The 55,722-nt window shown below is 64.9% G+C and carries 52 protein-coding genes and 3 pseudogenes (2 of these 55 running past the window's edge); 27 read left to right on the forward strand and 28 right to left on the reverse strand.

Features of this window, described 5'->3' with window-relative positions; all coding sequences use genetic code 11:
• The 3 genes from P6U28_RS18950 to P6U28_RS18960 all read left to right on the forward strand — a co-directional run.
• Positions 1–674, forward strand: the 3' portion of a protein-coding gene (locus P6U28_RS18950; protein WP_162500221.1) for an ABC transporter permease. 268 nt of this gene lie to the left of the window's left edge; 674 of the gene's 942 nt are visible here — the last part of the coding sequence; its start codon lies off the left edge, out of view; its stop codon occupies positions 672–674.
• A 19-nt stretch (positions 675–693) separates the two neighbouring features.
• Positions 694–1,581 (forward strand): ABC transporter permease, encoded by an 888-nt coding sequence (locus P6U28_RS18955; protein WP_122402580.1) that lies wholly within the window; start codon positions 694–696, stop codon positions 1,579–1,581.
• Positions 1,582–1,737: 156 nt separating this feature from the next.
• A complete protein-coding gene (locus P6U28_RS18960) occupies positions 1,738–3,387 on the forward strand; it encodes an ABC transporter ATP-binding protein (protein WP_122402579.1) in 1,650 nt (549 codons plus the stop codon).
• Positions 3,388–3,912: 525 nt separating this feature from the next.
• Here P6U28_RS18960 and P6U28_RS18965 read toward each other — a convergent pair.
• A complete protein-coding gene (locus P6U28_RS18965; RefSeq protein ID WP_407122974.1) occupies positions 3,913–5,079 on the reverse strand; it encodes an IS110 family transposase in 1,167 nt (388 codons plus the stop codon).
• A 221-nt stretch (positions 5,080–5,300) separates the two neighbouring features.
• On the opposite strand from P6U28_RS18965, the gene P6U28_RS18970 reads away from it, so the two are divergent.
• The 4 genes from P6U28_RS18970 to P6U28_RS18985 all read left to right on the forward strand — a co-directional run bounded on the left by P6U28_RS18970 (position 5,301) and on the right by P6U28_RS18985 (position 10,436).
• Positions 5,301–6,806 (forward strand): M81 family metallopeptidase, encoded by a 1,506-nt coding sequence (locus P6U28_RS18970; protein WP_407122975.1) that lies wholly within the window; start codon positions 5,301–5,303, stop codon positions 6,804–6,806.
• Positions 6,807–6,819: 13 nt separating this feature from the next.
• Positions 6,820–7,992: a M20 aminoacylase family protein gene (locus P6U28_RS18975; protein ID WP_407122976.1), complete on the forward strand. Its 1,173-nt coding sequence runs from the start codon at positions 6,820–6,822 to the stop codon at positions 7,990–7,992.
• On the forward strand, positions 7,985–9,406 hold the full coding sequence (locus P6U28_RS18980) for an amidase (RefSeq protein WP_407122977.1): 1,422 nt from the start codon (positions 7,985–7,987) through the stop codon (positions 9,404–9,406). Before P6U28_RS18975 ends, P6U28_RS18980 begins: the two co-directional genes overlap by 8 nt.
• Positions 9,407–9,545: 139 nt before the next feature.
• Positions 9,546–10,436, forward strand: coding sequence for a crotonase/enoyl-CoA hydratase family protein (locus P6U28_RS18985; protein ID WP_122402575.1), 891 nt, complete (start codon positions 9,546–9,548; stop codon positions 10,434–10,436).
• 55 nt (positions 10,437–10,491) lie between these two features.
• Here the strand turns inward: P6U28_RS18985 and P6U28_RS18990 are convergent, their stop codons facing one another.
• Both P6U28_RS18990 and P6U28_RS18995 read right to left on the reverse strand, forming a co-directional pair.
• A complete protein-coding gene (locus tag P6U28_RS18990) occupies positions 10,492–11,469 on the reverse strand; it encodes an NADPH:quinone oxidoreductase family protein (RefSeq protein WP_407122978.1) in 978 nt (325 codons plus the stop codon).
• A complete protein-coding gene (locus P6U28_RS18995) occupies positions 11,469–12,077 on the reverse strand; it encodes a 2-hydroxychromene-2-carboxylate isomerase (RefSeq protein ID WP_122402573.1) in 609 nt (202 codons plus the stop codon). Before P6U28_RS18995 ends, P6U28_RS18990 begins: the two co-directional genes overlap by 1 nt.
• A 109-nt stretch (positions 12,078–12,186) precedes the next feature.
• Here P6U28_RS18995 and P6U28_RS19000 point away from each other — a divergent pair, with 109 nt between their 5' ends.
• Positions 12,187–13,209 carry a methionine synthase gene (locus tag P6U28_RS19000; RefSeq protein ID WP_122402572.1) on the forward strand — a complete coding sequence of 341 codons (1,023 nt, stop codon included), beginning with the start codon at positions 12,187–12,189 and terminating at the stop codon, positions 13,207–13,209.
• A gap of 13 nt (positions 13,210–13,222) precedes the next feature.
• Here P6U28_RS19000 and P6U28_RS19005 read toward each other — a convergent pair whose 3' ends face one another.
• Complete coding sequence (locus P6U28_RS19005) at positions 13,223–13,852, reverse strand: hypothetical protein (protein WP_122402571.1); 630 nt, start codon at positions 13,850–13,852, stop codon at positions 13,223–13,225.
• A 134-nt stretch (positions 13,853–13,986) separates the two neighbouring features.
• Between P6U28_RS19005 and P6U28_RS19010 the strand changes: the two are divergent.
• Positions 13,987–15,152: pseudogene (locus tag P6U28_RS19010) on the forward strand (IS110 family transposase).
• A 558-nt stretch (positions 15,153–15,710) separates the two neighbouring features.
• Here the strand turns inward: P6U28_RS19010 and gpt are convergent.
• Together gpt and P6U28_RS19020 are read right to left on the reverse strand one after the other, a co-directional pair.
• A complete protein-coding gene (gene gpt / locus P6U28_RS19015; RefSeq protein WP_122402570.1) occupies positions 15,711–16,238 on the reverse strand; it encodes a xanthine phosphoribosyltransferase in 528 nt (175 codons plus the stop codon).
• A 36-nt stretch (positions 16,239–16,274) separates the two neighbouring features.
• Complete coding sequence (locus tag P6U28_RS19020; RefSeq protein WP_122402569.1) at positions 16,275–17,012, reverse strand: molybdopterin-binding protein; 738 nt, start codon at positions 17,010–17,012, stop codon at positions 16,275–16,277.
• A gap of 282 nt (positions 17,013–17,294) precedes the next feature.
• Between P6U28_RS19020 and P6U28_RS19025 the strand changes: the two genes are divergently transcribed.
• The 5 genes from P6U28_RS19025 to P6U28_RS19045 all read left to right on the forward strand — a co-directional run bounded on the left by P6U28_RS19025 (position 17,295) and on the right by P6U28_RS19045 (position 22,331).
• Positions 17,295–18,713 (forward strand): circularly permuted type 2 ATP-grasp protein, encoded by a 1,419-nt coding sequence (locus tag P6U28_RS19025; protein WP_407122979.1) that lies wholly within the window; start codon positions 17,295–17,297, stop codon positions 18,711–18,713.
• Between the two features lie 4 nt (positions 18,714–18,717).
• Positions 18,718–19,662, forward strand: a complete 945-nt coding sequence (locus P6U28_RS19030) for an alpha-E domain-containing protein (protein ID WP_122402567.1) — start codon at positions 18,718–18,720, stop codon at positions 19,660–19,662.
• A 196-nt stretch (positions 19,663–19,858) separates the two neighbouring features.
• Positions 19,859–20,701 carry a transglutaminase family protein gene (locus P6U28_RS19035; RefSeq protein ID WP_129145771.1) on the forward strand — a complete coding sequence of 281 codons (843 nt, stop codon included), beginning with the start codon at positions 19,859–19,861 and terminating at the stop codon, positions 20,699–20,701.
• Positions 20,702–20,787: 86 nt separating this feature from the next.
• Positions 20,788–21,546, forward strand: a complete 759-nt coding sequence (locus P6U28_RS19040; RefSeq protein ID WP_122402565.1) for a proteasome-type protease — start codon at positions 20,788–20,790, stop codon at positions 21,544–21,546.
• Positions 21,547–21,572: 26 nt separating this feature from the next.
• Positions 21,573–22,331, forward strand: a complete 759-nt coding sequence (locus P6U28_RS19045) for an SDR family oxidoreductase (RefSeq protein ID WP_122402564.1) — start codon at positions 21,573–21,575, stop codon at positions 22,329–22,331.
• A 207-nt stretch (positions 22,332–22,538) separates the two neighbouring features.
• Here the strand turns inward: P6U28_RS19045 and P6U28_RS19050 are convergent.
• Positions 22,539–23,772 (reverse strand): annotated as a pseudogene (locus tag P6U28_RS19050) (MFS transporter).
• 154 nt (positions 23,773–23,926) lie between these two features.
• On the opposite strand from P6U28_RS19050, the gene P6U28_RS19055 reads away from it, so the two are divergent.
• Entirely contained in the window at positions 23,927–25,177 is a 1,251-nt protein-coding gene (locus tag P6U28_RS19055) for a NupC/NupG family nucleoside CNT transporter (RefSeq protein ID WP_122402563.1), read from the forward strand.
• Positions 25,178–25,302: 125 nt separating this feature from the next.
• Here P6U28_RS19055 and P6U28_RS19060 read toward each other — a convergent pair whose 3' ends face one another.
• Complete coding sequence (locus tag P6U28_RS19060) at positions 25,303–25,830, reverse strand: cupin domain-containing protein (protein ID WP_122402562.1); 528 nt, start codon at positions 25,828–25,830, stop codon at positions 25,303–25,305.
• Between the two features lie 209 nt (positions 25,831–26,039).
• Here P6U28_RS19060 and P6U28_RS19065 point away from each other — a divergent pair.
• A pseudogene (locus P6U28_RS19065) lies at positions 26,040–28,079 on the forward strand (tetratricopeptide repeat protein).
• 7 nt (positions 28,080–28,086) lie between these two features.
• Here the strand turns inward: P6U28_RS19065 and P6U28_RS19070 are convergent.
• The gene (locus P6U28_RS19070) at positions 28,087–28,374 is read right to left on the reverse strand and encodes an usg protein (protein ID WP_407122980.1); all 288 of its coding nucleotides are present in this window, start codon (positions 28,372–28,374) and stop codon (positions 28,087–28,089) included.
• Positions 28,375–28,751: 377 nt separating this feature from the next.
• Between P6U28_RS19070 and P6U28_RS19075 the strand changes: the two genes are divergently transcribed.
• Positions 28,752–29,066 carry a co-chaperone GroES gene (locus P6U28_RS19075; protein WP_122402560.1) on the forward strand — a complete coding sequence of 105 codons (315 nt, stop codon included), beginning with the start codon at positions 28,752–28,754 and terminating at the stop codon, positions 29,064–29,066.
• Positions 29,067–29,112: 46 nt separating this feature from the next.
• Complete coding sequence (groL, locus tag P6U28_RS19080) at positions 29,113–30,753, forward strand: chaperonin GroEL (protein ID WP_057029537.1); 1,641 nt, start codon at positions 29,113–29,115, stop codon at positions 30,751–30,753.
• A 332-nt stretch (positions 30,754–31,085) separates the two neighbouring features.
• Here groL and P6U28_RS19085 read toward each other — a convergent pair whose 3' ends face one another.
• Positions 31,086–31,919 carry a LysR family transcriptional regulator gene (locus tag P6U28_RS19085; protein ID WP_407122981.1) on the reverse strand — a complete coding sequence of 278 codons (834 nt, stop codon included), beginning with the start codon at positions 31,917–31,919 and terminating at the stop codon, positions 31,086–31,088.
• 129 nt (positions 31,920–32,048) lie between these two features.
• Here P6U28_RS19085 and P6U28_RS19090 point away from each other — a divergent pair, with 129 nt between their 5' ends.
• Together P6U28_RS19090 and P6U28_RS19095 are read left to right on the forward strand one after the other, a co-directional pair.
• Positions 32,049–32,639 carry a cysteine hydrolase family protein gene (locus P6U28_RS19090; RefSeq protein ID WP_407122982.1) on the forward strand — a complete coding sequence of 197 codons (591 nt, stop codon included), beginning with the start codon at positions 32,049–32,051 and terminating at the stop codon, positions 32,637–32,639.
• Positions 32,640–32,651: 12 nt separating this feature from the next.
• Entirely contained in the window at positions 32,652–33,281 is a 630-nt protein-coding gene (locus P6U28_RS19095) for a glutathione binding-like protein (protein WP_407122983.1), read from the forward strand.
• 7 nt (positions 33,282–33,288) lie between these two features.
• Here the strand turns inward: P6U28_RS19095 and P6U28_RS19100 are convergent, their stop codons facing one another.
• Positions 33,289–34,341: a DUF2778 domain-containing protein gene (locus tag P6U28_RS19100; RefSeq protein WP_407123083.1), complete on the reverse strand. Its 1,053-nt coding sequence runs from the start codon at positions 34,339–34,341 to the stop codon at positions 33,289–33,291.
• Between the two features lie 653 nt (positions 34,342–34,994).
• Here P6U28_RS19100 and P6U28_RS19105 point away from each other — a divergent pair.
• The gene (locus P6U28_RS19105) at positions 34,995–35,519 is read left to right on the forward strand and encodes a FecR domain-containing protein (protein ID WP_407122984.1); all 525 of its coding nucleotides are present in this window, start codon (positions 34,995–34,997) and stop codon (positions 35,517–35,519) included.
• A gap of 50 nt (positions 35,520–35,569) precedes the next feature.
• Positions 35,570–37,456 carry a CHASE2 domain-containing protein gene (locus tag P6U28_RS19110; RefSeq protein WP_129145763.1) on the forward strand — a complete coding sequence of 629 codons (1,887 nt, stop codon included), beginning with the start codon at positions 35,570–35,572 and terminating at the stop codon, positions 37,454–37,456.
• A gap of 6 nt (positions 37,457–37,462) precedes the next feature.
• Here P6U28_RS19110 and P6U28_RS19115 read toward each other — a convergent pair whose 3' ends face one another.
• The 4 genes from P6U28_RS19115 to P6U28_RS19130 all read right to left on the reverse strand — a co-directional run bounded on the left by P6U28_RS19115 (position 37,463) and on the right by P6U28_RS19130 (position 41,012).
• Positions 37,463–38,965, reverse strand: coding sequence for a glycosyltransferase family 39 protein (locus P6U28_RS19115; RefSeq protein WP_407122985.1), 1,503 nt, complete (start codon positions 38,963–38,965; stop codon positions 37,463–37,465).
• A gap of 6 nt (positions 38,966–38,971) precedes the next feature.
• Positions 38,972–40,099, reverse strand: a complete 1,128-nt coding sequence (locus P6U28_RS19120) for a glycosyltransferase family 2 protein (RefSeq protein WP_122402552.1) — start codon at positions 40,097–40,099, stop codon at positions 38,972–38,974.
• Positions 40,100–40,340: 241 nt separating this feature from the next.
• Positions 40,341–40,544 carry a hypothetical protein gene (locus P6U28_RS19125; RefSeq protein ID WP_122402551.1) on the reverse strand — a complete coding sequence of 68 codons (204 nt, stop codon included), beginning with the start codon at positions 40,542–40,544 and terminating at the stop codon, positions 40,341–40,343.
• Between the two features lie 87 nt (positions 40,545–40,631).
• Complete coding sequence (locus tag P6U28_RS19130; protein ID WP_129145761.1) at positions 40,632–41,012, reverse strand: hypothetical protein; 381 nt, start codon at positions 41,010–41,012, stop codon at positions 40,632–40,634.
• A gap of 103 nt (positions 41,013–41,115) precedes the next feature.
• On the opposite strand from P6U28_RS19130, the gene P6U28_RS19135 reads away from it, so the two are divergent.
• Positions 41,116–41,952, forward strand: a complete 837-nt coding sequence (locus P6U28_RS19135; protein WP_129145760.1) for a DUF72 domain-containing protein — start codon at positions 41,116–41,118, stop codon at positions 41,950–41,952.
• A gap of 9 nt (positions 41,953–41,961) precedes the next feature.
• Positions 41,962–42,423: a DUF488 family protein gene (locus P6U28_RS19140; protein WP_407122986.1), complete on the forward strand. Its 462-nt coding sequence runs from the start codon at positions 41,962–41,964 to the stop codon at positions 42,421–42,423.
• Between the two features lie 114 nt (positions 42,424–42,537).
• On the opposite strand, the gene P6U28_RS19145 is transcribed toward P6U28_RS19140, so the two are convergent.
• The 10 genes from P6U28_RS19145 to P6U28_RS19190 all read right to left on the reverse strand — a co-directional run bounded on the left by P6U28_RS19145 (position 42,538) and on the right by P6U28_RS19190 (position 51,981).
• Positions 42,538–43,452, reverse strand: coding sequence for a PhzF family phenazine biosynthesis protein (locus P6U28_RS19145; protein ID WP_407122987.1), 915 nt, complete (start codon positions 43,450–43,452; stop codon positions 42,538–42,540).
• 118 nt (positions 43,453–43,570) lie between these two features.
• Positions 43,571–44,464 (reverse strand): amidohydrolase family protein, encoded by an 894-nt coding sequence (locus tag P6U28_RS19150; RefSeq protein WP_407122988.1) that lies wholly within the window; start codon positions 44,462–44,464, stop codon positions 43,571–43,573.
• Between the two features lie 23 nt (positions 44,465–44,487).
• A complete protein-coding gene (locus P6U28_RS19155; RefSeq protein ID WP_407122989.1) occupies positions 44,488–45,729 on the reverse strand; it encodes an MFS transporter in 1,242 nt (413 codons plus the stop codon).
• Positions 45,730–45,778: 49 nt separating this feature from the next.
• Positions 45,779–46,510 carry a GntR family transcriptional regulator gene (locus P6U28_RS19160; RefSeq protein WP_129145755.1) on the reverse strand — a complete coding sequence of 244 codons (732 nt, stop codon included), beginning with the start codon at positions 46,508–46,510 and terminating at the stop codon, positions 45,779–45,781.
• 111 nt (positions 46,511–46,621) lie between these two features.
• Entirely contained in the window at positions 46,622–46,831 is a 210-nt protein-coding gene (locus P6U28_RS19165; protein ID WP_407122990.1) for a hypothetical protein, read from the reverse strand.
• A 145-nt stretch (positions 46,832–46,976) separates the two neighbouring features.
• Positions 46,977–48,284, reverse strand: coding sequence for an adenylate/guanylate cyclase domain-containing protein (locus P6U28_RS19170; protein ID WP_407122991.1), 1,308 nt, complete (start codon positions 48,282–48,284; stop codon positions 46,977–46,979).
• A gap of 130 nt (positions 48,285–48,414) precedes the next feature.
• The gene (locus P6U28_RS19175) at positions 48,415–49,578 is read right to left on the reverse strand and encodes an ABC transporter permease (RefSeq protein ID WP_407122992.1); all 1,164 of its coding nucleotides are present in this window, start codon (positions 49,576–49,578) and stop codon (positions 48,415–48,417) included.
• A complete protein-coding gene (locus tag P6U28_RS19180) occupies positions 49,575–50,507 on the reverse strand; it encodes an ABC transporter ATP-binding protein (RefSeq protein WP_122402540.1) in 933 nt (310 codons plus the stop codon). The genes P6U28_RS19175 and P6U28_RS19180 overlap by 4 nt, the downstream gene beginning before the upstream one ends.
• Positions 50,504–51,292: an HlyD family secretion protein gene (locus P6U28_RS19185; protein WP_407122993.1), complete on the reverse strand. Its 789-nt coding sequence runs from the start codon at positions 51,290–51,292 to the stop codon at positions 50,504–50,506. The genes P6U28_RS19180 and P6U28_RS19185 overlap by 4 nt, the downstream gene beginning before the upstream one ends.
• The gene (locus P6U28_RS19190; RefSeq protein WP_407122994.1) at positions 51,289–51,981 is read right to left on the reverse strand and encodes a TetR/AcrR family transcriptional regulator; all 693 of its coding nucleotides are present in this window, start codon (positions 51,979–51,981) and stop codon (positions 51,289–51,291) included. The genes P6U28_RS19185 and P6U28_RS19190 overlap by 4 nt, the downstream gene beginning before the upstream one ends.
• A gap of 111 nt (positions 51,982–52,092) precedes the next feature.
• On the opposite strand from P6U28_RS19190, the gene P6U28_RS19195 reads away from it, so the two are divergent.
• Genes P6U28_RS19195 through P6U28_RS19205 form a run of 3 tightly spaced genes read left to right on the forward strand, consistent with a single transcriptional unit; the run spans position 52,093 to position 53,315 of the window.
• Positions 52,093–52,428 (forward strand): ArsR/SmtB family transcription factor, encoded by a 336-nt coding sequence (locus tag P6U28_RS19195; protein ID WP_407122995.1) that lies wholly within the window; start codon positions 52,093–52,095, stop codon positions 52,426–52,428.
• Positions 52,425–52,886: an SRPBCC family protein gene (locus tag P6U28_RS19200; RefSeq protein ID WP_407122996.1), complete on the forward strand. Its 462-nt coding sequence runs from the start codon at positions 52,425–52,427 to the stop codon at positions 52,884–52,886. Before P6U28_RS19195 ends, P6U28_RS19200 begins: the two co-directional genes overlap by 4 nt.
• A 15-nt stretch (positions 52,887–52,901) precedes the next feature.
• Complete coding sequence (locus P6U28_RS19205; protein ID WP_122402535.1) at positions 52,902–53,315, forward strand: GFA family protein; 414 nt, start codon at positions 52,902–52,904, stop codon at positions 53,313–53,315.
• 153 nt (positions 53,316–53,468) lie between these two features.
• Here P6U28_RS19205 and P6U28_RS19210 read toward each other — a convergent pair whose 3' ends face one another.
• The 3 genes from P6U28_RS19210 to P6U28_RS19220 form a co-directional block, all read right to left on the reverse strand.
• A complete protein-coding gene (locus tag P6U28_RS19210; protein WP_122402534.1) occupies positions 53,469–53,879 on the reverse strand; it encodes a DUF2000 family protein in 411 nt (136 codons plus the stop codon).
• A 122-nt stretch (positions 53,880–54,001) separates the two neighbouring features.
• Complete coding sequence (locus P6U28_RS19215; protein ID WP_122402533.1) at positions 54,002–54,391, reverse strand: DUF4189 domain-containing protein; 390 nt, start codon at positions 54,389–54,391, stop codon at positions 54,002–54,004.
• A gap of 201 nt (positions 54,392–54,592) precedes the next feature.
• Positions 54,593–55,722, reverse strand: the 3' portion of a protein-coding gene (locus P6U28_RS19220) for an NTP transferase domain-containing protein (RefSeq protein WP_407122997.1). Its footprint extends 475 nt past the window's final position; only the last 1,130 of its 1,605 coding nucleotides appear in the window; its start codon lies off the right edge, out of view; it ends in the stop codon at positions 54,593–54,595.

Raw genomic sequence — 55,722 nt, forward strand, 5'->3', positions numbered from 1 at the left:
TGATCGGCCAGCGCGTCGAGCCGTCGATCTCGATCGCGCTGTCGACCATCGTCCTCGCCGTGATCGTCGCAGTGCCGCTGGGCGTGATCGCGGCGTGGAAGCACGGCACCTGGATCGACCGTTTCGTGATGGGCCTGTCGGTCCTGGGCTTCTCGGTCCCGGTGTTCGTGGTCGGATATGTCCTGATCGAGATCTTCGCGATCGATTTGCGCTGGGTGCCGGTGCAGGGCTTCCGCAGCATCTCGAACGGCTTCGGGCCGTTCTTCGAGCGTATCATCCTGCCGACCTGCGCATTGTCCTTCATCTACATCGCGTTGATCGCGCGCATGACGCGCGCGGCGATGCTCGACGTGCTCGGCGAGGATTACGTGCGAACGGCGCGTGCGAAAGGCATCAACGAGGTTGCCGTGATGATGCGGCATGCGCTGCGCAACGCCGCCGTGCCGGTGATCACCGTGATCGGCACCGGCTTTGCGCTGCTGATCTCCGGTGTCGTCGTCACCGAGAGCGTGTTCAACATCCCCGGCATCGGCCGCCTCACCGTCGATGCGGTGCTGGCGCGCGACTATCCGGTGATCCAGGCGATGATCCTGCTGACGTCGCTGATCTATGTCGTCGTCAATCTCCTCATCGACGTCGCCTACACCCTGCTCGATCCCCGGATCCGGTACTGAGGCAAGGATAAGAACACACATGTCGGTCGATACCCTTCCCCAGTCGTCCATTCCGATCACGTCGCCACTGCGGCCGCGCTTCGGATTCCTCACCTCGACGCCGATCATCGCCACGGCGACGGTCCTGCTCGCCCTGATCGTGGTGGTCTCGATCGTCGCCCCGCTGATCGCGCCGCATGATCCGATCCAGCTCGCGCCGTCGCAGCGACTGAAGCCGTCCTCGGCGCAATTCCTGCTCGGCACCGACGCTTACGGACGCGACCTGTTGTCGCGCGTGATCTATGGCGGCCGCATCTCGCTTCTGATCGGCATCGGTTCGGCGATCCTGTCGATCGCCATCGGGCTCGCGATCGGCCTCGTCTCCGGCTTCTTCAAGCTGATCGATTCCGTCCTGATGCGCGTGATGGACGGCCTGATGGCGATGCCGAGCATCCTGCTCGCGATCGCCGTGGTCTCGCTCTCCGGCGCCAGCCTCTGGACCGTGCTGATCGCGATCACCATTCCCGAGATCCCGCGCGTGGCGCGCCTGGTCCGCTCCGTCGTGCTGTCGGCGCGCGAGGAGCCTTACGTCGAGGCCGCGATCTCGGTCGGCTCGAGCCTGCCGAAGATCATGTGGCGGCATCTGATGCCGAACACGATCGCGCCGCTGATCGTCCAGGGCACCTATGTCTGCGCAAGCGCGATCCTCACCGAGGCGATCCTCTCCTTCCTCGGCGCCGGCATCTCGCCGGAGACGCCGACCTGGGGCAACATCATGGCCGAGGGTCGCCAGTACTTCCAGATCAAGCCGTCGTTGATCTTCTGGCCGGGCCTCTTGCTCTCGATCGCCATCCTCAGCATCAACCTGATCGGCGACGCCGCGCGTGACGCCCTCGATCCCCGCATGAAGCAGCGGGAGGGCAAATGATTTGTTTCCCCGGCCCATCCCCTTGTTCCGTCATTGCGAGCGAAGCGAAGCAATCCAGTCTGCTTCGGCGGAAGGATTCTGGATTGCTTCGTCGCCAGCGCAAAATTGCTCTGCAATCTTGTCGCGGGCTCCTCGCAATGACGACGGAGTGACCTGATGACCAAACTCGTTCTCGACATCAACAATCTCGTCGTCTCCGTCGGCAAGAAGCCGAAGGGCGCCAACATCATCGATGGCATCTCGATCCAGGTGCGCGAGCGCGAGACGCTGTGTCTCGTCGGCGAAAGCGGCTCGGGCAAGTCGGTGACCTCGCTCACCACGATGGGCCTGCTGCCGAAGGGGACGCTGGTTCCCACCGGCGGCAGCATCAAGCTGGTCGGCGAAGAGCTGCTCACCGCGACCGACCGCCGCCTGCGCCAGCTCCGCGCCACACAGATGGCCATGATCTTCCAGGAGCCGATGACCGCGCTCAATCCGGTGGTGCCGGTCGGCCGCCAGATCGACGAGGTGCTGCGCGCCCATACCGATCTCGATGCCAAAGCGCGCAAGAAGCGCATCCTCGACATGATGGAGCAGGTTCGCCTGCCCCAGGTCGAGCGCATCTTCGCCTCCTATCCGCACCGCCTCTCCGGCGGCCAGCGCCAGCGCATCATGATCGCGATGGCGCTGGTGCTGGAGCCGAAGCTCCTCATTGCCGACGAGCCGACCACCGCGCTCGACGTCACCACGCAGAAGCAGATCCTGACCCTGATCCGCGACCTCCAGCGCGATCACGGCACCGCCGTGCTGTTCATCACCCACGACATGGGCGTGGTCGCCGAGATCGCCGACCGCGTCGCGGTGATGCGGCAAGGCCGCCTCGTGGAGACCGGCCCGCTCGAGACCGTGCTGCGCAACCCGACCATGGAGTATACCCGCAACCTGCTGGCTTCAGTGCCGAGCCTGGTGCCGCGACAACCGCGCGAGGAGACCCGCGAGCCGATCGTGCTGGAAGCCAACGAGCTCAGCAAGATCTACAAGGAGCGCGCCTTCTTCGGCAAAGGCCGCGAGGTCGTCGCCGCCGACAAGGTCACGCTGACCTTGCGCAAGGGCCGCACCCTCGGCATCGTCGGCGAAAGCGGCTCGGGCAAGTCGACGGTCGCCCGCTGCATCGTCCGCCTGATCGATCCGACCTCGGGCGGCGTGCGCCTTGCCGGCCGCGAGATCGCCGACATCTCGCGCCGCCTGCTGCAGCCGCACCGGCAGAAGATCCAGATCGTGTTCCAGGATCCCTACCGCTCGCTCAATCCTCGCGTCACCGTCGGAGAGAGCATCGCGGAAGGCCCGATCAATTACGGCGTGGCGCACCCTGACGCGATGAAGCGGGCGCGAGAGCTGCTCGAGCTCGTTGGCCTGCCAGCCGATGCGGTGTCGCGTTACCCGCACCAGTTCTCCGGCGGCCAGCGCCAGCGCATTGCGATCGCCCGGGCGCTCGCGCTCGATCCGGATGTGCTGGTCGCGGACGAAGCGGTCTCCGCGCTCGACGTCTCGGTACAGGCGCAGGTGCTGGAACTGCTCGACGAGATCCAGAAGCGGCTCGGCATCGCCATCCTGTTCATCACCCACGATCTGCGCGTCGCCGCGCAGATCTGCGACGAGGTGGTGGTGATGCAGCACGGCCGCGTCGTCGAGCAGGGACCGGCCGCCGAAGTGCTGACGCATCCGAAGGAGGCCTACACCAAGGCCCTGCTGGATGCGGCACCGGGGCGTAACTGGGACTTCGCCAATTTCCGGCCGGTGGCGGAAGGCGTGGGGGCTACGGCGTAGCTCTCTCCCCTCGTCATTGCGCGCGTAGCGAAGCAATCCAGAATCCCTCCTTGGAAAGACTCTGGATTGCTCACATGGGGATTTGGTGTGTCAAGGCGGTTTGTTCAGCTCTTTGTTCGATTGCAGGCCAGCTCTTCGTCCCGACCGTGGAGCACGTAGGATGGCGCGCGCAGATCGAGTCAAGGTCGGCCCGTAGGGCCGTCGCGAAGCGACTTGGCCTTGACTCGAGCGAGCACGCCATCAGGCTTTGGCAGTCGGGGCAGCGGGCGGATAACTCCTTTTCGTCAGGCGATCCAAGGGTCGAGCCGGTTTTTGCAATCTGGTTTGCTTGCCAGATCAAACTCACATTCGGTCGCCGCGCGGCGGCGGCTGCACCAACATTCCGCTTGCGGCGGGCAGGCTCGAGAGGACGAGACCATTCTTCGTTACGGCGTTTGAAGCCATGCAATCCATCGGTTCGTCCACCCGGATCGGCCGAGGCTGATCAATCTCGGCGGATTGGCTTTGAGGCTGAGGAGCGTGGTGTCAGGCGGCGGCCTTTATCTCGGCTCCCTCGATCACCACGCCCGCGGTCACGTACTTCCAGAGGGCCACGAGCAGCTTGCGCGCGAGCGCCACGATCGCGCGCTTGCGGCCGCGTTGGCTGTGCACCTTGAACCACTGGGTCAAAGCCGATTGAGGCTGGTGGCGTACCCAGAGCCAGGCGAGCTGGATCATCGTGGTTCTCAGGCGCGGATTGCCAGCCTTCGACACGCCTTGCTCGCGCTCGATGCCGCCACTGCGCCATGGCGTGGCTGCAAGGCCGGCATAGGATGCAATCTGGCGGGCGTTGGCGAACTGCCGGTAAAAGGCCTCCGACCAGAGAACGGCCGTGAAGTTCGGGCCCAGGCTCTTCAGTTCGAGCAGCATTGCCACCGGGTTCGATACGGTCTTCTCCCCCGCCGCCTTGCTCGCGGCCAGCAACGCATCCTGCTCGCGCTCCACCGCCGTGATCTGGTCGAGCAGCAGTTCGAGCCGGTCGAGTTCGCGGCTGATCTGCGCCTTCAGATGCGCCAGCAAGGCGCGCCCGTCGCCCGTCCGCAAGGCCTCCAGCCGCTTCCGCCGGTCTCGCCGCAGCGGCGCGTAGTCGAAGATCCCTTGCGCGAACAGAAGACCCTTGATCCGGTTCACATGCTCGATCCGCTCCGCGATCAAGGTCTCTCGCTCGCGGCACAGCCTACGGCGGTCCTCCTCTGCCGGAGAGGGCGCAACGACCATGGCGCAGACCCGTACCTCGCCGCGCTTGTAGGCCAGCAGCGTCCGCAACAGCGTCTCGCCATCCAGCCGGTCCGTCTTGGCCCGCCGGCGCCGGCGCGGCGTCGCAATCGAGGCCGGATCGACTACGTGGCTCTCGATGCCTTCCTGCTGCAGGGCGCGGTGAAGCCAGAACCCGTCCAGCCCCGCCTCCTGGATCGCGATGATCGGATAGCTCTCACCCGTTCGCGCCTGCGCCTTGCGCTTCAGCTCCGCAAACAGCTTCAACAGTTCCGAAAGGTCGCCGGCCTTCATGCTGCGTTTGGACATCTTCTCGCCCTTGCAGGGCGACAGCGAAGTGACCAGCCATGTCGAACGGCTCAGTTCCAATGACACAAAAATTGCGCCAAACTGCGTGCGGATAGCGGCCAGTCCGTCGGAAGGATGATCGAGCAACATCGTCGTCTCCAGGTTGAATGGATTCAGCAACCCTCAGTCTGGCCTCAGACCTGGTCGCTATCCACTCCCCATGGAATCTTCGCTACGCTCGCAATGACGGTGTGCGCGGCACACATTCCCAAAACAGCTTGACCCTATGCGCGGCGCGATTGCTTCCCGCCTTGCCCTCGGCTGCGGGCCAAGGCTAACGTCGCGCACTTTCCAATGCTGGACTTGAATTGATGACACGCATCGCCGTCGGCGGCTTCCTGCACGAGACCAACACCTTCGCTCCGACCAAGGCGACCTTCGCGGATTTCCAGCATGGCGGCGGCTGGCCGGCGATGACTGAAGGTGCCGACGTCTTGAAGGTGATGCGCCGCATCAATGTCGGCCTTGCCGGCTTCGTCGACAGCGCCGAGGCGAACGGCTGGGAACTCATCCCGACCATCGCCTGCGGGGCGAGCCCCTCGGCCCATGTCACCAAGGACGCCTTCGAGCGCATCGTGAAGGTGATGGTCGACGGCATCGCAGCCGCGGGCCCGATCGATGCGGTCTATCTCGACCTGCATGGTGCGATGGTCACGGAGCATCTCGACGACGGTGAAGGCGAGATCCTGGCGCGTGTGCGCCGGGTCATCGGCGAGGATGTTCCGCTGGTCACCAGCCTCGATCTCCATGCCAACGTCACGCCCGAGATGATCGCGCATGCCGATGCGCTGATCGCCTACCGCACCTATCCCCACGTCGACATGGCCGAGACCGGCCGTGCCTGCGCAAAGCATCTGACGCTGCTGCTGGGGACGAAGCAACGCTACGCAAAGGCTTTCCGGCAATTGCCCTTCCTGATCCCGATCAGCTGGCAATGCACCAACGACCAGCCCACCAAAGGCATTTACGAACAACTCGCCGCATTGGAGGGCGACGCCGTTCCGACGCTCTCCTTCGCCCCCGGCTTCCCTGCCGCCGATTTCCACCATTGCGGTCCAAGCGTATTCGCCTATGGCAAGACGCAAGCCGATGCCGACCGCGCAGCGGATGCGATGGTGAAGCTGATCGAAGGCCACGAGGACGATTTCGACGGCAAGATCTGGACGCCCGACGATGGCGTGCGCCATGCGATGGAGCTTTCCAAGAACGCGAGCAAGCCGATCATCATCGCCGACACCCAGGACAATCCCGGCGCCGGCGGCGATTCCGACACCACGGGCATGCTGCGCGCGCTGGTGCGCAACAAGGCGAGCGCCGCGACCGGCGCAATTTACGATCCGGTCTCGGCGAAGGCCGCGCACGAAGCCGGCATCGGCGCCACCGTGACGCTGTCACTCGGCGGCAAGTCGGGGATTCCCGGCGACGAGCCCTATCGCGAGACCTTTGTGGTCGAACAGCTCTCCGACGGCCGCTTCATCGCGCCCGGCCCCTACTATGGCGGCCGCGAGATGGAGATGGGTCCCTCCGCAGCCTTGCGCATCGGCGATGTCCGCGTGGTCGTCTCCTCGCACAAGGCCCAGCTCGCCGACCAGGCGATGTATCGCTATGTCGGCATCGAGCCGACACGAGAGAAGATCCTCGTCAACAAGAGTTCGGTGCATTTCCGTGCCGATTTCGAGCCGATCGCGGAGGCGCTGATGATCTGCGCCGCGCCCGGCGCGATGCCGGCCGACACTGCTTCCCTGCCCTGGACGCGCCTGCGGCCGGGCATCCGCATCAAGCCGAACGGCCCCATTTTCAATCCTCCTTCACGCTAACCGGACAGGACACATGCCCACGATCGACCGCATCGACGGCTATGCCGACGAACTCACTGCCATCAGGCGCGACCTTCACGCCCATCCGGAGATCGGCTTCGAGGAGGTGCGCACCTCGGGCATCGTGGCCGACAAGCTGAAGAGCTGGGGCATCGAGGTGCATCGCGGTCTCGGCGGCACCGGCGTGATCGGTGTCATCAAGGGCAAGGGTTCGGGCACCAAGCGCATCGGCCTGCGCGCCGACATGGACGCGCTGCCGATGGAGGAGAACACCAATCTGAAATGGAGCTCGAAGATCCCCGGCCGCTTCCACGGCTGCGGCCATGACGGCCACACCACCATGCTGCTCGGCACCGCGCGCTATCTCGCCGAGACCCGGAACTTCGACGGCACCGTGCACCTGATCTTCCAGCCGGCCGAGGAAGGTCTCGGCGGCGCCCGCGCGATGATCAAGGACGGCCTGTTCGAAAAATTCCCCTGCGACGAGCTCTATGGCCTGCACAACGCGCCCGACCTCAACCACGGCGAGATCGCGATCCTGCCCGGGCCGGCCATGGCCAGCGCCGACTTCTTCGACCTCCGCATCACCGGCTATGGCGCGCATGGCGCGATGCCCGAGCGCTCCAAGGACGCCGTGATCATCGCGACCACGCTGGCGCAGGCAATCCAGACCATCGTCAGCCGCAACGTCGAGCCGCTGCAGGCTGCCGTCATCTCGATCACGCAGATTCACGCGGGTTCCGCCTACAACGTCATCCCCGGCGAAGCCCATCTCTGCGGCACCATCCGCACCTTCTCGGATGAAGTCCGCGCCCTGGTCGCTGAACGCATCCGCGCGATCTGTGCCGGCATCGCGGCTGCGTTCCAGTGCACGATCGAAGCCGACATCCGCGACACGTTTGGCGTCCTGGTCAACCAGGTCGAGCAGTCCAAGGTGGTCGAGGAGGTTGCGCGCACGATCGTCGATCCCGCCAACGTGATCACCCGCGCCCAGCCGAAGATGGGCAGCGAGGATTTCGCCGACATGCTGCAGACCGTGCCCGGCGCCTATTTCTGGGTCGGCCATGACGGCTCTGTGCCCGTGCACAATCCCGGCTTCGTGCTCGACGACAAGATCCTGCCGATCGGCGCGAGCATGTTCGCCCGCATCATCGAGACGCGCATGCCGGTAGGTGGCAATGCATAAAAAGAGTGCCGAAGAGGCGGTCACCTCGCTGCACGATCTGTCCGCGGTCGATCTGATCGCGGGCTATCGCGCAAAACAGTTCTCGCCGAGCGAGGTGCTGGAGGACGTGCTCGCGCATGTCGCTGCGTGGGAACCGCATCTGAGGGCGCTCTATGCATTCGACCCCGACGCCGCGCGTGAGGCCGCAAATGCCTCGACCGCGCGCTGGTCCGGCGGCGAGCCCTCCGGCGCGCTCGACGGCGTGCCTGTCACGGTGAAAGACAACATCGCAACCAAGGGTGTGCCGGTGCCGCTCGGCGCGGCCAGCGTCAAGCTCGTGCCGGCCGAGAAGGACGCGCCACCCGCCGCGCGGCTGCGCGAAGCCGGCGCGATCATCTTCGCCAAAACCACCATGCCCGATTACGGCATGCTGTCGTCGGGCCTCTCAAGCTTCCATGCGCTCGCGCGCAACCCCTGGGACCTCAGCAAGAACCCCGGCGGCTCCAGCGCCGGTGCTGGCGCCGCTGCCGCGGCCGGGTACGGTCCCTTGCATCTCGGCACCGATATCGGCGGCTCGGTCCGCCTGCCCGCCGCTTGGTGTGGCCTCGTCGGCCTGAAGCCGAGCTTCGGCCGCGTGCCGATCGATCCCACCTATATCGGCCGCGTTACAGGTCCCATGACCCGCACCGTCGATGATTGCGCGCTCATGATGAGCGCGATTGCAAAGCCCGACCGGCGCGACGGCATGAGCCTGCCGGCCGAGCCGCTGAACTGGAAGGGATTGGAGAAGTCCCCGCGAAAGGCGCGTATCGGCCTGATGCTCGATCCCGGCTGCGGCCTGGCGCTGGAGAAGCCGGTGCGCGAGGTCGCGGTGAAGGCGGCAAAGGCATTCGAATCCGCGGGCGCGGTCGTGACGGCAGTCGACGGCATTCTCACCCGCGAGATGCTCGACGGCCTCGACAATTTCTGGCGCGCGCGGATGTGGGACGATCTGTCGAAGCTGACGCCGGCCGAGCAGGCAAAGGTGCTGCCCTACATTTTCAAATGGGGCGAGTCCGGCGCGAAGCTCTCGGGCGTCGACGTCATCCGCGGCTTCAACCAGACCATGGCGATCCGCGCGGCGGCGTCAAAACTGTTCTGCGAGCTCGACTACGTGATCTCGCCGACCGCTCCGAACGTGAACTTTCCGGCGGAGTGGGCCTCGCCGACCAATGATCCCATGAAGCCGTTCGAGCACATCGCCTATACCGTGCCATGGAATATGTCGGAGAATCCAGCGGTCTCGATCAATGGCGGCTTCGACGCCAAGGGTTTTCCCATCGGCGTGCAGATCGTCGGCCGCCGCTTCGACGACATCGGCGTGCTCGGCATGGCCAAGGCTTTTGAAGGTCTGCGCGGCCCGCAGCGCCCCTGGCCCAAGCCGCCGGCACAGTAGACTCGCATTCCAGCGTCTCAGCACAAATCGTCATGCGCGGGCTCGACCCGCGCATCCATCCTCTCCAAAAAAGATGGATTGCCGGGTCAAGCCCGGCAATGACAGAATTGATTCAAGAATGACAAGGAAGGAAACCACCATGGCGTATGAGACGATCAAGTATGAGGTCGCCGAGCAGATCCTCACCATCACGCTGAACCGGCCCGACAAGCTCAACGCCTTCAACGCGCAGATGCAGGCAGAGTTGATCGATGCGTTCGACGCCGCCGACAAGGACGACAACGTCCGCGCCATCATCGTCACCGGCGCGGGCCGCGGATTTTGCGCGGGCGCCGATCTTTCGTCCGGCGCCGACACGTTCGATCGCGACGCACGGCGGGGGCCGGTGAAGCGGTTCGCCGACGGCAAGGTCGATTACAGCGATCCGCAGGTGCGCGACGGCGGCGGCCAGGTCACCTTGCGCATCTTCAAGTGCCTGAAGCCCGTGATCGCCGCGGTGAACGGGCCCGCCGTCGGCATCGGCGTCACCATGCAGCTTGCGATGGACATCCGCATCGCCTCCGAGGCCGCACGCTTCGGCTTCGTGTTCTCCCAGCGCGGCATCGTGCCGGAGGCCGCCTCGAGCTGGTTCCTGCCGCGCATCGTCGGCATCTCGCAGGCGCTGGAATGGTGCTATTCGGGCCGCGTCTTCCCCGCCCAGGAAGCGCTTGCGGGGCGCCTCGTCAGCAAGGTGGTCCCGCCGGACGATCTGCTGCCGACCGCACGTGCGCTGGCAAAGGAGTTCGCCGCCAAGACCGCGCCGGTGTCGGTGGCGCTGATCCGCCAGATGATGTGGCGCATGATGGGCGCCGACGATCCCATGGAAGCCCACAAGGTCGACAGCCGCGGCATCTATGCCCGCGGCCGCTCGGACGACGTGAAGGAAGGCGTGGTGTCGTTCCTGGAGAAGCGTCCGGCGCAGTTCAAGAACAAGGTGTCGACGGACATGCCGGACTATTTCCCGTGGTGGACGGAGCGGGAGTATAAGTGAGGCTCTAGAGATGGTGGGCGCGGCGCAAGAGCGCCTTTGCCCACCTGCGGCAGCGTCACTCCATCACCAGCGCCACGCGCCCGATCGCCTTGCGGTCGATCAACAACCGCATCGCCTTCGCGTAATCCTGCAGCGGTAGGCGGTGTGAGACGTTCGGGCGCAGCTTGCCCTCGTCCGCCCATCGCAAGAGCGCCTTCAGGCGCACTTCTCCGAGCGCGGGATCTCTCCGTGCCGCCTCGCCGGCGCGCACGCCGAGCACGCTGGCGCCCTTGATCAGCAGCAGATTGGTCTTGGCCGAACCGATGCCGCCGGTGAAACCGATCACCAGGAGCCGCGCGCCCCAGGCGATGCAACGCATCGAGTCCTCAAAGACCTGGCCGCCGACGGGATCGAACACGACATCGGCCCCGCGGCCGTCGGTGATGCGCTTGACCACGTCGCGAAACGGCTCGCGGTCGTAGCGGATCAGGTGATCGGCGCCACGCGATTTCGCGACAGCAAGCTTTTCGTCACTGGAGGCGGTGGCGATCACGGTCGCGCCCAGCATCTTGCCGATCTCGACGGCGGCAAGGCCGACGCCGCCAGCGGCGCCATGCACCAGCAGCACCTCACCCGGCGCGACCCGGCCGCGGTCGATCAGCGCGTGATAGGCGGTGCCGTGGCCCGCGAGATAGGTTGCGGCCTCGGCGTAGTCGAACGTGGAAGGCATCGGCGTGAGCTGGGCCGGCGTCACCACAGCTTCGTCGGTGAAGGCACCATGGCGCATCTTGACGATGACCTTGTCGCCGACGGTGACGCCCTTCGCCTCCGCGCCCACCTCGGTGACATCGCCGGCGGCTTCCATGCCGGGCGTGAACGGCAGCTCCGGCTTGAGCTGATATTCGCCGGCGGCCATCAGCACGTCAGGAAAATTCAATCCGGCGGCGCGGATGGCGACGCGGACCTCGCCCGGCTTCAGCGCGCGCGACGGAAACTCTTCCAGCAGCAAATGCTCGGGCGCGCCGAGTTCACGGCAGATGACGGCGCGTACCATCAGGCTGCGCTCGCCCTGCGGCGCAGCAGCGCCTCGCGGATCAGCGGCAGGCGGTCGTTGCCGAAATACATGTCGGTCTTGCCGACGAAGATGGTCGGCGAGCCGAAGCCGCCGCGCGCGACCACCTCCTCAGTATTGGCCTTGAGCTGATCCTTGATGCTCTGTTCCGAAATGCCGGCGAAGAATCTCTGTTCGTCGAGACCTACCTTCCTGCAGATCCCGGCGAGCACCGCGTCCTGCGAGATATCCTCGTCCGCGCCCCAATAGGTCTCGAACACGGCGGTCGCAAACGGCAGCATGTCCTTGCCCAGCCAGATGCAGCCGCGCATCGCCTTGACGCTGTTCACCGGAAACACCGTCGGCGGCATCTTGATCGACAGGCCGGCCGAGCGCGCCCAGTCATTGAGATCCTTCAGCATGTAGCGCGCCTTCAGCGGCACCGGCTTCTCCCGCTGCGCATAGACGCTCGGATTGACCGTGTTGAAGATGCCGCCGACCAGGATCGGCCGCCAGACGATCTCCGCCCCGAGCTCCTTCGCGAGCGGCTGGATGTTGTGGAAGGCGAGATAGGTCCAGGGGCTGGAGCAGTCGAAGAAGAATTCGATCATGGCGTTTCCGATCCGGCGTCGCGGGTTTCAGGACGACTTTTGTTGTTCTGTACCTCGACGTTAAGTCATGGCAGGAAGGGGCGCAACACAACCTGCCGGGAGGGCCGCCATGCTGTTTCCAACCACGATCGCCGGCTCCTTGCCGAAGCCGGAATGGCTCGCCGAGCCGAACATGCTCTGGGCGCCCTGGAAGTCACAGGGCGAAGAGCTCCTGCGCGCCAAGCGCGATGCGACGCTGATCTGGCTGAAGATCCAGGAGGACGCCGGCATCGACATCGTCACCGAGGGCGAGCAGGCGCGTCAGCATTTCGTCCACGGCTTCCTGGAGAAGATCGAAGGCATCGATTTCGCCCACAAGGTCGAGATGGGCATCCGCAAGGACCGCTACAAGGCGATGGTCCCGCAGGTCGTCGCCCCGCTCCGCCTCAAGGGCCGCGTCCATGACTTCGAGGCGCGCGTGGCGCGCACGCACACGAAGAAGCAGTTGAAATTCACCCTGCCCGGGCCAATGACCATCATCGACACCATTGCCGATCGCTATTATGGCGACCGCGTGAAGATGGCCTTTGCCTTCGCCGAGCTGCTCAACGAGGAGGCCAAGGCATTGCAGGCCGACGGCGTCGATCTCGTGCAGTTCGACGAGCCCGCCTTCAACGTCTACATGGACGAGGTCAACGATTGGGGCATCAAGGCGCTGGAGCGCGCTGCGCAGGGGCTGACCTGCGCCACCGCCGTGCACATCTGCTACGGCTACGGCATCAAGGCCAACACCGACTGGAAGGAAACGCTCGGCACGCAATGGCGGCAGTATGAGCAGATCTTCCCGGCGATCGACGCGAGCCCGATCCAGCAGGTCGCGATCGAATGCCGCAATTCGAAGGTGCCGCTCGAGCTGCTGGCACTGCTCGAGACCAAGATCGTGCAAGCCGGCGTGATCGACGTCGCCAGCGACACTGTGGAGACTGCCGAGGACGTCATGAAGGTGATCGAGGCGGTGTCGAAATTCGTGCCCAAGAGCAACATCATCGCCACCACCAATTGCGGCATGGCGCCGATGCGGCGGGAGATCGCTGAAGCAAAGCTGGCAGCGCTCGGTGCGGGTGCTGCGCTGGCGCGCGAGAAGCTGGGCTGATGGCGGCGATCCGCTAGTCCCTCGGCTGGTCCAGAGCCGTCGGATGCAGTGCCGGCTGATATCCGGCGCCGAGCGCCCGCAGTGTGGACGGGGGCGTCAGCAGCATCGGGCTCTCCAGCTCGTGCGCGGCACGGGCATAGCCGGCTGGCGACCATAGCAGCGGCCGGCCCTTCATCATCAGAAAGCTCTGCTCACCCTGCTGCAGCATCGCGCCATCGGGCAATTCCGCGAGCGGCCCCGGCAGCGCGTGCAGGCGTTTGCGGCCACGATCCAGACGTTCCAGATGCAGCCGGGCGTCCATCGCCTTTGCGCTCACTTTGCTCACCCCATTTCCCCCCTCCCATGCCGCGCGGAAGCGGTTGGCATCATCGCGGCGGCAGAAGAAGCAGGGACGGTGTCCGGCTGCAAAGGCGGTGGCTTCGTCGAGAAAGAACAGCTCGGTCCAGCTCCGCCGTGCCATCACCGGGCGCCGCCAGCCGCGGAATTCGCAGAGGCATGTGATCCAGGCCGGTGTCGACCAGCGCTTCTTCAGAAGCGTCTTGGTCGCGGGATCGTGGATGATGCCGCGGTTGCCGGTGAACATGCCCCGGTGCGGCGTGGCGATGATGTCGCCGGTCGGAGTGACGCGGTTTTGCAGGGGCATGGGTGCCTCCGCGCGTCATTGCGAAGAAACCCGCGACAAAATTGCGAAGCAATTTTGCGCTGGCGACGAAGATTCCATGGGGAGTGGATAGGCCAGACTGAGGGTTGCTGAATCCATTCAACCTGGAGACGACGATGTTGCTCGATCATCCTTCCGACGGACTGGCCGCTATCCGCACGCAGTTTGGCGCAATTTTTGTGTCATTGGAACTGAGCCGTTCGACATGGCTGGTCACTTCGCTGTCGCCCTGCAAGGGCGAGAAGATGTCCAAACGCAGCATGAAGGCCGGCGAGCTTTCGGAACTGTTGAAGCTGTTTGCGGAGCTGAAGCGCAAGGCGCAGGCGCGAACGGGTGAGAGCTATCCGCTCATCGCGATCCAGGAGGCGGGGCTGGACGGGTTCTGGCTTCACCGCGCCCTGCAGCAGGAAGGCATCGAGAGCCACGTAGTCGATCCGGCCTCGATTGCGACGCCGCGCCGGCGCCGGCGGGCCAAGACGGACCGGCTGGATGGCGAGACGCTGTTGCGGACGCTGCTGGCCTACAAGCGCGGCGAGGTACGGGTCTGCGCCATGGTCGTTGCGCCCTCTCCGGCAGAGGAGGACCGCCGTAGGCTGTGCCGCGAGCGAGAGACCTTGATCGCGGAGCGGATCGAGCATGTGAACCGAATCAAGGGTCTTCTGTTCGCGCAAGGGATCTTCGACTACGCGCCGCTGCGGCGAGACCGGCGGAAGCGGCTGGAGGCCTTGCGGACGGGCGACGGGCGCGCCTTGCTGGCGCATCTGAAGGCGCAGATCAGCCGCGAACTCGACCGGCTCGAACTGCTGCTCGACCAGATCACGGCGGTGGAGCGCGAGCAGGAGCGTTGCTGGCCGCGAGCAAGGCGGCGGGGGAGAAGACCGTATCGAACCCGGTGGCAATGCTGCTCGAACTGAAGAGCCTGGGCCCGAACTTCACGGCCGTTCTCTGGTCGGAGGCCTTTTACCGGCAGTTCGCCAACCGCCGCCAGATTGCATCCTATGCCGGCCTTGCAGCCACGCCATGGCGCAGTGGCGGCATCGAGCGCGAGCAAGGCGTGTCGAAGGCTGGCAATCCGCGCCTGAGAACCACGATGATCCAGCTCGCCTGGCTCTGGGTACGCCACCAGCCTCAATCGGCTTTGACCCAGTGGTTCAAGGTGCACAGCCAACGCGGCCGCAAGCGCGCGATCGTGGCGCTCGCGCGCAAGCTGCTCGTGGCCCTCTGGAAGTACGTGACCGCGGGCGTGGTGATCGAGGGAGCCGAGATAAAGGCCGCCGCCTGACACCACGCTCCTCAGCCTCAAAGCCAATCCGCCGAGATTGATCAGCCTCGGCCGATCCGGGTGGACGAACCGATGGATTGCATGGCTTCAAACGCCGTAACGAAGAATGGTCTCGTCCTCTCGAGCCTGCCCGCCGCAAGCGGAATGTTGGTGCAGCCGCCGCCGCGCGGCGACCGAATGTGAGTTTGATCTGGCAAGCAAACCAGATTGCAAAAACCGGCTCGACCCTTGGATCGCCTGACGAAAAGGAGTTATCCGCCCGCTGCCCCGACTGCCAAAGCCTGATGGCGTGCTCGCTCGAGTCAAGGCCAAGTCGCTTCGCGACGGCCCTACGGGCCGACCTTGACTCGATCTGCGCGCGCCATCCTACGTGCTCCACGGTCGGGACGAAGAGCTGGCCTGCAATCGAACAAAGAGCTGAACAAACCGCCTTGACACACCAAATCCCCATGTGAGCAATCCAGACTGTTTCCGCGGATACATCTCTGGATTGCTTCGCGGAGCCTGTCATCGGGCCGCGCTTGGCGCGGACCCGTTGGCTCGCAATGACGGGGACGGTCACGCCGCCCCGTCACGAAGCGGCGGATGGTAGGACAGCGCGGTGTCCCAGGGGAAGAAGATCCAGGTGTCCTGCGACACTTCCGTGATGAAAGTGTCGACCAGCGGGCGGCCCTTCGGCTTGGCGTAGACGGTGGCGAAATGCGCATCGGGCAGCATCTCACGCACCAGCTTGCCGGTCTTGCCGGTGTCGACGAGATCGTCGACGATGAGCAGCCCCCTGCCGGTGCCGCCGCCGAGCTTCATCGCCGCCTCGGAAATGCCCTTGAGGACCTGCAGCTCGCCCTGCTTGGTGTGGTCGTAGCTCGCAATGCAAACCGTATCGATGACGCGCACCCCGAGTTCGCGCGCCACGATCGCAGCAGGCACCAGGCCGCCGCGGGTGATTGCGATCACCGCATGGAACGGACCAACTTCGTTGAGCCGCCAGGTCAGCGCCCGGCAATCCCGGTGGAACTGGTCCCACGAGACCGGGAAGGCCTTGCCCGCCCGCTCCTGCGCGCTCAGTTCCGGTGCTTCACCAGCCATTGTCATCTCCTGCTTCGTCTGCCGGCAAAGTCCCTGCTAGCGGGTGACGTTCAATCCCGCCAGCATTTCCTTCACGGCGGCCATCGCCGCGGCCAGCTTCGCCGGATCGCGCGAGCGCACCACCAGATTGGTGTTGGGCTTCTGCTCCTCGTCCATGAACGGATAGCTGCCGATTATCGTTTCGGGATGGGCGGCCGCGATTGCCCGCAACGGACTCCCGATGTCGCCCTCCCGGGCGTTCGCGCGAACCGATTCGGAGAGCATGCGCACGCCGGATTTCAGCTTGGGCGAGACGATGTCCATCATCGCCTGCATGATCGATGGCACGCCGGCCATCACGATGACGTTGCCGATCTTGAAGCCGGGAGCGAGGATGGTTGCGCTCTGGATCAGTTCGGCGCCGTCGGGAATGCGGGCCATGCGCAGGCGGGCCTCATTGAGGTCCTGCTCGCTCCAGCGCTCGCGGAAACGCGCAACCACCTCCGGATGATGATCGATGCCGACGCCGAATGCCTTGGCAACGCTGTCGGCTGTGATGTCGTCATGGGTCGGCCCGATGCCGCCCGTCGTGAAGACATAGGTGTAGCGATGCCGGAGTGCGTCCAGGGCGGCGATGATGTCGGCCTCGTCGTCGGAGACGATCCGGACCTCCTTCAGGTCGATGCCGATATTGGTCAGGTATTCGGCGATGAAGCCGATGTTCTTGTCCTTGGTCCGGCCGGACAGGATTTCGTCCCCAATGACCAGAATGCCCGCCGTGACGATCTCGCTCATGCCTTAAGTCCCTCACCTGTGACGCCGACTCTGCCGAGGTAACGCGTTGAAGTCACGCGGTTTTGCTGCTGAAATAAGCAGTCCTCAGCCATTTTTTCAGGCAAGCCGCCGGCCATCCCCGGCAAATGCCCCTTCTCCATGCTTATCGCGCTGGCCCGGCCCTTGCTACCTCCTACGGAAGTCATGCACTCTCACGGCATGGCCACAGGACGTTGCGGTCTTCAGCAAGGCCCAAGCGACCTGACCGATGGTGCAAGGCCTGGGGGAGAACAGTCGGAATCCATGGCAGTCGCGTTTGACGAAATGAATATTCCCGGCGGGGACCTTCGCCCCGCCTATCAGGAGCTGGCGCGCTGGCTCAAGGAGACGCCTCCCGAGGCCCTCGAATATCGGCGCCAGGAAGCCGAGCTCCTGTTCCGTCGGATCGGCATTACCTTTGCGGTCTACGGCGATTCCGAGTCCACCGAGCGCCTGATCCCCTTCGACGTGATCCCGCGAATCATGTCCGGCAAGGAATGGGCGCTGCTGGAGAAGGGCCTGAAGCAGCGGGTGCGCGCGCTCAACATGTTCCTGCGCGACATCTATCATGGCCGCGACATCCTTCGCGCCGAGGTCGTGCCCGACGATTTGATCTTCCAGAACCCGGTGTTCCGCCCCGAGATGAACGGCCAGCACGTGCCGCACGATGTCTACGTGCACATTGCCGGCATCGACATCGTCCGGGTCGATGCCGAGGACTTCATCGTGCTGGAGGACAACGCCCGCACGCCGTCGGGCGTGTCCTACATGCTGGAAAACCGCGAGATCATGATGCGGCTGTTTCCGGATCTGTTCGCCCGCCACAAGGTGGCGCCGGTCGAACGCTATCCGGACGAACTGCTCGCGGCGCTGCGCTCGGTCGCGCCGCAAAGCGCATCCGGCGAGCCGACCGTCGCCCTGCTCACGCCGGGCGTCTACAACTCGGCCTATTATGAGCACTCGTTCCTCGCCGACAAGCTCGGTATCGAGCTGGTCGAGGGCGGCGACCTCATCGTCAAGAACAACGAAGTGTTCATGCGGACGACGGAAGGGCTGAAGCGGGTCGACGTGATCTATCGCCGTGTCGACGACGATTTCCTCGATCCTCTCACCTTCCGCCCCGATTCCGTGCTCGGCGTGCCCGGGCTGATGTCGGCCTACGCCGCCGGCAACATCACGCTCGCCAACGCCGTCGGCACCGGCATCGCCGACGACAAGGCGATCTACTCCTACATGCCTGACATCGTGAAATTCTATCTCGGCGAGGAGCCGATCCTGAAGAACGTGCCGACCTGGCGCTGCCGCGAGCCGAAGGACCTCGCTTATGTGCTGGACAATCTGGGCGAGCTCGTCGTCAAGGAGGTGCATGGCTCCGGCGGCTACGGCATGCTGATCGGGCCCGCCGCGACCAAAGCGACCATCGAGGCATTCCGTGACAAGCTCAAGCGCGAGCCGGAAGGTTTCATCGCGCAGCCGACGCTGGCGCTGTCGACCTGCCCGACCTGCACCGCATCCGGCCTCGCCCCGCGCCACGTCGATCTTCGCCCCTTCGTGCTCACGGGCAGCAAGAGCACCACGATCGTGCCGGGCGGCCTCACCCGCGTCGCGCTGAAGGAGGGCTCCCTGGTGGTGAATTCGAGCCAGGGCGGCGGCACCAAGGACACCTGGATTCTGGACGAGTAGAGAGATGCTGTCGCGTACCGCCGAAAACCTCTATTGGCTCGCCCGCTACGTCGAACGGGCCGAATATCTCGCGCGCACCATCGATGCGACGCTGCGCGTCACCGCGCTTCCCGCCGCCTATATCGGCAAGACCAACGAATGGGACTCGGCGCTGCTCACCGCCGGCGTCGCCGCCAGCTTCTATCAGGCCTATGAGGAAGCCAACGAGCACAACGTCGTCGAGTATCTCTCGTTCTCGCCGAACAACCCGTCCTCGATCAGAAACTGCATCGAAGCGGCGCGGCTGAACTCTCGCTCGGTGCGCACGGCGCTGACCAGCGAGATGTGGGACACCATCAATTCGGCCTGGATCGAGCTGCAGGCCGTTTGGAGCAAGGGCACCTCGACGCGCGAGGACCTCGCCAAATTCCTCCGCTTCGTGCAGGAGACCTCGTTGCGGTTCGACGGCTCGGCCTACCGGACCATGCTGCGCAACGATGCCTATTGGTTCTCGCGGATGGGTGTGCATCTGGAACGCGCCGACAACACCGCGCGCATTCTCGACGTGAAATATCATGTGCTGTTGCCCGAGGAGGAGCACGTCGGCGGCCCGCTCGACTTCTACCAGTGGAGCTCGATCCTGCGCTCGGTCTCGGCGCTGACCGCCTATCACTGGGTCTATCGCGAGACGTTGAAGCCGTGGCTGATCGCGGATCTCTTGATCCTCAACGACACGCTGCCGCGCTCGCTCGCCAGCTGCTACGGCAACCTCGTGCGCAACCTCGACCAGATCGGCGTCGCCTATGGCCGCCAGGGCCCGGCCCAGCGCCACGCCCGCGGCATCCGCAACCGGCTGGAACACAGCAACATGAACGACATTTTCCAGCATGGCGTGCATGAATTCATTCAGGAATTCATCGCGGACAATTCCAGGCTGGGCGAAATCATTACGAAGCAGTATTTGATCTGATGTCCCCCGACTGACGAAATGGGATACCGTCATGGCCGGGCAAAAGCGCGAAGCGCGTCTTCGCGCTAGATGTCCCGGCCGTCCACCGTTCTTGCTTTCACGCGACGAGGAAGAACGTGGATGCCCGGGACAAGCCCGGGCATGACGAGCTTCTTCGCCGGAGCAGTCGGGCTAACCACTAACTGCACGGTCCACCATGCGCCTGCGAATCCAGCACACCACGACCTATCGCTACGAGCCGCCGGTCACGGGCGTGATCCAGATCCTGCGCATGACGCCGGGCAGCCATGATGGGCAGTACGTCGCGGAATGGCAGATCGACGTCTCCACCGACACCAAGCTCGACATGCATGAGGATGCGTTCGGCAACGTCATACACGTGCTGTCCTGCGGACCTGTCGCCGACATCCAGATCACCGCCGAGGGGCTGATCGAGACCCACGACACCGGCGGCGTGCTGCGCGGCACTGACGAGCGCTTCCCGGCCGGCATGTTCCTGCGCTCCACCGACCTCACCTCCGTCAATCCGGCGATGACGGCGGTCGCGCGCCAGTTGCGGAGCGAAGCCGAGAGCGACACGCTGGGCTTCCTGCACACGCTGATGACGCAAATCGCCGATCACATGACGTTCGACCAGGACCACACCAACAGCGGCACGTCCGCGGCGGAGGCATTCGCGCTCAAGCGCGGTGTCTGCCAGGATTACGCGCACATCTTCATCGCCTGCGCCCGCGCCGGCGGCGTGCCCGCGCGCTTCGTCTCCGGGCATTTCTTGCGTGCAGACGACATGGTGCATCAGGACGCCGGGCACGCCTGGGCGGAGGCTTACGTGCCCGATCTCGGCTGGGTCGGGTTCGATCCCGCCAACAGCATCTGCGCCACCGACGCCCATGTCCGCGTTGCGATCGGGCTCGACTATCTCGGCGCAGCCCCGGTGCGTGGCACCCGCTATGGCGGTGGCACGGAAACGCTGGCGGTGGCCGTGAAGGTCGAGCAGGCCGGTCGCGGCGGGCAGTCGCAATCGCAGCGACAGAGCTAGCTGCGTCACCGCCTGCAATCGGGGGTTGGACCGGCCCCTGAAATTGGCTAGTACTTGCGCGCAAACGCTCGCGTCGAGGACTGGAAATGACCTATTGCTGCGGAATCTTGGTTCGGGATGGTCTGGTGATGATCGCCGATACCCGCACCAATGCCGGCCTCGACAACGTCTCGACCTTCCGCAAGCTGCATATCTTCTCCAAGCCCGGCGAGCGCATCATGGCGATCGCCAGCGCCGGCAACCTCGCGATCAGCCAGTCGGTGCTCTCCACCCTGACCGAAGGCCTGGAGGACCCCAACACGGGCGAGGTCGAGACGCTGATGAACGCGCCGACCATGTTCCAGGCCGCCCAGCGCATTGGCCGGGCGATCCGGGCGGTGCATGCGACCGAAGGGCCGGCGCTGAAATCGGAGGACGTGTCGTTCGACGTCTCCTTCCTCTTCGGCGGCCAGATCAAGGGCGCGCGCATGCGCCTGTTCATGGTCTACACCGCCGGCAATTTCATCGAGTGCACGACCGACACGCCCTACCTGCAGATCGGCGAGCACAAATACGGCAAGCCGGTGCTCGACCGCGCCATGCATTACGACGTCGAGCTGTACGAGGCGCTGAAGACCGGCCTCATCTCGATGGACTCGACCATGCGCTCGAACCTCGGCGTCGGCCTGCCGATCGACGTGCTGGTGGTGCGGAACGATGCCTGTGAGGCCGATCTCAATCACCGCATCGAGGCGGGCGAGCCCTATTTCCACGATTTGCGCTCGCGCTGGTCGGCGGCGCTGCGCGCCGCGCACCAGAACATTCCGCGGCCGCCCTACAAGAACGAAAAAGAATCCAAAACCTGACAGCTCAAGAGAAAAGGCAGGAAACGATGAGTGAAGCGAAAAAGATCGCAGTGGTGACGGGCGCCGGCACCGGGGTCGGGCGCGCGGCGTCGCTGGCGCTGATGAACACCGGCTTCACCGTGGTGCTCGTAGGGCGCCGGCTCGACATGCTCGAGGAGACCGCGAAGCTCGGCCCCGCGGGGAAGAGCCTGTGCGTCACCGCCGACATGACCAAGCCGGAGCAGATCGCCGCGCTGTTCGACAAGGTGAAGACGACCTATGGCCGCCTCGACGTGCTCTTCAACAATGCCGGCATGGGCGCGCCGGCGGTGAACTTCGAGGATCTCAGCCTCGAGCAGTGGCAGGCGGTGGTGAACACCAACCTCACCGGCCCGTTCCTGTGCACTCAGCACGCCTTCCGCATCATGAAGGACCAGACCCCGCGCGGCGGCCGCATCATCAACAACGGCTCGATCTCGGCGCATGCGCCGCGGCCGTTCTCGGCGGCCTACACCTCGACCAAGCACGCGATCACCGGCCTCACCAAGGCCTCCAACCTCGACGGCCGCATGTACGACATCGCGGTCGGCCAGATCGACATCGGCAATGCGGCGACGCCGATGACCGACCGAATGGTCAACGGCCCCGGCGTGCTTCAGCCTGATGGCACCACCAAGCACGAGCCGCGCATGGACGCGAAAGCGGTCGGCGATGCCGTGGCCTACATGGCCAGCCTGCCGCTCGACGCCAACGTGCTGACCATGACGGTGATGGCGACCAAGATGCCGTTCGTGGGGCGGGGTTGAACAAAAAGCGCGAGAACAACCCCATGCACAGTAGGCGTCAAGTGGCGCCTGCTGCTGCCTGGCTACAGGGTGGTGGGAGTTAAGTCCGCGAGCCATCTCCACAATCGTCATTGCGAGCGCAGCGAAGCAATCCGGGCTGCCACTGCGGCAAGATTCTGGATTGCTTCGTCGCAAGAGCTCCTCGCAATGACGTGGAGGAGCGTTGCCCTATTCCAAACTCTCCACCTTTCGCAGGCTCGGAAACAGCTTCATCCAGAGCAGCGCCACCGCGACGGTGGCAACGCCGCCGAGCACGGCGGCGGGCATGGCGCCGAACAGCGCGGCCGTGAGGCCACTCTCGAATTGGCCGAGCTGGTTCGAGGCGTTGATGAAGAGGAAATTCACCGCACCGACCCGGCCGCGCATCTCATCGGGTGTGGACAGCTGCACAAGCGAGAAGCGTATCACGACGCTGATCGTATCGGCCGCACCGAGCACGGCGAGCGACAGCACCGACAGCCACATCCACGGCGACAGCGCGAACACGATCGTGGCGAGGCCGAATACGATCACCGCCTGGAACATGCGTAAGCCCACATGCCGCGAGATGGCGTGGCGCGCCAGCACCACGGTCATCAGGAGCGCACCGACCGCGGGCGCGGCACGCAGCACGCCGAGTCCGACCGGGCCGGCCTGAAGAATATCGCGGGCATAGATCGGCAACAGCGCGGTGACGCCGCCGAACAGCACGGCGAACAGGTCCAGCGAGATGGTGCCGAGAATCGCGGGGTTGCCGCGGATGAAGCGGACGCCGGCAAAGATATTGTCCGAGTTCGTCCCCTCCTTTGCGATCGCCTGCTGACGCGGCCGGATGAAGCCGGTCAAAATCATCCCCACAACCCAGAACAGTACCATCACGGCATAAGCGAGATGCGGGGCGACCGCATATGCGAATCCGCCGAGCGCCGGCCCCGTGATGGTCGCGACCTGCGCTGCGCCGCTGGAGATGGCCGTGGCGCGCTGCAGCGACCCTTGCGGCGCGATCAACGGCAACAACGCCGCCGTGGTCGGGCTCTCGAACGCGCCTGCAATGCCGAGCACGAAGGTCGCGATGAAGATCTGCACCTCGCCGACCGCGCCGAGATAGGTGATGGTTGCGAGATAGAGCGCGGTCGCGGCTTCCACGAGCTGGCAGAGCTGGACCACGCGCTTGCGCTCGTAGCGGTCGGTGTCCAGCGACGAACACCAGCAGCGCCGTGGGCAGGAACTGCACGAGGCCGACCATGCCGAGGTCGAACGCCGAGCCGGTGAGATCGTAGACCTGCCAGCCGATCGCGACCGCCGCGATCTGGCTGGAAAAGCGCGACAGGCTGCGGGAGAGCAGGAAGAACAGGAAGGCGCGGTGGCCGAGCAGCGCGCCGGCGCTGACCGGCAGATTGTCGGATATTGGCTGCTCTGGCATCGTCGCTTCGGTCACCTCGGACGGTCCGGTCCTGATCCTGATGGGCCCGCGTGGCCCAGGCTTGCCCGCTTGTCAACAACGAGCCGCTTCCGTGGCCCCGGCATTGCCTTTGCAATGCACACGCGGCCATAATCATTGAGGGTTTGGGGACATCATGCTTCGGTTGCAATCGGCACTCGGCATTTTCGCATTGCTCCTGATCGCTTTCGCGCTGGCGGAGAATCGCCGCGCGGTCTCGCTGCGTCAGGCGGCAATCGGCCTCGCCGCGACCTTCGTCACCGCGGTCGTGCTGCTGAAGCTGCCGGTCGTAGCGCATGCGTTCGGCGCGATCAACGACGCGGTCGGCGCGATCTCGGCGGCCTCGCGCGCCGGCTCCGCCTTCGTGTTCGGCTATGTCGGCGGCGGCCCCCTGCCGTTCGATCTGAAGGTGCCGGGCGCGGACTTCATCCTGGCGTTCCAGGCATTGCCGATCGTGCTGGTCATGAGCGTGCTGACGACACTGCTGTTCTATTGGCGCGTGCTGCCACCGATCGTGCGCGGCATGGCCTGGCTGCTCGAACGCACGTTGGGGGTCGGCGGCGCCGTGGGCCTCTCGACCGCCGCCAACATCTTCCTCGGCATGGTCGAGGCACCGTTGTTCGTGCGGCCGTATCTGGCACAGATGACCCGCAGCGAATTATTCGTGGTGATGACCGGAGGCATGGCCGGCATCGCCGGCACGGTGCTGGTGCTCTATGCGACGCTCCTTGCCCCGCTCATCCCCGACGCGGCCGCGCACTTCGTCATCGCCTCGGTGCTGGGCGCGCCGGCCGCGATCCTTGTCAGCCTGATCATGGTGCCCGAGACATCCGACAAGCGTACCGGCGGTGCACTGGAAGATCCCGAGATGAACGTGTCCAGCACGATGGACGCCATCGTCAAGGGCACCACCGGCGGCCTCGAATTGTTGCTCAATATCGTCGCCATGCTCCTGGTGCTGGTGGCGCTGGTCTATCTGGTCAATGCCATGCTTGGCCTCTTGCCTGATATCGGCGGTGCCGCGATCTCGCTGCAGCGGCTGCTTGGCCTCGTCATGGCACCAGTATGCTGGTTGATGGGGCTGCCATGGGATCAGGCGATCACCGCCGGCAGCCTGATGGGCACCAAGACCGTGCTCAATGAATTGATCGCCTATGTCGACTTCACCAAGCTGCCAGCCAACGCGCTCGATCCGCGCTCGCGCCTGATCATGCTCTACGCGATGTGCGGCTTCGCCAACTTCGCCAGCCTCGGCATCATGATCGGCGGCCTCGGCGTGATGGCCCCGGAGCGGCGCGAGGAGATCAACGCGCTGGGGCTGAAGTCGATCGTATCGGGGACGCTGACCACGTGCTTGATGGGGGCGATGGTGGGGGTGTTGAGTTAAGACACCCGTCGTGAGCCGTAGAGCCCGGATTGCGCGCAGCGCAATCCGGGGCCATCTTCTCCACGGAGAAACTTTCCCGGATCTTGCTTGCGCCGCATCCGGGCTACAAGCCCGCGGGCAAGCCCTTACGCCTTCAACTCCACCGTCCTGAACTCCGCCGGCAGGATCACCTCCAGCAGCTCCACGTCGTCCGAATAGTCCAGGATCATGTGCTTGATTTTCGGCGGCTGGGTCCAGGCGCTGCCTTGCTTCATCAAGGTCTCGCCCTGCCCGTCCATATAGGTCTTCACCCAGCCCTTGAGCACGTAGACCATCTGGAATTCGACGTCGTGATAATGGAGCTTGGAGACCTCGGCCGGGTTGCAGGGGCCTTGCAAGCGGATCACATGCGCCTGCGCGAGGCCGTGGGTCGCCTCGGCGATGCCGAGATCGCGGTATCTGGCATAGGCACGCAGGCCGTCGGCCTTGAAGTCTTCCTCGCGGTGATGGCTGATGGCGATGCGCTGCTTCGGCCGCACGGCCTTCTTCGGAGCGACGGTGCGCGCCTTCGCCTTCACTGCCTTTCGTGCCGAGGATCGCGCCGCTGCCTTGGTCCCGCTCCGCTTCTTCACTGCGGTCTTCATTGCGGGCCTCGATGCCTTCTGCTTGGCCATTGTCTGCCTCCCTGTTCCGAGCCGCGCCCGTCGCACGAGTGTGACCCGAAGGGCAGATTACCCAGTCCTGGGCGAGGCAGCAATTGCGGAGCTGCGGCCGGTCCGCGATCGGTCGTAGCTTGTCCCAAGCTGTCGTGGCGAGCGAGCATCGTCTCGTCTTCGTTCTCTCCCTGAATTAGTCTCGGCAGGAGATCTGGGGGAATTGATTCATGGGCAGCAGCGTCGGTCAGCGTGCATTTCAGAATGCCCGGCTCCAGAAACGGCAAAAGGCCGAAGTGCTGCCATTGCTCGGGCAAGCGCTCGAGTTGCACAAGAAGGGACGCCTCCCCGAGGCCAAGGCTGCCTATCGCCAACTTCTGCAGTTCGCGCCCAACCAATTCATCGCCCTGCATATGCTCGGCGCCTTGGAGTCTGATGCCAGGAACTATGACCAGGCCGAAATCCTGCTGCGCCGGGCCGTTGCCGCAGACCCGCGATCTGCCGAAGCCCACATGAGCTTGGGCGTGGCGTTGAACGGGCTGAAACGTCACGACGAGGCCCGCGAGAGCTATCGAAAGGCTCTCGCCTTGCGGCCCAGCTACGCCCTCGCCCTGTCCAATCTCGGTAACGCGAGCGCGGCCCTTGATCTGCACCAAGAAGCGCTCGAGAGCTACGATCAGGCGCTCGCAATTGACGCAAACCTGGCCGAAGCCCACAACGGCCGAGGCTCTGCGCTCTGCCGTCTGCGCAACTATGACGAGGCTCTCGCAAGCCTGAACCGCGCGCTCTCGATCAAGCCTGACTATGCCGCGGCGCTGGCGAACCGCGCCGTTGCACTCCGGGAGCTTCAGCGATTTGACGAAGCCATGGCGGATTGCAATCGGGCAATCGCCCTCGCACCCGACGACGTGAATGGGTGGCTCTGGCGCGCCAACGTCTTGCTCCAGACCCAGCAAATTGCCCAAGCATTGCTCGATTGCGAGAAAGCTCTCGCGATTGCGCCCGATTCTGATCAAGCTCACTTCGTATTGGGCCTCTGTCTCGCCGGAATTGGCAGGGTCGACGAAGCGTTCGCCAGCTTCGACAGGGCCCTCGATATCCGGCCTGACCTTCAGAGCGCGATCTCCAGCAAGATATTCACGCTCGATTTTGTGGCGGACGCCAGCGTCGAACGGCATCAGCAAGCGCGTCGGTGTGGTGGGAGCGGATCGGGGCCAAAATCGCTTCAGAAGCGGCAGCACCGCATGACAACAGCCGCGACCCGGACCGGCGCCTGGTGCTTGGCTACGTCTCGTCGGACTTCAACGCGCATTCGGCCGCGTTCATTTTCAAGCCGGTCCTGCAACACCATGACCGGGCACAGTTCGAGATCGTGTGCTACTCGTGTTCGTCGAAAGTGGACGGGACGACAAGCGAATTTCAGGGGCTCGCCGATCGCTGGCGTGACGCCTCGCAATGGACCGACGATCGCCTCGCTGCACAGATTCGCGCCGATGGCGTCGATATCCTGATCGATCTGTCCGGCCACACCAGAGGAAACCGCCTCGGCGTATTTGCGCGCAAGCCGGCACCGATCCAGGCGCACGGCTGGGGCCACGGCACCGGCACCGGGCTGCCGACGATCGATTATCTGTTCTCGGATCCTGTCGCGATTCCTTTGGCGGTTCGGCATCTGTTTGCGGAGACCGTCGTCGACCTGCCGTGCTTTGTGACGCTGACGCCGCTGCCGGCCGGGATTGCGCGAGCGGAGACGCCTGCGATTTCGAACGGTTTCATCACGTTCGGTGTCTTCAACCGCATCAGCAAAATCTCCGACGAGGCCGCGGCAGTCTGGTCCAGGATCCTCGAGCGGGTGCCGGGCTCGCGACTGCTGATCAAGGATGTTGCGCTCGACGATCAACTCGTCCGCGACAAGCTGCTGGCGCGATTTGCGGCTTGCCGATTGCCGGCCGAACGCGTCGATCTGCTCGGAGCGACCTCGCGGCACGAACATCTGGCATCGTTCAATCGCATCGATATTGCACTCGACCCGTTCCCACAGAACGGCGGCGTCAGCACATGGGAAGCCCTGCAGAGTCGCCGACAGCGAGGATGCGTATGTCGAGATTGCAGCCGGCCGCGCGGCGCGGGTCGCCGAGCTCGATCAACTGCGCCGCGAGCTGCCCGAACAGATCAGCGCTGCGGCCGCCGGCAACCCTGTCTCATATGCGCGAGCCGTGGACGACGCCTATCGCGCGATGTGGACACGCTATTGCAAGGGCGGCGTCTGAGCTCTGCTCAATGCAGCCGGAACACGCCGTCGACGGCGCGCAGCTCGGCGGGCTTGATCAGCTTGGAATGCGCCACCGTGACCGAATGCACGGGGCCATCGAGCTTCTCCTGCCAGAACGCCAGGAAATCGGTCAGCGCCGGAAATTTCGGAAACATGTCGTAGTTCTGCCAGACATAGGTCTGGAGCAACGAGGGATGATCCGGCATCCGATAGAGAATCTGTGCCGTCGTCAGCCCGTAGCCCAGCATCTGTTTCCGGAAGTCCTCGGAAACGCCCCCAACGCGCAGTCCCATGCCAAACCTCCTTTGCAGGAGCGCATGCAGGGGGTGGCTTGATCCGTGCCCCGGGAGCCACCCGGAAACGATGCGCTCACATGAGAGATATGTGACGCAAACCGACAATCCATCTCAAGCCCAAAAGTTTAACAAGCTGTTGAAATTCAATGCGTTAGCAGCAGACATGACTCCGTGCTAATACGGTCTCGGGTGTCGGTTAACGATGCCAAAGAGATTCTGGCAGTCCGTGCTTTCGGGTGCTAATTTTTCTGCTACAAACCCTTGCCCCCGCAAAATTCCTGTCCTATTTCACCCTCGCTCGTGCTAGCACTCGCGGGCAACGACTGCTAACAATATCAAAATCCTCAACTCGTGCAATTACTTAGGAGGACTGCATGAAATTCCGTCCGCTTCACGACCGCGTCGTGGTCAAGCGCATCGACGCAGAAGAGAAGACCGCCGGCGGCATCATCATTCCCGACACTGCCAAGGAAAAGCCCTCGCAGGGCGAGGTCGTCGCCATCGGCCCGGGCGGCCGCGACGAGTCCGGCAAGCTGATCCCGATCGACCTGAAGGTCGGCGACCGCGTGCTGTTCGGCAAGTGGTCCGGCACCGAGGTCAAGATCGACGGTCAGGACCTGCTGATCATGAAGGAGAGCGACGTGATGGGCGTTCTCGAGGTCACCGAGTCCAAGAAGAAGGCGGCCTAAGGGCCCTCTCCTCCCTCCAGTCAAACATCCTCAAGGAAAAATCCAGATGGCAGCCAAAGAAGTCAAATTCTCGGTTGAAGCGCGCGACAAGATGCTGCGCGGTGTCGACGTTCTCGCCAACGCGGTGAAGGTCACGCTCGGTCCGAAGGGCCGTAACGTCGTGCTCGACAAGTCGTTCGGCGCTCCCCGCATCACCAAGGACGGCGTCACCGTCGCCAAGGAGATCGAGCTCGACGACAAGTTCGAGAACATGGGCGCCCAGATGGTGCGCGAAGTCGCCTCCAAGTCCGCTGACGCGGCCGGCGACGGCACCACCACCGCCACCGTGCTCGCCCAGGCGATCGTGAAGGAAGGCGCGAAGTCCGTTGCCGCCGGCATGAACCCGATGGACCTCAAGCGCGGTATCGACCTCGCGGTCGAGGCCGTCGTGGCCGACCTCGAGAAGAACTCGAAGAAGGTCACCTCGAACGACGAGATCGCCCAGGTCGGCACTATATCGGCCAACGGCGATGCCGAGATCGGCAAGTTCCTCGCCGACGCCATGAAGAAGGTCGGCAACGAGGGTGTCATCACCGTCGAGGAAGCCAAGTCGCTCGAGACCGAGCTCGACGTCGTCGAGGGCATGCAGTTCGACCGCGGCTACATCTCGCCCTACTTCGTCACCAACGCCGACAAGATGCGCGTTGAGATGGACGACGCCTACATCCTCATCAACGAGAAGAAGCTCTCCTCGCTGAACGAGCTGCTGCCGCTGCTCGAGGCCGTGGTGCAGACCGGCAAGCCGCTGGTCATCGTCGCCGAGGACGTGGAAGGCGAGGCCCTCGCCACCCTCGTCGTGAACCGCCTGCGTGGCGGCCTGAAGGTCGCGGCCGTCAAGGCTCCGGGCTTCGGCGATCGCCGCAAGGCCATGCTGCAGGACATCGCGATCCTGACCGGCGGCCAGGCGATCTCGGAAGACCTCGGCATCAAGCTCGAGAACGTCACGCTCAACATGCTCGGTCGCGCCAAGAAGGTGATGATCGACAAGGAGAACACCACGATCGTCAACGGCGCCGGCAAGAAGGCCGACATCGAGGCGCGCGTGGCCCAGATCAAGGCGCAGATCGAGGAGACCACCTCGGACTACGACCGTGAGAAGCTCCAGGAGCGTCTCGCCAAGCTCGCTGGCGGCGTCGCGGTGATCCGCGTCGGCGGCGCGACCGAGGTCGAGGTGAAGGAGCGCAAGGATCGCGTTGATGACGCGATGCATGCGACCCGCGCGGCGGTCGAGGAAGGCATCGTCCCCGGCGGCGGCGTCGCCCTGCTGCGTGCCTCCGAGCAGCTCAAGGGCCTGCGCACCAAGAACGACGACCAGAAGACCGGCGTCGAGATCGTGCGCAAGGCGCTGTCGGCTCCCGCTCGCCAGATCGCGATCAATGCCGGTGAAGACGGTTCGGTGATCGTCGGCAAGATCCTGGAGAACAAGGCCTACAATTACGGCTTCGACTCCCAGACCGGCGAATATGCCGACCTCGTCAAGAAGGGCATCATCGACCCGACCAAGGTGGTCCGCACCGCGATCCAGAACGCTGCCTCGGTGGCCGCGCTCCTGATCACCACGGAAGCCATGGTCGCCGAGCTGCCCAAGAAGGGCGGCGCCGGCCCGGCGATGCCCCCCGGCGGCGGCATGGGCGGCATGGACTTCTGATCCAGCACCCTCGAGAACTACGAAACCCCGGCAGCGATGCCGGGGTTTTTGTTTGCAATAACTTCTCTCCACCCGTCATTCCGGGCTCGCGCCCAAGTGGGCCTTCTAAAGCATGATCCGGAAAGCAATCGCCTTCCGCTCCCGCGATTGCGCCGTCGACGGCCGGATGGTGTCCTGAACAATCGTCATCGCCTTCTGCTCAGCCTGCAACCGGCATGACGTTACGCAACCTTTGCGCCAGTGAAAACCCTGTTCAGGATTGGTCGCGCCGGCGCGCTCGCGCGTTCACGACAGGCGAACCCTGTGGGGGCCGATCGCAACCCGATGCGCCGTCAGCGGCGCGAGGTCTCCTGGAAACAGGCCCTCACCCAGTCGATCGTCACGCGGGTTGCGGCATCGCGCTTGAGATGGTTTTGCACGAGCAGCCAGACGTCGCGCCGCTTCGGCAGCAGCGTGGCGCGCAGGCGGCGGTCGCCGCGCAGGTCGGCGCAGACATATTCCGGCAACACACCGGCGGCCTGGTGGGCGCGGATCAGATTGCGGATGACGCGGACGTTATCGGCGACGCAGCGCGCGCGGGCCTTCCTGGTGCGCAGGAATTGCATCTCGGGAATGGCGCCGAGCTCGTCGGGATAGACGCACAGCATCGGCTCGCCCTCGGTCGTAACCGGCTCGAAAAAATACAGCTTGATGTCGCCGAGCCTTGAGATCGCGAAGTCGCCCTTGTCGGGCTTGCGCAAGCGGATGGCCAGATCAGCCTCCCAGCGCGAGAACCTGACGTTCTCGCTCGAGGTGAGGAATTGCAGCGTCAGGCCGGGATGGGTCCGCAGGAAGTCGCCCGCACGCGGCGACAGCACTTCTTCTGCAACTGTGTTGGTGGAGGCGATGCGCAGGCGGCCGACCGGACCTTCCAGGCTCTCGCTGAGGCGGCCGATCTCGGCCGCATGCGAGGCCATCGCCTCGACATGCGCCAGCACCGCTTCGCATTGCCGCGTCGGCCTGCGGACGCCGTCGGCGGCCTCGAACAGACGCAAGCCGAGCGCACGCTCGATGCGCGACAGCCGACGCCCGACCGTCGTCTCGTCGATACGCAGCTTTGCGCTGGCGCCGGCATAGGTGCCTTCGTCCCTGACGGCGGCGATGATGCGCAGATCGTCCCAGTTCATGGCTTGAGGCTACATCGCCGCCCGATGGCCTGCAATCTCGCAGCCTCCCGCTGCAATATTCCTGCATATCGGCAGGCATTCCCGGGGCTATGTTTGTTGCGCCTTCTACCCCGGGAGATTTCCAAGACCATGACCGCAAAGACCCTGCTCCAGCTCGCCGGCGCCGACCTCAGCCCGCCGCGCCTCGGCGACGCCGCGCTGGTGCTGATCGATATCCAGAACGAATATCTCGCGGGCCCCCTCGCCTTGCCCGACGCCAAGCCCGCGATCGCACGTGCGGCTGCGCTCCTGGCACAGGCCCGCGAGGCTGGTGCCGCGATCATCCACATCGCCCATCGCGGCAAGGCCGGCAGCCTGTTCGATCGCGCCGCCGACCGCGGCGCCATCGTCGTCCAGCTGAGCCCCCGCGCCAGCGAGCCCGTGATCGAGAAGGAGCTGCCGAATGCCTTTGCCGGCACCGATTTGCAGGCGCGCCTTGTCGCGACCGGACGCAAGAACATCGTGCTGGCCGGCTTCATGACGCATATGTGCGTCAGCTCCACGGCGCGGGCCGCGCTCGACCTCGGCTTTCGCACCACGATCGATGCCGATGCCTGCGCCACGCGCGACCTGCCGGACGGGCGCGGCGGCACGCTGGACGCCCGAACCATCCACGAGGTTGCGCTCGCCGAGCTGTCCGATCGCTTCGCGATCATCGCCCGCGGCGATGCGCTGAAGTAACGGAGCAACGCGATGCTGCAACTCTATTTCTCGCCGATGGCCTGCTCGCTCGCGAGCCGGATCGCGCTGATGGAGGCTGGCCTCGATGCGCAGTACCATCAGGTGCACCTCTTGACCAAGACGATCGTGGACGACGGCAGCGATTTTCACGGCGTGGCGGCGAAGGGCGCTGTGCCGGTGCTGGTGCTGGAGAATGGCGAACGGCTGACCGAGAGCGCGGCGGTGCTGCAATACATTGCCGATCTGAAGCCCGAGACGCGCCTTGCGCCGCCGCTCGGCGATCCCGACCGCTACAGGCTCCAGGAATGGCTGAGCTTCGTCGGCGCCGAGATCCACAAGGCGTTCCTGTTTCCGACCTTCTGGTACAAGGACGACGGCTCGCTCGCCAAGCCGCGAGCACGGATCGCGCAGACCTTGTCGGTGCCGGCAGCGCATCTGGCGGACCGCGAATTCCTCGTCGGCAACCGCTTCACCGTCGCGGACGCCCACCTCGCCTGGGCCCTGCTGCTGCTTCGGCCTGCCGGCGTCGACATTGCGCAGTGGCCATCGTTGTCAGCCTATCTCGAACGCATGCAGGCGCGGCCTCGCGTGCGGGAGGCGGTTGCGACCGAGATGGCGCTGCGCAAGCAGATGACCGCTTGAGCGCAGGTCAGTCCACCCGCGCCAGCACCGCGAGCTTGCGGATGCCCTTGTTGCGGTAGGCATCGAGGAACGCGTAATAGTCCTTGAACGACACGCAGCCGTTGGAGTCGCCGTTCGGCCCGAGCATGAAGGTGTGCGCGAGCAGACCGTCGCGGCCGTAGATCGCGCTCTCGCCCCCGATCGGGGTCAGGCGCAGCGCCGGCACGCCGTGGAACAGCGCCTCGCGCGGCTTCAGCGTGTAGATGTGCGGCGGCGTCACGCCGCGCATGCGGATTTTCGAGGAGCGCGGATCGTCGAGATTGGAGCCGAGGCCGGAATGCGCCTCGAGCTTGGTGCCGTCGGGCAGGTACACCGTCTTGGCGGTGATGTCGTAGACCGCGGTGTCGCGCTCATAGGGCGGCGCGCCGCCGAACATCGGGTTCTGCTCCTTGGGCGCGATGGACGCGGTCACGCTGGCATCGGCCGAGGCGTAGGCGAGCAGCCCGCCGGACGGCTCACGCTTGCCCCAGAGCTTCTCGACCATCGACTGGCGCGGAGCAGTGATCGACATCACCGCGGCCTTGGCGCGGTCGGCGAAGGATTTCGGCTTCGCCTCGGGCGCCGGCACGATCTCGGCCGGGTCGGCCGAGGCCAGCTGCATCTGGGCATCCGGTGCGCGCCTGGCCTTGTCCGCAGGCTTCTCAGCGGTCTTGTCAGCAATCTTGGCTGCCGGCTTCAGCGCTTCCGCGACCTTGGCGATGACGCTCTGCTTCGGGGCGTCCTTCGGCGTGTCCTTGGCCACGGCAACCTCCGTTGCCGGCGCGGCGCTCGCCGCATTCGACGGCACACCCTGCGTCGCAGCGGCGGCAAAGCGCTCGTTGAACATCTCGCGCGAGATGGGAGCTGCGACCTGGAGCCGGTCGGGCAGCAGCGCGAAGGTTTCCTCAATGGCCTCGCGGGCCTCGCGCAGCGCCACCTTGGGTGCGCGCTTGATCACGGGCTCGTCGTAGCCGATGCTGCCGACAGTCGGATAGACGCTCGCGCCAAAGACGTTGCTGTAGATGGTCCAGCCGGCGCCCATCACGACACAGCCGATCGCCGCGGCGCCAAGCCAATTGGACGTGGTCGTTTTCCGGGAAGATTTCCGCGAATAATTCTTGGACTTCCGTGCCGCGTTACTCTGCGCAGCGATACTCGTACTCATTCGCCTTGCGTCCAGGACGGTGTCACTCAGTCCCCCTTCGAAGTGCCGCTGGTCACGATCCGGGAACAGCATCTCGCAGAGGGTCGGAGCGTCATTAAGGCGACTTTTAGTTAAATGCGGATTAAGTTCGGGCGGATGTGGGGCAACTCGTCAACGCTGTCCCGTTTTGAGAAAAAAGCCCGCAGAACTACGGACTTAGACGCGTCTGTTAACCATGTTTCTCGACCGGTTTGCGCCAACTGTTCGACGCTTGCCGCCGCATCCATGACGCACTCAACAACGCCGTTTTCGTGACCCTCAAATTAGCACTGAGCGTAGCGCGGAAGCGTTGCGCAAGGCTGGTGGACGGCCCTGCGTCCGCTGGCCGATTGCGGCAACAGCGCCGTGACTGAAAGTTGATCGTTTCGGTTCTGGACATCGCCGCCACGAGAAAATAGCTGCCACCTCGGCACTTTTCAGCAGCCTCTGCGCGTGATACGGTACCGTATCGTCCCGCCTTGAACTGTGCCGAGCACGCAAACGGAGCTGGCATGAGAGGGATAGCGCGCGCAGGGTTTTTCGCCCTGGCAGGGTCGCTTCTGTTGGTTGGATCTGCGACTGCACAGCTTGCGGCCAATGCGGGCTGCACGGCGTCGCCCTCGGCCGCTGGGACGCAGACCTGGCGCTGCGACAACGGCATCACCATCGTTGCGGAAAGTGGCGCCAAGTTTGAACTTAAGGACGCCAACCGCGACGGACATATAGATTCCGTGGCGTTGAGCAACAAGGCCCTGCTGATCGAGGTGCGCAAGAAGCCGCGGCGCAACCCCTTCAAGGTGCTGACGCCGCAAGCGATTGCCGCAGTGCGCGGCACGAAATGGGCAGTCGATGTCGCTGACGCCAAGACCTCCGTGTTCGTCGCCGACGGTGGGGTCGGCGTGACCCGCCGGGCTCGTGGACGCGGCGTCGTGCTTGGACCCGGCGAAGGCGTCGACGTCGAGGCAACCGGCCCGTTGACCATCAAGACATGGGGTCAGCCGCGCGTCGACGCGCTCATGGCAAGACTCGGGCAATAGGTCGGGGTCGCCAAGACTATTTGGACAATACGAGATTGCAAGACGACCGCATGCGCAGCCGACGCGTTCAGATCCTGGTGGCACTCGTCCTCACCGCGCTGTGGGGCGCGGGCATCTATGCCGCGCACGCCAACGGCCATCTGCGCTTTCTCGATCGCCTCGAAGCCACGCTGACCGACTGGCGGACGCAGGCCCGCGGCGTGCAGCGTCCGCCCGATGTCGTCACTATCGTCGCGATCGACGACACCGTCGTGAAGCGCGGTGGCAGCTATCCGCTGCCGCGCGCCGATCTTGCCCGCGTCGTAGACACCATCGTGCAGTTCAAGCCGAAGGTTGTCGCGATCGATCTCCTGCTCGTCGACCGCAGCGCCGCGATCGGCGATGCCACGCTGGCCAACACGCTCGCCACCGGTCCCATGGTGCTCGCCGCCGCGGCGATCTTCCCCTCCGCCAGCGAGACCGTGGCACCCAGCGAAGGCCCCCTGGCCGTGTTGCCCGAGGCCGAACGCTTCTTGCAGCCATTGCCCGCATTCGCCGATCACGCCGAGGTCGGCGTCGTCAATGTCGCGACGGGACAATCGGGCTCACCGCTCGCGGTGCCGATGCTGTTCCGGACGCGCGACAAGGTCGAGCTGTCGTTCCCTTTGCGTGTCGCCGCCCGTGCGCTCGACCAACCGCTGACGGTCGCGCCCGACCGTCTCATGCTGGGCAATCGCGCGGTGCCGACCGACAGCGACTTCGCGTTGCCGATCACCTATTACGGCCCGCGTCGGACGATCCGTACCGTCAGCGCACAGAGCATCTTCGACGGCACGCTCGATCGGGCGGCGATCGAGAACCGGATCGTCGTGATCGGCGCCTCGGTCGCCGGCGGCGGCGATTTCTATCCCACGCCGTTCGATTCCCTCATGCCCGGCGTCGAAGTGATCTCGACTGCGATCACGCATCTCGTCGCCGGCGATGCCGTCGTGCGCGACCGCAGGGTCCGTATTGCCGACGCGCTCTCCGCGACCCTTCTGCCGATGCTGCTGGTCGGCCTGCTCGCCTGGCGGCGTAGCGCGCTCGGCATCATGGCGGCGGCCGCGATGATGATCGCCTGGGCCGGACTCAATCTGTTCGCGTTCACGCATGGCGTCTGGCTGAACGCCGCGACCACGCTCGCCGCGGCAGTGCCGCCGGTGACGGTCTTTGCCGGCGTGCAGCTGTGGGCCGGAGGCCGCCGCACGCAATATTTCGCCGCCAAGAGCAGGTCGCTTGCGCAATTCCAGGCGCCGGCACTGCAGGAGTGGCTGGCGCGCGATCCGGACTTCCTGTCAAAGCCCGTCCGGCAGGATGCCGCCGTGGTCTTCGTCGATCTCTCCGGCTTCACCGGTTTGAGCGAGCGGATTGATCCGGACGAACTCAGGGATCTTCTGAAGGCGTTTCATGCACTGATCGACAAGGCCGCGATCGATTGCGGCGGCATGATCACCGGCTTCCTCGGCGATGGCGCCATGATCCTGTTCGGGTTGCCGCGCGCGATGCCCGACGACGCGGCGCGCGCGCTGAAATGCGCGATCGACCTGCATCGCGGTCTCGAACGCTGGATCGCCTCGCTGCCGCCGGCAGTCGCAGGTCAGCTCGGCTTCAAGATCGGCGCGCATTGCGGCCCGATCGTCGCCTCGCGGCTCGGCGAAAGCCATCAGCACATCACGGCGACAGGCGACACCGTCAACGTCGCAAGCCGGCTGATGGAGGTTGCCGCCCAGAATGATGCGCGGCTCGCACTGAGCGATACGATGCTGGATGCGGCCGACTTCCACGGTGCTCCCGACGGCGTCCTGTCAGGCCCCCTGCTGGCCCATGTCCGCGGCCGTTCTGGTGTCGTGACCGTCTGGTTCTGGCGCGATCAGAGCGGGCCAGGCCACGAGGCTGCCAAGGCCGAGATGATCGGCTGAAGTCCGCTACCGCGCCTCAGGCGGCGGCGAGCGATCCAGCACCTCATCCTTGGCGCCTTCGAGCAGATCGATGCCGTAGGTCTCGACCACGAGCGGCCCGCGCTTGCGCTGCAACTGCGCAACTTGCGTCACCGTTGCAAAGCGCTCGATGAGGACGGGATGCCCGTCCGCGCGCAGCTCGTCGACATAGAGCAGCTTGCCGGCGAGCAGCTTGGGATCCGGCTCGCCCATGTTGACCCAGCGGATGCGCTGGCTCTGCTGTGCCACACAGGTGCCGCGCGGCAGGTAGAACGCGAGCCAGCTCGTGGTGCCGTAGTCCTGTGCGAGCACACAGGTCGCACCGACGCGCACGCGCACCGCTTCGATCTCTGCTGCGAGCTCGCGCCAGCCGACACCGACGCTGCGCACGGTGGCATCGCGACGATAGCCCGACAGCCAGCCGGTATTTGCCTGAACGACCAGCGCTGCAAACATCACGATGCCGACCGGCGCGGCCCAACGCAGGCAGAAGTCGACGAGGCGCCGCTGGCGCGGCTTCCACTGCGCAAGGTTGGCAGCGGCGGCCGCGGCCACGACGAAGGGCGGATAGACCGGCGCGAACCAGTTGGCCTCGACGCGGGCATGCAGCGAGTGCCAGACGAAATAGGCGACGATGGTCCAGAACATCGTCTCGATCAGCACGCGCGAGGCCAGCGCGCCGGCGCGCTGCCAGGTCAGCGCGTGCAGGCCCATGGCGCCGAGGATGAAGACCAACGGCGTTGCGAACGCGATCTGCGTCGGAATCAGCTCTGCGATGAAGACCGGGCGGAAGTCCTCGATCTTCGCGCGCCCGAGCTGCTTTGCGAACGAGACCCATTGATGGTCCGCATTCCAAAGGATCACCGGCGAGAACAGCGCCAAGGCGACCAGGCCGCCGAGATACGGCCAGGGCGAGAGAAACCAGCGCCTGAGTTTCGGCACGGAAGCGAGCCAGATCAGGATCGCCGGCCCGAAGAACATCGCTGTGTATTTCGAGAGCAGCGCCGCGCCGACCGCGACACCGGCCGCGAGCCACCATGCGCCCCGGCCGGTCTCCAGCACCTTGGCGAGGAAGAACAGCACGAAGCTGGAGGCGACCAGCAGCGGCGCATCGGGCGTCACGATCAGCGTGCCGACGGAGGCCAGCAGCGTCACGTTGAGCAGGATGGCGCTGGTTGCAGCCACGCGCGCGCCGCCGAACAGGATTGCGGCGGAACGATAGACCGCGTAGCTCATCGGCAGTGCGAGCAGGATCGAGACGAGGCGGACGCCGAGCTCGGTATCGCCCGCGATCAGGGTGCCGGCGCGGATCACATAGGCGACCATTGGCGGGTGGTCGTAGTAACCCCCGGCCAGGTTCCTCGACCACATCCAATAATAGGCTTCGTCGAAGGTGATCGGCGTGAAGGCGGCCGCGACGAGCCGCAGGGCCACCAGCGCGAGGATCGTCAGCGCGGTGTTGCGGACGATCCGCGCGTCAGCTCCGCCCATCACGCGCTATTTCTTGCGCCAGACGAACAGTCCGGACATCGCGTAATTCCACACCACGCCCATCAGCGCGCCGGCCATGCCGGCCAGCCACCAGATCGGTTCCTGATCGTACACCGAGAATGCGACGCCGACATTGGCGAGCAGGCCGACGCTGCACACGATGTAGAAGGCGATCAGGCCGCGCAGCAGCGCAAAGCCCTTCAGTCGCTGATCGCGATAGGTGAGGAAGTTGTTGAGGATGAAATTGCTGGTCATGGCGACGATGGCGCCGGCGGCCTGCGCCTCCGCGAACGGCGCCTTGAACAGCTGAAGTGCGATGAACAGCGTGGTCAAGTGCACCACGAGACCGATGCCGCCGACCATCGCGAACAGGATGAAACGCAGCGAGACGATGTCGTTGGTCAGCTTGGCGAAGACGAGACCGAGGAAGTCGAGCGCGACCATGGAATCGAGCTTGCTCTCGCCGTGCTGGCGGGCGCCGAAGGTGTAGGGAATCTCGACCGCCCGCAAGCTGCCGTGCGCAGTCGCGACGACATCGAGCAGGATCTTGAAGCCGTGCACGGAGAGCTTTGGCGCGAGCTGCTCGAAACGGTCGCGGCGGATCATGAAGAAGCCGCTCATGGGGTCGGCAATCTCGACCCGCAACATCTTCTTGGCGACCTCGGTTGCGAGCGCACTGGCGCCGGCGCGCTGCTTATTGAAACCTTCGCTCTTGTAGCCCTCGATGTAGCGGCTGCCGACCACGAGGTCGGCCTGATCGCTTGCGAGCAGCAACAGCATTTTGGGCAGTTGCGTCTCGTCGTGCTGGAGGTCGGCGTCGATCACGGCCACATAGGGAGCGCTCGAGGCGAGGATGCCCTCGATGCACGCGCCCGACAGACCGCGGCGGCCGATACGGCGGACACAGCGCACGCGGCTGTCGCGCTGCGCCAGCGCGCGCACGACGTCCCAGGTGCCGTCGGGTGAATTGTCATCGACGAACACGACCTCCCAGGCGACGTTGGCGAGGGTCGCCTCCAGGCGCCGGTACAGCACCGTGACGTTGTCGCGCTCATTGAAGGTGGGGACGATGACCGACAGTTCCGGCCCCTCTTGAGCCTGGATGTCGACGCCCGGTCTGATCGCTTCATTCATGACGGCAGCGTATATCCGCCGCGTCCTGCGCTGCCAAGCCGGGGTCTCTGGGGAACGGCCCAAAAATGGGCCCAAAATGCCAACGACCCCGGAATGGCGGACCGCGCGTACATCCGGCGCAGGCCTGAGCTATTCCAAGGTCGTCCCAACGACGGAGTTCTTCGCTCAACGTCGCCGTTAGAGGCTACATGGGGACGGCAAAAGCGCTTCGCAAGGGGGTGGAAACCCCATTTTTCGCGCCCTATTGGTTGGGGACTTCCCGGATGATCGGCCCGCGCGGCGCGGGCGCGGCGGGTGCTGGCGGTGCAGCCGCCGGGGCCGGCTCGACCTTCGCCGGCTTGGGCGGCTTGCCGTACTGGCCGATCGGCCCGAACACGACGGCAACCGCAAGCACGATCGCCGCGACGATCGCCCCCAGAACGCCACCCACCGACTCAGACGACATGGAAACCCATCCCTGCTCCAGATGGGCCCACTGATACCATGGATGAGCGCGCGGCCGGAAGAGCTGCCAGCCAGCCTTGGTGACTTGCTACTTCTGGGGCGGCCGGTGCTTGACGAAGGCGATCACGATGTCCTTCTGCGCCGCCTCCACCGCCCTGTTGGCGGTAGCGAGATGGGCGCCGGCATCGATATCCGGATACTGCGTGGTGAGATAATCGAGCAGCGCCACGCGGTAATATTGCCGCTCCGATGGACAGGCGCCCGCAACCGAGCGGCCGAAATCCTGCTCCGACAGGCCCTGATTGGAGTCGCGCGAATATTCCCGCGCCAGGCAATGCCAGTAATCGTCGCGGCCCTGCTGGGCGAGCTTCTGTGCACTTTTCGCGTCGTCGTCATCTGCCAAGGCAGAACACGTCATGGCAGCAGATGTCATCGTGATGAGTGCGGCTCCCACCAACAGCATCCGCATTGTTGTTCTCCTTCTTCGCGGGTCCGGGCGCGAGCTTAGACGGGACGGGCCAACTGGCCAATCACATCTGGTTTGATTAGGATGAAGCCCTCCTCCCCCGACGATGCGAGATCCTCCCGTGGCCAAAGCAAAAACCGCGTCCAAAAAAACCGGCAACATCTTCATCGGCATCGGCGGCTGGACCTTCGAACCCTGGCGCGGCGTGTTCTATCCGGAGAAGCTCGCGCAGGCGAAGGAGCTGTCCTATGCCGCCTCGAAGCTGACCTCGATCGAGATCAACGGCACCTATTACGGCTCGCAGAAGCCGGAGAGCTTTCGCAAATGGGCGAGCGAGGTGCCTGATGATTTCGTGTTCTCGGTGAAGGGACCGCGCTTCGCCACCAACCGCCGCGTGCTCGCCGAGGCCGGCGATTCCATCAAGCGGTTCTATGATTCCGGCGTGCTGGAACTCGGTGACCATCTCGGGCCGGTGCTGTGGCAGTTCGCGCCGACGAAGAAGTTCGACGGCGCCGATTTCGGCAAGTTCCTGGAGCTGTTGCCGCGCAAGCTCGACGGGCGCGCGCTGCGCCACGTCGTCGAGGTCCGCCATGACAGCTTTTGCACGCCTGACTTCATCGCACTGATCCGCGAGTTCGAGACGCCCGTGGTGTTCGCCGAGCATGGCAAATATCCCGCCATCGCCGATGTCGCCGGCGATTTCGTCTATGCGCGGCTTCAGAAAGGCAATGACGAGATCAAGACCTGCTATCCGCCGAAGCAGCTCGATGCCTGGGCGGAGCGCTTCAAGGATTGGGCTGCGGGCGGTGAACCGGATGACCTGCCGAAGGTTGACAAGGCCAAGCCGAAGAAGGCGCCGCGTGACGTGTTCGCCTATGTCATCCACGAGGGCAAGGTGCGCGCACCTCACGGCGCCATGGAACTGATCGCGCGAGTGAGCTGAGGATGGTTCATGGCAAAGGCGAAGAAGCTCTTCACCATCGGCTATGAGCAGACGCCGCCCAAGGCCGTGCTGGACGAGCTGGAAGCTGCGGGCGTCAAGCTCGTGGTCGACGTGCGCGCGGTGACGTCGTCGCGCCGGCCGGGCTTTTCCAAGAAGCAGCTATCCGCCGGGCTCGATGAGCGCGGCATCGCCTATGTCCATCTCGCCGCGCTCGGCACGCCCAAGGAAGGTCGCCTCGCCGCCCGCAGCGGGCAATATGACGTGCTGGAGACGATCTATTCGAAGCACCTGAAGACGCCGCAGGCGAAAGAAGAGATGGACGAGCTGTCGGCGCTCGTAAACAAGGCCGGCCCGGTGTGCCTGCTCTGCTACGAACGCGACCACACCCACTGCCACCGCCGGATGATCGCGGAGATCATCGAGGAGCGCGATGGGGTGACGGTGAAGAATTTGGTTGGGAGGCAGGTGTAGCCCACCCGTCATTGCGAGGCGTCCCTCTTGGCGCGAGCCCGGAATCCATTCCTCCACCAACACTGCGGCCAGATGGATTCCGGGCTCGCGCTACGCGCGCCCCGGAATGACGAGTTACCCCTCTCCCGCCAACCTGAACGTTCCCTCCATCATCTGCACGCAGCTGCCGCCCACATGCGCCGACACGATCTTGCCGTCCTGCTTGCGCACGCGAGTCAGGAGAATGCTCGGCCGGCCCATGTCAAAGCCCTGGCCGACCGTGAGCTTCAACTCACCGTCGCGCGTGGGATCGAGATCGGCGAACAGTGCGGCTGCCGCGACCGTCGCGCTGCCGGTGGCGGGGTCTTCGGCGAGGCCGCCGGCGCCGCGCATGAACATCCGCGCCTGCCGCTGGCTAGGCGCCTCCGCCGCGGGCACATCGCGCGTGTAGAACCACACCGAGCGGGCGCCGTCGCGCGGCAAGACCCTGCCGAACGCGGCTGCGTCGGGCCTGGCACGCTTGAGCGCTTCGCGCGAATGCACCTCAGCCACGAGGAACGGCGTTCCGACGCCGACGACTTGCGGCGCATGGTGATCGGTCCTGATGTCATCAGCCGTCAAGGAGATGCAAGCCGCAACGTCAGCGGCTGAAACCTCCGCCAGTCGCGACAGCGGCTGCGGCGCGGTGAGCTCGGTACTGACCACCCGACCCTGCTCGCGCACGATGTCAACCGGGACCAGCCCCGCCTTCTGCTCGAACAGCAGGCGCGGCTTCGGCTCCTTCGCCAGGCTCGCTAGCACGAAGGAAGTGCCGACATTGGGATGGCCCGCGAACGGCATTTCCTGCACCGGCGTGAAGATGCGCACCTCGGCGTCGTTGGCCTTGTCGCGCGGCGGCAGCACGAACGTCGTCTCGGAATAGTTGAACTCGGTCGCGATCGCCTGCATCTGCGCGGCCGTCAGCCCGCCGGCATCGAGCACCACGGCGAGCTGGTTGCCGCCGAAGGCGCGGTCGGTGAACACGTCGACGGTGATGTAGCGGCGCTGCATCGTCACTTCCCCATGCAAGTCGCGGCCGACGGGCCGCATCACGCAGCAGTCTACAAGCCGAAAACATCGCTCGTCATGCCCCTAAATTCGGAGCAATCGGAGCAATCGCGGAAGAGATTCAGAAGCGAAAGAGCGGCCGTGGCGCCGCGAGCACTTGCGCACGCTCGCTCTTGTCGACGACTAGCAGATCGAGAAATTCCCGGTTCTTCGCGTAAGTCTGCGTCGCCTCGAATTGCGTGTGCGGCCAGTCGCTGCCCCACAATAGGCGATTGAGGCCGTAAGCGCCGCGCAGCAGCGGAAAGGCTTGCTTCGCGAAGTCTTCGCCGGCCGCACCGTTGCGATAGGGCGCCGAGATCTTGACCCAGACGTTCTTCGTCGCTCCCAGCTTCAGTACCGACTGGAAACCGGGATCGCCGACGCCGAGGTTCGGGTCCGGCAACGTGTAGTGATCGAGCACGTCGGTGACGCCGTGATCGAGCAGCTGTGGCGCGAGCACGGCAAGATCGGAGGCGTTGCGCTGGACCTCGACCTGCCACCCCATCGCTCTCACGCTTCCGAGCAGCGCCTTCCACTCGCCGGCGGCGAGATCCGGCAAGGGCTGGCCGACGAGATTGAGCCGAATGCCGACGACGCCGGCGCGATCGAGCACACGCAACTCGTCCGTCGTCGCCGCGGGATCGACCACGGCGATGCCGCGCAGGCGACCGCTCGCCTGCTTCAGGCAATCGACCAGATAGGAATTGTCGGTGCCGAGAAAGCTCGGCTGCACCAGCACGCCATTGCTCATGCCGCTCCGGTCGAGCTGCTCCAGATAGAGCGCCAGCGGCGCGTCGTAGCCGGGCGCATAGCGCCGGCCCGGCGCGAGCTGGAGACCTCGGTGGAAGACGTGGGCATGGCTATCGATCGTCGGCAAGGCCGCCTCACTCCTGGCTGTGGTGGCGGCCGTTGCGGCGAGCGATCCGAGGCCCGCACCAAACTGGCGGCGTGTGAGGCCGCGCGAGACGAACGTCATGGCACTTGCTCCCCATCTGCACGTCAGGCGCGCGTCGCGGCGGTCTGTTCGAAGACTTTGCCGCGCGTCTCCGGCAGCAGCAGTACCGCGATCAGGACCAGCGAATAGGCAAAGGCCGCATCGATGCCGATTGCAGGCCCAAGCCCGTTATGTTCGCTGAGGAAGCCGACAAGGAAGGGGAACGCGGCGGAGACGATGCGGCCGAAATTGTAGCAGAAGCCGACACCGGTGCCGCGCACGCCGGCCGGATAAAGCTCGCTGAACAGCGCCGCCATGCTGGCGGGAATGCCGGCGGAGAAGAAGCCGAGCGGAAAGCCGAGCACCAGCATCTGCCCATCTGTCAGCGGCGCGAAGATGTAGATCAGCACCGTGACGATGCAGGAGGTGGCAAAGAACGCGACATTGGCCCGGCGCCCGATGCGATCGCTGATGATGCCGCTGGTCACGCAGCCGCAGAAGAAGGCGACGATGATCACGGCGAGATAGCCGCTGGAGCCAAGCACCGACAGATGCCGGACTTCGCGCAAGTACGTCGGCAGGAAGGTTGTCAGCGCGGCATAACCGCCATGGGCTCCGATGCCGAACAGGCCGCCGATCAGGGTGGAGCGCAGCACGTCGCGGTGGAAGATGCCCGAGAGCGTTGCGAAGAACGGCGTCTTCTCGGCCGCGGCCGCGCGCGGCGGCTCCTTCAGACCGCGGCGGATGAAGATAATCAGGAGCGCGGGCAACAGGCCGAGCGCAAACAGGAGCCGCCAGGCGATGTCGGCCGGCGCATAGGTGAAGACCATCGCCGAGAGCAGCACGGCGGCGCCCCATCCCACCGCCCAGGCGCTCTGCACCGAGCCGAGCGCCTTGCCGCGATGCTCGGGCCGGATGATCTCGGCCATCAGCACCGCGCCGCAGGCCCATTCGGCGCCGAAGCCGAGGCCCTGAATCCCCTTCAAGACCAGGAGCTGGGTGTAGGTCATCGCGAAGGCGCAGGCGAAGGTCGCAAGCGCAAAGGTGGCCACCGTGATCTGCAGCGCCTTGACGCGGCCGAAGCGATCGCCGAGCGCACCGCCGAACCAGCCGCCGAACGCGCCGAAGAACAGCGTGATGGAGCCGAGCAGACCGGCGTCGGCCTTGCTGATGCCGAACGCGGCGATCAGCGCCGGGATGGCAAGACCGAACATCTGGACGTCGAGCGCATCGAGCGCCCAGCCGCCAAAGCTTGCCCAGAACGTGCGCCGCTCCAGCGGCGAGCTTTCGCTGTACCAGTTCGACATGTTTCCTACCCCTGTACTCGTTATTGCTTGATGACGTAGAAAGGCCGCTTCAGCGGATCTCGACGTGATAGCGGAAGCGGTCGGCCGGCCCGCGCGACCTGCGCCATTCGATCGGTCGGCGCTCGAGGTCGAGCGCGAGGCGCTCGATCACGATCAGCGGGGCATGAGGCGCGAGCCTGAGTAGGCGCGCCTGCATTTCGTTGGCGGTCTCGACAGTGAGGATCTCCTCGGCCGAAACCACGACCTCGCCGCAGCGCTCCTCGTAGAGCGGATACAGGAGGTCGCCGAATTCGGCGGTGTCGATCTCGAGGATCTTGGCGAAACGTGATTGCTGCAGCCAGATCTCCTCTGCGAGCAGCGGCACGTCGTCGATCAGGCGCAGGCGCGAGAGGCTGATCACCGGCTCGCCGACCGGGATGCGTAGCGCGGATGCGACCGCCGATGTCGCCGGCACGCTCTTGCGGCGGATGATCCGGCTCTTCGGCACGCGCCGCTCGCCGCTCTCGGACTGGAAGCGGAAGAAGCGGAACAGCGATGAATTGAACCGCGCGCGGCGCACGAAGGTGCCGCGGCCCTGCTGCCGCTCGAGCACGCCGTCGCTGACGAGCTGATCGATCGCCTTGCGCACGGTGCCGATGGCAACGCCGTAATGCGCAGCCAGCTCGGCTTCCGAAGGGATCGGCTCGCCCGGCCGCCACTCATTGCGGTTGATGCGCGCCGCGAGGTCGTCGCGCAGGCGCTGGTAGCGTGGCAGGCGGTCGTCGAGCGGCGTTGAATTCATTTAGTCATATAGATGACTAGATGAAGCGCAAGTCAAGGCGGCAAGCCTGCCGTCGCCCGCCCGACACGGGCTGGCAGAACCTCGCCAGCCCGGCCTCATCTGATGCGAGCCCTAGTTCGGGGACGCGTAGGCCGTGTTGGGCAGGCAGGGCGGCTGCTTGCAGGGATCAGATGCAAACGCACCCTCTGCCGGAGCCCTGACGCAGTCTGTCGTGACGTGAGTTGCGGCGTGCCGCGCCGTGACGTTGCGCGCGGCTGCGGCTTCGGTTTGAAGGATCGCGGTGGCGATCAGCGCGGCCGCAACAAGGGTCGATCGGGTCATTGGCTTTCTCCGGATAACGAATGAAAGCCGAGACGTTTCGGCTTCCACCGTGCAGGACCCGAAAACTAGCAGGGATATTTCATCACGCGTCGTCAACGCAGCGCGACGGCGCTTCAACGACGCGCGACTCACATTTGAAGGCGGGCTAGCCGAGCTGAAACACCGGCACTTTCTGCCCGTAGCCGCGCACCTCGACTTCGCCGAGCGCGACGGCATCGCTACCGTCTGCGCCCAGCGCCTCGCGCACGGACGCGGAGATCAGCAGCTGCGAGCCGAACTCCTTGTTCAGCGCCTCCAAGCGCGAGGCGAAGTTCACGGTATCGCCGATGACGGTGTATTCCTTGCGCCGGGGCGAGCCGATATTGCCGGCGACGACCTCGCCGAAATGGATGCCGATGCCGATGCGAAGCGGCCAGCTGCCCTCCGCGTTGATGCGATCCATTGCCATCAGCATCTCGCGGCCGGCGGCGACCGCGCGGTGCGCGGCGTCGGAGGCCTCCAGCGGCGCGCCGAACAGCGCGAGGAAACCGTCACCGAGAAACTTGTTCACGATGCCGCCCTGACGGTCGAGGATGTCGACCAGCACGGCGAAGGCGCCGTCGAGCCGATCGACCACCTCTTGCGGCGTGCGCGATTGCGCGCCGGCCGTGAAGCCGCGGAAATCGACGAACATCACCGCGACGCGGCGGACGTCGCCGCTTGTGCTCGTTCCCGTCGCCATCAGCTGCTCCACCACCTGCGGAGAAACGTGCTGGCCGAACAGATTGGTCACCCGGTCGCGCGCGGTGGCCGCCGCGATGCTGGCGGCAAATTGCCGCCGCAGCTGCGCGCCCACGGCGCCGGCCAGCACCCCGCAGATCAGGATGATGATGCTGCGCACGGCATGGAAATAGATCAGGGGTTCGTCGGCCTCCCCCGCCGAGTTGTAGTACAGCGCGATCGCCAGAAGCCCGGCTGCGGCTACAAAACCCGTGAAAGTGGAGAGCCAGAAATCGAGCCGCAGAGTGGAGAGGATGACGAAAATGAAGTACATCAGAGGCACGGCGAATCCGAGCGCCTGGCTCGCGCCCATGGTCCGGATTTGCAGGATGAGCATCACCGTCGGTAGCGACGTCTCGATCAGCGTGCCGATATAGCGCCTGATCACCGGCACGTCGCGATCGAGGCGGAGGTTCTTCCTGATCTGGGTATGGACCCAAACCTCGAACAGGATGAAGCCGACGAGAAGGCCGTAGACCTCGATCAGCCCTTTCGTTCCGCGCCAAACCCGGTTCACCACGGCGGGATCAATCAAGTAGATCGCGGTGAGGAACAACATCATGACGCAGCCCGTCATGATGAGGGCGCGCACCCGCAACAGCTCGGTGCGCAGCACCTCCCGCGTCAGCTCGCGCTCGAAGTCCTCCGATAGCACGGTATGATGCCGCGCCTTCCTGCTCGCAAACCTGACCATTTCACCCCCTGGTCATTCCGGGGCGCGAAGCAGTCGCGAGCCCGGAATCTGGAGATTCTCAGGTGCGCAACTGCGCACCATAATTCGATACTAGCGCATCGCCCCGGGATGACATCAAGGCCAGTTTGCCTCAATCCAGCGTGCGGCGGAAGCGCGTCACGGCGATGGTCATGGCGAGCAGCATCAGGGCCGTCAGCGCCAGCGTATCGAAGCGCAAATTCTGCATGGTCGCGCCCTTCAGCATGATGGCGCGGACGATGCGCAGATAATGGGTCAGCGGCAGGCATTCGCCGACATACTGCGCCCAGGTCGGCATGCCCGCGAACGGGAACATGAATCCGGACAGAAGAATGCTCGGCAGGAAGAACATCATCGACATCTGCATGGCCTGGAGCTGGTTCTGCACCACCGTCGAGATCGTATAGCCGATCGACAGATTGGTGGTGATGAACAGCGTCGAGAGCAGCGCCAGCAGGACGAGGTTTCCGAGCACGGGCACGCCGAACAGACCGACGCCGATGCCGATGATCAGGAAGGCCTGGACGAAGCCGACCAGCACGTAAGGCACGATCTTGCCGAACATCACCTCGACCGGCTTGATCGGCATCGACAACAGGCTCTCCATGGTGCCGCGCTCGATCTCGCGCGTGACCGACAGTGCGGTGAAGATCAGCATGGTCATGGTCAAAATGGTACCGACCAGGCCCGGCACGATGTTGAGGCTGGAGGCCGCGGCCGGATTGTAGCGGGCATGCGCGCGGATCTCGAACGGCATCTCCGGAGGATCGCCGATGAAGAGATCGTGCTTGAGCGCGGTCTGCACGACCATGCCGAGCGAGCCGAGCGCCGCGCTCGCCGCAACCGGATCGGTGGCATCGGCGGCGACCAGCAGCGCCGGCCTGTCGCCGCGCCGCACCGCCCGCTCGAAGCCGCGCGGGATCTCGACGCCGAACAGCACCTTGCCGGATTTCAGCAGGTTGTCGAAATCGTCGACGTCGTGCACTTCGTAGAGAAAGCGGAAGTAGGCTGTGTTCTCCAGGGCCTTCAGAATCGAGCGGGTGAGATCAGAATCCTCCTGGAGCAGCACGGCACTCGGCAGATGATGCGGCGTGGTGTTGATGGCATAGCCGAACAGCATGAGCTGCATCACAGGCAACATCACGATCATCGCGAAGGAAACGCGGTCGCGCCTGAGTTGGATGAACTCCTTGATCAGCATCGCATAGGAGCGCCGCAGGAAGCCGAAGCGCTCGCGAATTTCCCGGGCTGGAGCTGGAAGATCAACCACGCTCATTGGAAATTATCCTTGGAGCGCCCCATCAGCTCGATAAACACGTCTTCGAGCGAGGGTTGCGACTTCTGCCAGTGCAGCCCACCCTTCTTGCGCCAAGACGCGATGCTGTCTTCGAGCGCCGCGACGTCGCGGCCGGAGACGTGCAGCGAGGTGCCGAACGGCGCCACCATGTCCACGCCCGGCTTGCCGGTGAGCGCGGCCCCGAGCCCGTTCAAATCCTCGCCCGTGACGGTGTAGGTCGTGAGCGCCGACTTCGCGATCACCTCCTCCACGGTGCCGTGCGTCAGGAGATGACCGTAGGCGATGTAAGCGATCTCGTGGCAGCGCTCGGCCTCGTCCATGTAGTGGGTCGAGACCAGCACCGTGAGACCGTCGGCGGCGAGTGCGTGGATCTCGTTCCAGAAATCGCGCCGCGCCTTGGGATCGACGCCGGCGGTCGGCTCGTCGAGCAGCAACAATTGTGGGTTGGGCAGCGTGCAGGCCCCGAGTGCCAGCCGCTGCTTCCAGCCGCCGGAGAGCTCGCCCGCAAGCTGCTCCTCGCGCCCCGAGAGCCCGAGCCGCGTGATCATGTCACGTGCGGCGCCGCGCGCATCAGCGAGGCCATAGAGCCGCGCGACGAATTCGAGGTTCTCGCGCACCGAGAGGTCCTGGTACAAGCTGAAGCGCTGGGTCATGTAGCCGACCTGGCGCTTGATCTTCTCGGCATCGCGGCGGATGTCGTAGCCGAGGCAGGTGCCCTCGCCGCTGTCCGGCGTGAGCAGCCCGCAAATAATGCGGATGGTCGTGGTCTTGCCCGAGCCGTTGGGTCCGAGGAAGCCGTAGATCGAGCCGCGCTTCACCTGCATCGACAGATCGTGCACGACCTCGCGGCCGCCGAACGATTTGGTCAGGCCCTTGACGTCGATGGCGATGCCGTTGCCGTTGCTCATCGCTTGTCCGCCACCGGGGTCTTTGGATTGAGATGGACATCGATCGGCTGTCCGACCCGCAAGGCGTCAGGCCGCGAGGGCCGCGCCTGGATCAGGTAGACCAGCTTGTTGCGCTCATCGAGGCTGTAGATGACGGGCGGAGTGTATTCCGCCGAGGTCGCGATGAAATAGATCTTTGCGGTGAGATCGGCGACGCAATTGTCGCACGAGACACGCACCGTATCCCCGATCGCAAGCTTGGACAGCTCGGTCTCCGGCACGAAGAAGCGCAGCTTCATGTTGCCCGGCGGCATGATCGAGAGCACCGGCCGCTGCGCCGCGACCATCTCGCCCTCGCGGAAATAGATCTGCTGGATGGTGCCGGCGACCGGCGCGAAGCCCTTGCGCCGCGCCAAGCGCGTCTCCGACGTCGCCACCCGCGCTTGCGCCACCCGCAAAGCCGAAACGGCGGAGTCCAGATTGGCCTGCGTACCCGCGCCGGTCTTGCTCAGTGAGGCGGCACGGTCATAGGTCTGCTGTGCATTCGCCAGCGTCGCCTTGTTCTGGTTGAGATCGGCAAGCTGGAGATCATCATCGACGGAATAGAGGTGATCGCCGACCTTGACCTCGTCGCCCTCGCGGACATTGAGCTTGATCACCCGGCCGGCTTCGTCCGGGCTGACGAAGATCATGTCGGCCTCGACCCAGCCCTGGAAGCCGGGATCGCGCTGCTCGTTGCAGCCGGCCAGCCCGGCCGCGAGAACGATCGTCAATGCAAGACTGAAAATTGCTTGCGACGACCTCATGTCGTCCTCCGTTCGCCAAAAATCAAATCGAGATGAACGCGCAGCATCTCCCGCGCATCGAGCGGCGCATGCCGCGCAAACAGGCTCTGCCAGATCACCGCGATCATCGCAGGCGCGACCAGAATCTGCGGATAGCGAGCAAGATCCTTTTCGCGGATCTCGCCGCGGGCAATACCGAGCTCGATCAGCGCGCGCATGGCGGCGATCCCACGCGAGACCACCTCGCGGTAATAGAAGTCGGCGACCGAGGGAAAGCGCGGCCCCTCTGCCACGATCAGGCGCACCAGATCGCCGCGCCTCGTGCCGATCACCTCCTTCAGGAAGTTACCGGCGAACGCCTCGATCAGGTCGCGCACCGAGCCCGCCGGCGGCGGCAGCGTAGTCAATCGCGCGACCACGGGGACGATGACGATGCGCACCAGCTCCTCGAACATCGATTCCTTGTCCTTGAAGTGCAGGTAGATCGTGCCCTTTGCCACGCCGGCACGCTTGGCAATGTCGTCAAGGCGCGTCGCCGCAAACCCGCGCGCGATGAATTCGTCCATCGCCGCTTCCACGATCGCCGCACGCCGCTCCGCCGCGCGCGCGGCGCGGTTCGAGGCAGGCGCCGCGTCGGGGCCAGCAGCCTCAGGGCCGTTCGCGTGGGAGGCCGCAGAGGGCAAGGCGGCTTTGGTCGGCTTCTTCGTCATTCGACATTTATGACTGACTGGTCAGTCATAGTCAAGTCTGCAAAAGGCGCTCCCCCGCTTCGCAGAGAAATTAGTATTGACTAATGCATTAGTAATCGCTAATTTGAGGCCATGATCCAAGCCACTCCAAACCCCGTCACCATCGTGATGCGCGTCCTCGCCGATCCCACCCGCCGCGCCGTGTTCGAGCGCCTGTTCGAGAGCAAGGAGATCAGCGTCGCCGAGCTGACGCGCGGCAGCGGCGTCACTCAGGGCGCGATTTCGCAGCACCTGAAGTCTCTCAAGCAGGCCGGCCTCGTCGCCGAGCGTGCAGAGGGCCGCAATGTCTATTACCGCGCCGCGCCGCAGGGACTCGAGCCGCTGGTGACCTGGATGGATCACTACGGCGTCTTCTGGCGCGAGCGCTTCCAGAACCTGCGTGACCTGTTGAAGGAGATCGATCCGTGAGTACTGCCGCGTCGAAAGCCGAAACAAAGGACATCGTCATCGACGAGGTGCTCCCTCATGCACCGGAGACGATCTGGAAGGCGCTGACCAGCGCGCAATTGATCGCGCGCTGGCTGATGCAGCCGACCGGCTTTGAAGCCGTCGAAGGCAAAGCCTTCACGTTCCAGACGACCCCAGGCGGCAACTGGGACGGCGTGATCCATTGCCGGGTTCTCGAGGTCGTGGCTTTCAGGCGTCTCGTCTATGTCTGGAAAGGCGGCCATGAGCTCAACACCGGTTACGGCGCGCCGCTCGACACCGTCGTGACGTGGTCCCTCACCCCGGTCGAAGCCGGCACGCGGCTCCGCCTGGTCCATGCGGGCTTCGTCCTGCCCAGGAACGAGTCGGCCTACACAATCATGAGCGGCGGCTGGAAGAAGGTCGTCCGTCAGCTCGACGAGATCAGCGGCGAAAAGTGAGTGGGAGATATCACGATGGACAAGCCCTATACCGGCGGCTGCGCCTGCGGCGCGATCCGCTATTCGATTGTCGGTGAGCCGCTGTTCAGCAATCACTGCCAGTGCCGGGACTGCCAGCGGGAGAGCGGCAGCGGCCACGGCTCCTTCGCGACCTTCGCGCGCGCCGGCGTCACGCTGAGCGGCGAGGCGACGCACTGGGACATGGTCGGCGACAGCGGCAACGTGAAGACGCGCGGCTTCTGTCCGCAGTGCGGCCTGCCCGTCTATATGACCTTCGCCGCGATGCCCGACATCTTCACCATCCGCGCCGCGAGCCTCGACGAGCCCGCCCGCTACAAGCCGCAGGCGGTGACCTACGCAGCGCGCGGGCATGGCTGGGATCGTCTCGACCCGGACTTGCCGAAGTTCGAGGGGATGCCGCCGGGGTGAGCAGCGAGGGAGTGACGACCGACGCCGGAAATCACCGCCCATTCGCCGGGCTTGGCCTCTAGCGGCAACTCGCCGCGCACCCTTGATTAGAGACAAACCGCTACGCAAGCGCTCGCGCCATCGTGACATGGCAATGGCGGCGCCGCGGCCGCCTCAGCCATGGAACCTGAGGCCGTCGACGATCTTGTCGATCACCTTGCGCTCGGCACGAACGGCGAGACCGACGAGATTGAGCTCGTTTCGCGCCACCGCCCTCACCGCCTCGCGGTTGGCGGCGTCATGCGTGGTCTTGAACATGTCTTCAGTGTAGACGGCCGGCTTGACGTTGCGTGTGAGCGCACGGTCGAGCGCGCGCGACAAGGCAGGACCGTCGGCGCCGTAGATCAGGATCGGCTGGCCAATCAGCGCGTGATATGCCGTGCCCGAGGCGTCCTCATAGGGCTCGCCGACGCATTCGGGAAACGCAGCCGCGATGCCGCTGGTGAGAAAGGCCGCAACGTTGAGCTTCTGCCAGGCCTGAAGATCAGTGCGGATCACGACGGCGATCTTGGTGTCGAACTGCATGCATGTCTCCACAAATTGTCATTCCGGGATGCGCCTTAAAGCGCAGACCCGGAATCTGGAGATTATCGCACGAGATTCCGGGTTCGTCGCTGCGCGAGGTCCCGGAATGACGGAGCAGAAAATCAACCCTTGGCGTCGCAGGCCCAGGCGCGGATCACGCATTCCTTGCCGCCGTATTTATAGCATTCGCGTGTGGCGGCATTGAGCGAGGCGGAGATCTTGGGCTTGACGGCATAGCCGTAAGCGCCGCAAGGGTTTGTCATATCGACCGACATCGCCGCGCACGCACGCTTCATCGTCACCGTCGTGCAATCGCCCTTGCACTGCTTCTGCGCCGCGGCGCGCGCCTCGTGCTCGGCGCTGTAGTCATAGGCCTGGCCATAGGCACCACACTTGCCGACGGCGAATGCACCGGCCGCATGGGCTTCGGTAATGTAACGGGCGCCGGAAACACAAACCGACAGCGCAAAGAAAAACATCGCGCAACGGCGCGCGACGACATTCGAAGCCATGGAAAACCCCTCCCCCCAAGGCAGGTGGAGAACTCTAAGCGGCGGTCGTTTCCAGATGGTGAACGGGGAGTTGAAAACGGAAGGCTAGGAGCTGCGGTAGAGTGCGCAAAAGCGCGAAGCGCCGTGCCCACCATTTATCTCCACCGAAATCGAAAAGGGTGGGCACGCTTCGCTTTGCCACTCCTACGCTCCTACGACAGGTCATCCCCGTCGGGCCGCTTCCAGCGCCTGCGGCGTGTCGATGTCGAGGAAGGCGCTCTCGCCATCAACCGGCACTTCGGCGACTGCCTCCGCATGCTTGGCGATCAAATGCCTCGCGCCGACGTCGCCGTCGAGCGTCATCAACTCCTTGAAGAAGCGGCGCGACCACAGCACGGGATTGCCGCGGCGGCCTTCGCTGACGGGCACGACGATGAGATTGCCGCGGTCCGGCGCAAAACCGTCGATGAGACGATCGATCAGCCCTGCATCGATCAGCGGCATGTCGCCGAGGCACACCACCGCGCCGTCGCAGCTCTCGGGCACGGCGGCGACGCCGGCCTTGACCGAGCCGGCGATGCCGCCGGCGAAATCCGGATTACGGACGAACTTCACCTTCAACCCTTGCAGCGCCTGCTCGACCAGCTCGGCCTGGTGACCGGTGACGACGATCACTTCGGATGCTTTGGAGGCCAGCGCCTGCTCGGTCGCGAGGCGCACCAGCTTTTTGCCGTCGAGCTCGGCGAGCAGCTTGTTCGGTCCGCCCATCCGCGTCGAGCGGCCCGCCGCGAGCACGATGGCCGCGACCTGACTGTTGCCCTCGGTCTCGGGCTTGGCGCGCGGCTGCGGCCGCGTCACGATCTCCATCAGGAGACCGCCGACACCCATGCCCATCAGCTCGGACCGCGTCACCTTGATGCCGGCGAGCAGCCGCATCAACACCCAGTCGAACCCGTTCTCGACCGGCGAGCGCGCGCAGCCTGGCGCGCCGAGCACCGGCACATTGCCGGCGCGGGCGATCAGCAACAGATTGCCGGGATCGACCGGCATGCCGAAATGCTCGATCTCGCCGCCGATGCCGGTGACAGCCGCCGGAATCACGTCGCGGCGATCGGCGATCGCGGATGCACCGAATACGATCACGAGCTCCGCGCCCAGGCCCAGCACCTCATTGATCGCTGCCGACAGCGCCTGCTCCTCGTGCGGGACACGCCGCTCGCCAACGATGCTGGCGCCGGCCGGCGCGAGCCGCTCGGCGGTGACGCGCAGGGTTTTGTCGATCACCTTGGAGGAGAGGCCCGGCAGCAGCGTCGAGACCACGCCGACGCGCTTGATCACGTAAGGCGCGACCT

It is taken from the genome of Bradyrhizobium sp. STM 3561, from assembly GCF_045571455.1.
Classification (GTDB): domain Bacteria; phylum Pseudomonadota; class Alphaproteobacteria; order Rhizobiales; family Xanthobacteraceae; genus Bradyrhizobium; species Bradyrhizobium vignae.

Excerpts from the sequence above, each read along its gene's own strand:
- P6U28_RS18955 (WP_122402580.1), top strand. The coding sequence starts at position 694 with ATGTCGGTCGATACCCTTCCCCAGTCGTCCATTCCGATCACGTCGCCA.
- P6U28_RS18960 (WP_122402579.1), top strand. The coding sequence starts at position 1,738 with ATGACCAAACTCGTTCTCGACATCAACAATCTCGTCGTCTCCGTCGGC.
- P6U28_RS18965 (WP_407122974.1), bottom strand. The coding sequence starts at position 5,079 with ATGTTGCTCGATCATCCTTCCGACGGACTGGCCGCTATCCGCACGCAG.
- P6U28_RS18970 (WP_407122975.1), top strand. The coding sequence starts at position 5,301 with ATGACACGCATCGCCGTCGGCGGCTTCCTGCACGAGACCAACACCTTC.
- P6U28_RS18975 (WP_407122976.1), top strand. The coding sequence starts at position 6,820 with ATGCCCACGATCGACCGCATCGACGGCTATGCCGACGAACTCACTGCC.
- P6U28_RS18980 (WP_407122977.1), top strand. The coding sequence starts at position 7,985 with ATGCATAAAAAGAGTGCCGAAGAGGCGGTCACCTCGCTGCACGATCTG.
- P6U28_RS18985 (WP_122402575.1), top strand. The coding sequence starts at position 9,546 with ATGGCGTATGAGACGATCAAGTATGAGGTCGCCGAGCAGATCCTCACC.
- P6U28_RS18990 (WP_407122978.1), bottom strand. The coding sequence starts at position 11,469 with ATGGTACGCGCCGTCATCTGCCGTGAACTCGGCGCGCCCGAGCATTTG.
- P6U28_RS18995 (WP_122402573.1), bottom strand. The coding sequence starts at position 12,077 with ATGATCGAATTCTTCTTCGACTGCTCCAGCCCCTGGACCTATCTCGCC.
- P6U28_RS19000 (WP_122402572.1), top strand. The coding sequence starts at position 12,187 with ATGCTGTTTCCAACCACGATCGCCGGCTCCTTGCCGAAGCCGGAATGG.
- P6U28_RS19005 (WP_122402571.1), bottom strand. The coding sequence starts at position 13,852 with ATGCCCCTGCAAAACCGCGTCACTCCGACCGGCGACATCATCGCCACG.
- gpt (WP_122402570.1), bottom strand. The coding sequence starts at position 16,238 with ATGGCTGGTGAAGCACCGGAACTGAGCGCGCAGGAGCGGGCGGGCAAG.
- P6U28_RS19020 (WP_122402569.1), bottom strand. The coding sequence starts at position 17,012 with ATGAGCGAGATCGTCACGGCGGGCATTCTGGTCATTGGGGACGAAATC.
- P6U28_RS19025 (WP_407122979.1), top strand. The coding sequence starts at position 17,295 with ATGGCAGTCGCGTTTGACGAAATGAATATTCCCGGCGGGGACCTTCGC.
- P6U28_RS19030 (WP_122402567.1), top strand. The coding sequence starts at position 18,718 with ATGCTGTCGCGTACCGCCGAAAACCTCTATTGGCTCGCCCGCTACGTC.
- P6U28_RS19035 (WP_129145771.1), top strand. The coding sequence starts at position 19,859 with ATGCGCCTGCGAATCCAGCACACCACGACCTATCGCTACGAGCCGCCG.
- P6U28_RS19040 (WP_122402565.1), top strand. The coding sequence starts at position 20,788 with ATGACCTATTGCTGCGGAATCTTGGTTCGGGATGGTCTGGTGATGATC.
- P6U28_RS19045 (WP_122402564.1), top strand. The coding sequence starts at position 21,573 with ATGAGTGAAGCGAAAAAGATCGCAGTGGTGACGGGCGCCGGCACCGGG.
- P6U28_RS19055 (WP_122402563.1), top strand. The coding sequence starts at position 23,927 with ATGCTTCGGTTGCAATCGGCACTCGGCATTTTCGCATTGCTCCTGATC.
- P6U28_RS19060 (WP_122402562.1), bottom strand. The coding sequence starts at position 25,830 with ATGGCCAAGCAGAAGGCATCGAGGCCCGCAATGAAGACCGCAGTGAAG.
- P6U28_RS19070 (WP_407122980.1), bottom strand. The coding sequence starts at position 28,374 with ATGGGACTGCGCGTTGGGGGCGTTTCCGAGGACTTCCGGAAACAGATG.
- P6U28_RS19075 (WP_122402560.1), top strand. The coding sequence starts at position 28,752 with ATGAAATTCCGTCCGCTTCACGACCGCGTCGTGGTCAAGCGCATCGAC.
- groL (WP_057029537.1), top strand. The coding sequence starts at position 29,113 with ATGGCAGCCAAAGAAGTCAAATTCTCGGTTGAAGCGCGCGACAAGATG.
- P6U28_RS19085 (WP_407122981.1), bottom strand. The coding sequence starts at position 31,919 with ATGAACTGGGACGATCTGCGCATCATCGCCGCCGTCAGGGACGAAGGC.
- P6U28_RS19090 (WP_407122982.1), top strand. The coding sequence starts at position 32,049 with ATGACCGCAAAGACCCTGCTCCAGCTCGCCGGCGCCGACCTCAGCCCG.
- P6U28_RS19095 (WP_407122983.1), top strand. The coding sequence starts at position 32,652 with ATGCTGCAACTCTATTTCTCGCCGATGGCCTGCTCGCTCGCGAGCCGG.
- P6U28_RS19100 (WP_407123083.1), bottom strand. The coding sequence starts at position 34,341 with ATGGGCGCCGGCTGGACCATCTACAGCAACGTCTTTGGCGCGAGCGTC.
- P6U28_RS19105 (WP_407122984.1), top strand. The coding sequence starts at position 34,995 with ATGAGAGGGATAGCGCGCGCAGGGTTTTTCGCCCTGGCAGGGTCGCTT.
- P6U28_RS19110 (WP_129145763.1), top strand. The coding sequence starts at position 35,570 with ATGCGCAGCCGACGCGTTCAGATCCTGGTGGCACTCGTCCTCACCGCG.
- P6U28_RS19115 (WP_407122985.1), bottom strand. The coding sequence starts at position 38,965 with ATGGGCGGAGCTGACGCGCGGATCGTCCGCAACACCGCGCTGACGATC.
- P6U28_RS19120 (WP_122402552.1), bottom strand. The coding sequence starts at position 40,099 with ATGAATGAAGCGATCAGACCGGGCGTCGACATCCAGGCTCAAGAGGGG.
- P6U28_RS19125 (WP_122402551.1), bottom strand. The coding sequence starts at position 40,544 with ATGTCGTCTGAGTCGGTGGGTGGCGTTCTGGGGGCGATCGTCGCGGCG.
- P6U28_RS19130 (WP_129145761.1), bottom strand. The coding sequence starts at position 41,012 with ATGCGGATGCTGTTGGTGGGAGCCGCACTCATCACGATGACATCTGCT.
- P6U28_RS19135 (WP_129145760.1), top strand. The coding sequence starts at position 41,116 with ATGCGAGATCCTCCCGTGGCCAAAGCAAAAACCGCGTCCAAAAAAACC.
- P6U28_RS19140 (WP_407122986.1), top strand. The coding sequence starts at position 41,962 with ATGGCAAAGGCGAAGAAGCTCTTCACCATCGGCTATGAGCAGACGCCG.
- P6U28_RS19145 (WP_407122987.1), bottom strand. The coding sequence starts at position 43,452 with ATGCAGCGCCGCTACATCACCGTCGACGTGTTCACCGACCGCGCCTTC.
- P6U28_RS19150 (WP_407122988.1), bottom strand. The coding sequence starts at position 44,464 with ATGACGTTCGTCTCGCGCGGCCTCACACGCCGCCAGTTTGGTGCGGGC.
- P6U28_RS19155 (WP_407122989.1), bottom strand. The coding sequence starts at position 45,729 with ATGTCGAACTGGTACAGCGAAAGCTCGCCGCTGGAGCGGCGCACGTTC.
- P6U28_RS19160 (WP_129145755.1), bottom strand. The coding sequence starts at position 46,510 with ATGAATTCAACGCCGCTCGACGACCGCCTGCCACGCTACCAGCGCCTG.
- P6U28_RS19165 (WP_407122990.1), bottom strand. The coding sequence starts at position 46,831 with ATGACCCGATCGACCCTTGTTGCGGCCGCGCTGATCGCCACCGCGATC.
- P6U28_RS19170 (WP_407122991.1), bottom strand. The coding sequence starts at position 48,284 with ATGGTCAGGTTTGCGAGCAGGAAGGCGCGGCATCATACCGTGCTATCG.
- P6U28_RS19175 (WP_407122992.1), bottom strand. The coding sequence starts at position 49,578 with ATGAGCGTGGTTGATCTTCCAGCTCCAGCCCGGGAAATTCGCGAGCGC.
- P6U28_RS19180 (WP_122402540.1), bottom strand. The coding sequence starts at position 50,507 with ATGAGCAACGGCAACGGCATCGCCATCGACGTCAAGGGCCTGACCAAA.
- P6U28_RS19185 (WP_407122993.1), bottom strand. The coding sequence starts at position 51,292 with ATGAGGTCGTCGCAAGCAATTTTCAGTCTTGCATTGACGATCGTTCTC.
- P6U28_RS19190 (WP_407122994.1), bottom strand. The coding sequence starts at position 51,981 with ATGACGAAGAAGCCGACCAAAGCCGCCTTGCCCTCTGCGGCCTCCCAC.
- P6U28_RS19195 (WP_407122995.1), top strand. The coding sequence starts at position 52,093 with ATGATCCAAGCCACTCCAAACCCCGTCACCATCGTGATGCGCGTCCTC.
- P6U28_RS19205 (WP_122402535.1), top strand. The coding sequence starts at position 52,902 with ATGGACAAGCCCTATACCGGCGGCTGCGCCTGCGGCGCGATCCGCTAT.
- P6U28_RS19210 (WP_122402534.1), bottom strand. The coding sequence starts at position 53,879 with ATGCAGTTCGACACCAAGATCGCCGTCGTGATCCGCACTGATCTTCAG.
- P6U28_RS19215 (WP_122402533.1), bottom strand. The coding sequence starts at position 54,391 with ATGGCTTCGAATGTCGTCGCGCGCCGTTGCGCGATGTTTTTCTTTGCG.